We start from the raw sequence: 57,069 nt of genomic DNA, 5'->3' as shown, positions 1-57,069 counted from the left end.
TCGACCAGGATCCGGCTCGGCTCAGCGATAGCCAGCGCTTCCCGCAGGTCCGTCGCGTTCTTGAATGTCACAGTTCCGGCAAAGGACATGTACCAGCCCTCCGCGTTGCAGGTCCGGGCGAGCGCCTCGCCGCCTGAGAAACAGTGGAAGACCACCCGCTCCGGTGCCCCCTCTTCGCGCAGGACCTGGACGACGTCGTCGTGGGCGTCGCGGTCGTGGATTTGCAGCGTCAGTCCGAGCCGTTTGGCGATGTCGATATGGCGGCGGAACGAATAGCGCTGGTGGACCAGGCCCTCGCCCTCGGTCCGGAAGAAGTCCAGGCCGGTCTCCCCGATCGCCCGGATCCTCGGATGGGCGGCGAGCTCCTCGATCTCGGCCAGGGCCTCCTCCAGGCCGCCGCGCCGGGCGTAGCCGGGGGCGTCGTTGGGGTGGAGGGCAACAGCGCCCAGGAGCCGTGAATCGAGGTCGACCGCGTTGACCGTAAACCTGGACGATTCGAGGTCGCAGCCCACCTGCACGGCGCCTTGCACGCCCACGGCGGCGGCGGCATCGAGGGCGTCCTTGATGCCCACCTCAAGCTCCGCGTCGGGAAAATCCAAATGCGTGTGGTTGTCCATGACCGGCACGGGAAGCGGTTCAGGTGCGGGCGGATACCCGCTGCGTCCGGTACCGTCGTGTCCAGGCGACCGGAAGGGGACGGGAGTGAGGGGACTGAGCATTCATCCACCCTAACCGGAGGCCAGATTTCCCCGGAACTCTCTGTCAGGGCCGGCAGTTGTGTTAGTAGTCTGTTAATACTCTGTAATTTCCCCGTTAGGAAACAGGTGAATGCCACTGCGGGGCCCGGCCGCCGCGGGCGGTCAGATCCGGGACCCACCAGGGCTGAAAGGCTGCCGATGGATTACCACCGCACTTCCGTAGACGACATCCTCCCCCAAGGACAGAGCCTCCCGGGCCGCGCTTCCTTGGATCCAAGCGTAGCCGGACACCGGCCCCCGCGGCATGAACTGCCGGCCATGGAAGCCGACGCCTTCCACTCAGCCAGCACCCGGATCCTGACGGCGATCAATACGGTCATCGACGGCAAGGCCGAAGCGGCCAAACTGGCGCTCACGGTCCTCCTCGCCCAGGGCCACCTGCTCCTCGAAGACGTCCCAGGGGTGGGCAAGACGCTCCTGGCGAAGACGCTGGGCCGCACCATCGACTGTTCCGTCAGCCGGATCCAGTTCACCCCGGACCTGCTCCCGTCCGACGTCACGGGCGTGTCCATCTACAACCAGGCGACCCGGACCTTCGAGTTCCGGCACGGCGCGGTGTTCGCCAACATCGTCATCGGGGACGAAATCAACCGCGCCTCGGCCAAGACCCAGTCAGCCCTGCTGGAGTGCATGGAGGAGCACCAGGTCACGGTGGACGGCACGTCCTACCGGCTGGATGAGCCCTTCATGGTGGTGGCGACGCAGAACCCCATTGAGATGGAGGGCACGTATCCGCTGCCGGAAGCGCAGCGGGACCGCTTCATGGCCCGGATTTCCATGGGCTACCCGGACCGTGAGTCCGAGATGGAGATGCTCGAAACCCACCAGGCCTCCTCTCCGCTGGCGCGTGTGACGGCAGTGGTCACCGCGGCGGAAGTGGCCGCCATGATTGCCACGGTGCAGCAGGTGTACGTGTCCCGGTCGATCAAGGAGTACACCGTGGCCCTGGGCCGGGCCACGCGGGAAAGCGGGCTTCTCCGGCTCGGCGCCAGCCCGCGGTCCATGCTGCAGCTCCTGCGTGCGGCGAAGGCCACCGCCGCGCTGGAGGGCCGGGACTTTGTGCTGCCGGACGACGTCGTCAGCGTCGCCGAAGCGGTGCTCGCCCACCGGATCATCCTCGACCGCAAGGCGGCCAGCGCGGGTGAGACGCCGCAAAGCGTCATCCGGGCCATCATCGCCAAGATACCCGTCACCCCGGACGTGACGGCCTCACCCAACGGAACCGGCCGCCCTGGCCGGAAGAAGGCCTCGGCCATGGCAGCCGCGCCGCCGCCCAACCTGCCCAATCCGCGCTAGGGAATGGCTCCGCCGTGGCGTTAAGGGATCGGTTCCCCGGGCACTTCTTCAGTAGCCGCGGCTGGGGCCTGCTCGGCGCCGGTGCGGTGTCGCTGCTGGCCGCGCAGATCATGGGGCGCCGGGACCTGCTGGCCCTGGCCGTCCTGCTGCTGGTGCTGCCGGCGCTCGCCCTGGCCGGAACCCGGGTCCTGAAGCCGAGGTTCCGGGTCTACCGCGAATTCAGCCCGTCGCCGGTTGAAACCTCCGCCCGTGCCACGGTGCGGCTGGCCGTCGCGCGGACCGGGGCGGGCACAGGCCACGCGGTCATGGAGGAACACTTGCCGGCCCGGTTCGGCGAATCGCCCGTCTTCCGGTTCCCGGCCCGTGCGGCAGCCGGCGGCACCAGCCGCTATGAGTACCACCTCCGCTCGGCCAGGCGCGGCCAGTTCCTGATCGGGCCCGTCACGGCGGAATTCAGCGATCCCTTCGGGCTCTCCTTCCACCGCCACGCGATTGACGACGGCGACCTCCTCACCGTGACGCCCGCCGCCATCGAGCTGCCGGAGACGGGGCTCGCCGGTGCGCGCGGACACGACGGTGTCACACCCACGCGGGCCCGGGCCAATCCCAGCGACGACGACGTCATGACCCGCGAATACCGCCACGGGGATCCGCTGCGCCGGGTGCACTGGGCCGCGACCGCCCGCCACGGGTCCCTCATGGTGCGGCAGGAGGAATCCGTCACGACCCCCGAGGCGACCATCATCCTGGACCAGCGGCTCTCCGCCTACCCCCACGGGGTGTTCGGCCACAGTGCCCATTCCTCCGGCGGCCATCCGGGCGGCGGGGAGGGGGACGGCCACGACCTGCTGACCTCTGATGCCTTCGAGTGGGCTGTCACGGCGGCGATGTCGATCGGGGCGCACCTCGCGGAACGCAACTACTCGCTGCGGTTCCTGGACAGCGCGGGCGAGCCGGCCTTCCGGCATTCGCCGTCCGCTCCCGACCCGGAAGCCGAGGAATACACCGGAACGGCCGGGCTGCAGTCCATCGCCGAAAGCCTGGCTGCCATCGAGCTTTCCGGCCCGCACCACACCCACCACCACAACCACCCGCACCGTGACCGCACGGGGCCCCGCCCGCAGAAGGCCGCGGCGGGAACCAGCACCGGATCTTCCGCGCCGGGGGGATTCCGCTCCGGGGCCGGGGCGGGCACCGGGAATGCCCCGCACGCCTTCGACGACACCCTGATGGACAAACTTTCCGCCCACCGGCTGCGCGGACCTGTCCTGGCGGTCCTGGGCAGCCTGACCCCGGCCGAGGCCCGGGCGCTGTCCCCGGCCGCCGGGTTCGGCGCGAACGCCTTCGCGCTGCTGGTCACGGACCGGGCACAGGACTCCGGCGAAGTGCCCGAGGTGCTGGAGGCGCTGCGGCTGGGCGGATGGCGGGCCCTGGCGGTGTCCGCCCAGAGCTCGCTGCCTGACGCCTGGGCAGCCTTCGACCAGGCAGACCCGGGGATGTCCGCCGGGGCCGACGTCCGCCGCGGCGTGGGGGGCCGGCCATGACGCTCGCCCCGCAACGCAGCCAAGGCACCGGCACGGCCGGCGGAGAAGAACCGACGGCCCTCTCCCCCGGTGCGGCGTCCCGGCCGGACGGACCCGGCGCCCGGCCCTGGGTGATGGCGACCGCCGTCGCGGTAGCCGTCGCGGGCGCGGCCCTCGGATTCAACGGCGTCCTGCGTGGCTGGGCCTGGTACTCCCCGGTGTTCAGTACCGTGCTCTCCGTTGCGTTCTCCCTCGCGGTGCTCCGGTCCCTGCGTGCCCGGCCCTGGCTGGTGACCGCCGGCGGCCTGGTGGCGCTGATCGTGGCCGTGACCTTCATCTTCTTCCGGCAGCACAGCGTTGCCGGGTTCATCCCCTCCCCGGAGACCATGAACTACCTGGGAAAGTTCCTCCGGCGGGCCAGCGAAACGGTTCTGGCCGAGAGCACCCCAGTGGCCCCCAACGCCGGAATCGTCATGCTGATCTGCGCGGTCCTCGGGCTGCTCGTGATCCTCATCGATGCCCTGGCGTTCCCGCTGGCGCTGCCGGCCACGAGCGGGCTCGGGATCCTGGCAATCCTCGTGGTGCCGGCCATGGTCAAGCCGCAAAGCGTGGGAGTGCTGGGGTTCGTGGGCGCCGTAGTCGGGTACCTGTTGATCCTCGGCTGCAGCCATTGGTACACGCCGGATACCCGCACCCTGGCCGACACCGCCCGCAACCCCGGGCAGCTCCGGCGCGGCACGGTCACGGCCGTCGCGGCGCTGACCCTCACGCTGGTGCTGCAGCTGGTCATCCCGGGTTTCGACCAGGGCACGTTCCCGCAGGGCTCGCGGCTGAACCCGTTCGGCGGCGCCACCGGCCTCAATCCGATGATCAGCCTGGGCAACAGCCTGCGCAGCCCCTCCGGCGAGGGCCGGATCACCTTCGCCACGAACGCGCCGACGACGCCGTACCTGCGCTCGGTGACCGTGGACACCTTTGACGGCGATTCCTGGTCACCCGATGACCGGGAGTCGAGCCGGCAGCCGGGAACCGGCCGGCTCGAGGCCGGGCATGAGACCGCCCCGGCCGAGCTACGCGTAATTACGGCCGTCAACACCGGCCAGTACACGAGCCCGTACCTGCCCGCACCGTACGCGCCGGAAGCTGTCAACGGACTCTCAGGGCGCTGGAGCTGGGACCCCGCCACGCTGAGCATCAAGGGTGTGGACACAAATTCCCGCGGCCAGCAATATGTGGTCTCGTCCGTCACTCCGCAGCTCACGGCAGCGCTGCTGGCGGGCGCTTCCGGGCCGGTGACCGGTGTCCCCGAGCTGTTCCTCCGGGAACCGTCGAATGTTCCGGAGGTTGTGCGCAGCACGGCTAAAACTGTGACGGCGGGTGCCAACTCGCCGTATTCGCGGGCCATGGCCATCCAGAGGTATCTGCGCTCCGCCGAGTTCAGCTACTCGCTGCAGTCCCCCGTGCAGGGCGGCTACGACGGCAACGGCCTGTCCGTGCTGGCGGACTTCCTGACCCAGAAGAGCGGCTACTGCATTCATTTCGCCTCCGCCATGGCCGTGATGGCCAGGCTGGAGGGCATTCCGAGCAGGATCGCCGTGGGCTACGCGCCGGGGCGCCCCACGGGGGCCACGGTGGCGGTCTCGGGCCAGGGCCCGCTTCCGGAGTTCGAGGTCGATGCCCGGGACGCCCACGCCTGGCCGGAGCTCTATTTCCAGGGCATCGGCTGGGTCGCGTTTGAGCCGACACCGTCCCGCGGCGTCGTTCCGGCGTACGCCACGGATGCCGCCGCACGCAGCGGTGCCAGCACCAACGACCGCAACGACGCCCTGACCCCCGGTGACGGTTCCACCCAGGCACCGTTCCCGGTCCCCGGCACGGTCCCGCTTCCCGGAGCGGGCACGCCGGCGCCCAGCGGCGCGCAGGCGGCACAGGCGCTGTACGGCGTTGCCGCGGTGCTGCTGCTGGCGCTGCTGGTGGCCTCCCCGCGGCTGGTGCGCAGCGGCGTGCGGCGCCGCAGGCTGAGGACGGCGGCCCGCGGCTATCCCGGCGTCACGGCCGGGACGGCGCTGCCGGGCTGGGCGGAACTGCGGGATCTGGCCACGGACTACGGGGTGGCGCCCGGAGCGAGCGAAACGCCGCGGCATTTCGCCGAGCGGTTGCGCGCCTCGACGGTTTTGGGGGAACCCGGCGGTGCGGACGGGCCCGGCCAGCGGGCCGCGGCGGCCCTGACCGAGGACTTCGAACGTGAGCAGTACGGCCGCCCGGGCGGCGTGGCCGGTCCGGCGCGGACCGCAGGCTCCGCGGATCCGGCCGACTCCGCCGCGGCCAGGATCGCCCTGGTGCAGGCCTCGCTGCGCGCCAACGCCGGCTTCCTGGTCCGGCTGCGCGCGGCCTGGCTCCCGCCGTCGGTCATGTCCGGCTGGCGACGGGCCCTCCGGCTGCCCCGCGGATTCCTCTCCCGGACAGCACAATACTCCCGGACAGCACGACGCACCCGGCGGGGGTTCGCGGGATCCTGGGGAAAGATCCGCAACTCCGTCCGCCGGGTGCGCCGCGGGTAGCTGGCGTGGCTAGCCGGCGTAGGGGTCGGCGATGCCGATGTACTGCGTGTAGAGGTATTCCTCGATGCCCTCGAGGCCGCCTTCACGGCCCAGACCGGACTGCTTGACGCCGCCGAACGGGGCGGCAGCGTTGGAGACCACGCCGGCGTTGAGGCCCAGCATGCCGGTCTCGAGCCGTTCGCCCATCCGGATGCCCCGGTTCAGGTCCCGGGTGAAGACATAGGCCACCAGCCCGTACTCGGTGTTGTTCGCGAGCCGGACGGCCTCGTCCTCGGTGTCAAAGGTGATGATCGGGGCGACGGGTCCGAAGATTTCCTCGGACAGGATCCGGCTGCCCTCGCTCACGCCGGTGAGGATCGTGGGTTTGTAGAAGTAGCCCGGGCCTTCGACGGCGGAGCCGCCGGTCACGGCGACAGCACCGGAGTTCACGGCGTCGGTGACGAGTTCGTGGACCTTGTCCCGGCTCTTGGCATCGATCAGCGGGCCGACCTTGGACTCGGCCTCGGTGCCGCGGGCGGTGGTCATATCCGCCATCTTCGCGGCGAACTTCTCCGCGAACTCGGCCGCGACGGACTCGTGCACGATGAACCGGTTCGCCGCGGTGCAGGCCTCGCCCATGTTCCGCAGCTTCGCCAGCATCGCCCCGGCGACGGCGGCGTCGATGTCGGCGTCCCCGAAGACGACGAACGGGGCGTTCCCGCCGAGTTCCATCGAGGTCCGCAGCACCGTCTCGGACGCGTCCGCGAGCAGCCGGCGGCCGACCTCGGTGGAACCGGTGAAGGACAGCTTGCGCAGGCGCTGATCCTTGATCAGCGGGCCCGTGGTGGCGCCGGCCGTGGAGGTCGGGATGACGTTCAGGACACCGGCGGGCAGGCCGGCCTCGACCATCACGGCCGCGAACAGCTGGGAGGTCAGTGGGGTCAGGTTCGCGGACTTGAGCACCATCGTGCAGCCGGCCGCGACCGCGGGGGCGATCTTGCGGGTGGCCATCGCCAGCGGGAAGTTCCACGGCGTGATCAAAAGGCACGGGCCCACGGGCTTCTTGGTCACCAGCAGCCGGGACTTGCCGTCCGGGGAGACCGAGTAGCGGCCGAACGCGCGGACGGCCTCTTCCGAGAACCAGCGCAGGAACTCGGCGCCGTAGGTGACCTCGCCGCGGGCCTCGGCCAGCGGTTTGCCCATCTCCAGGGTCATCAGGAGCGCGAAGTCCTCGGCCCGTTCGGTTACCAGCTCGAAGGCGCGGCGCAGGATCTCGCCGCGTTCCCGGGCAGGGACCTTGGCCCAGGACTCCTGCGCGGCAGCGGCCGCGTCCAGGGCCGCCTTGCCGTCTTCGGGACCGGCGTCGGCAATGCTGAGCAGGACCTTCCCGGTCGCGGGATCCTCGACGTCGAAGGTCTTCCCGGACACGGCCGGACGCCATTCGCCGTTGATCAGCAGACCCGTCGGAACGGACGCCAGCAGGGCGCTCTCCCGGTCCGCGGAAACAATAGGCTGGGCAGTTACAGTCACAATGACTCCCTCGTCAGCAATTCGGTTGAACTAGTGTGGGCACAAGTTTTTTGCATGGGTTTTCGTTGTAGGCGCTCGTTCCCACAGGCAGGCACGGGCGTCTGGATTACTGCCACGCTACTGCCGCGCTCACTGGCAAGTCTATGCATGCGCGCACTACTGTATCCAGACTATGCTGTGCAGCTGCACAACCGTTCTGCGTGCGCGTGGAGCCCGGTTCCGGCCGGCCCCCGAGGCAAGCAGCGCGCCGGAACCCGCCGCCCGGCACCCACCACCTGGCTCAGCGCACGGCTCAGCGCGCGGCGAGGACCGCGGCATAGAGTTCGCGCTTGCTGACCTTCGCGTCATCGGCCACTGCGGCGACAGCCTCCTTCAGCCGGATGCCCTGGGCTATCAGCCCGTTGACGGCGGCCACATGATCCTCGGGGCGGCCGGGTTCGCGTTCCGGGGCGCCGCCCACCACCACGGCGATTTCGCCGCGTACCTCGCTGGACTCGGCCCATTCAAGCAGTTCGCGCAGGGTGCCGCGGATGACCTCTTCATAGGTCTTGGTGAGTTCGCGGCAGACGGCGGCCCGGCGGTCGGCGCCAAAGCTCTCACGCAGGGCCCTCAGCATGGGCTCCAGCCGGTGCGGCGCCTCGAAGAACACCATGGTGCGCCGCTCGGTGTCGAGATCGGCCAGCCGCGAGGAGCGTTCACCGGCCTTGCGGGGCAGGAAACCCTCGAAGCAGAAGCGGTCCGTCGGCAGGCCCGACAGGGCCAGGGCGGTCAGCACGGCGGAGGGTCCCGGGGCCGCGGTGACGGTGAGGCCGGCCGCGACGGCGCCTTCAACCAGCCGGAACCCCGGATCAGAGACAGAGGGCATGCCGGCGTCGGTCACCATCACAAGGGTCTTGCCGGACCGGACCTGCTCCAGCAGGTCAGCCGTCTTGGCTGCCTCATTGTGCTCGTGATAGCTGATGATCCGGCCGGCCACGGTGACGCCGAGGTTCTGCACAAGGCGGTGCAGCCTCCGGGTGTCCTCCGCGGCGACGATGTCCGCCGTCGCGAGCAACTCCATGAGCCGCGCCGAGGCATCGCCCGCATTGCCGATCGGCGTCGCGGCGAGAACGATCCTGCCGGAACCGCCAGGGGCGAGAACACTGGCGGAAACAGCGGCGGAAACAGACGCGGAATCAGGGGCGGGAACGGCGGCGGCGGCATCGCCGTCGAAGGGAGGATCGAGGGGAGGAAGGGGGGAAGGGCTGGGTTCGTGGTCCACAGGACCAGCCTACTGCCGCCGGGGCGGGGGCCTGCGAGCACAGCTGCGAAAGGTAGCATGGGCAACGTGACCCAGACCCCCACGCGGCAGCCCGAGACTGGCCCCGATGCATCGCCGGCAACAGGTCCCAGCCGTCCCGACGGCCGGGCAGCCGGCAAGGACCGGAGCCGCTTCAGCACCGGCCGCAACCTTGAAGGGCACCGCTGGATCGGCCGCCCCGCCGAGGCCAACACCCCGGAGGCCCTCAGGGAACGCCTGATCGGCGGCCTCCAGAGCTGGCGGGACTACCCGGCGTCGCTTCGGCTCTGGTACTGGCTCATTCCCGTCCTGACGGCCGCGCTGGGCGGCGTCCTGCGGTTCGTCCGGCTGGACACGCCGCGCAACCTGGTCTTTGACGAAACGTACTACGTCAAAGACGCGTACTCCTTCCTGGTCAGCGGATACGAGCGCAGCTGGCCGGACCGGGCGAACGACTCCTTCATCGCCGGCAACCCCGGCGTGCTGCTGAACACGCCGGAGTACGTCGTCCACCCGCCGGTCGGCAAGTGGATGATCGCCGCGGGCATGTGGCTTTTCGGGGCGGACAGCCCCTTCGGCTGGCGGTTCGGTGCGGCCCTGACGGGGACACTGTCCATCCTCCTGCTGGCCCTGATCGCGCAAAAGCTCTTCCGCTCGCTCACCCTGGGTGCCGTGGCCGGCATCCTGCTTGCCGTCGACGGCCACCACCTGGTCATGTCCCGGACCTCGCTGCTGGACATCTTCCTGATGTTCTGGATCCTCGCCGCGTTCGGGGCCCTGCTGATGGACCGCGACGACGGCCGGAGGCGGCTCGCTGCCCGGCTCGGCCGGCAGGCCGCGGCCTCCGCCACGGGGCGGCCCTCGGCGCTGCAGCTCACCTCCGGGCCCTGGCTCGGCATCCGGTGGTGGCGCCTCGCGGCGGGCGTCTGCCTGGGCCTGGCGGTCGGCACGAAATGGTCCGCCCTGTTCTTTCTGGCCGGATTCGGCCTGCTGACCGTCTTCTGGGACCTCAGTGCGCGGCGCATAGCCGGCGTGCATGCCTGGATCAGCGGCGGCATCCTCAAGGACGGCGTCCCGGCCTTCCTGAGCATCGTTCCGGTGGCCGCCCTGGTCTACGGCGCCACCTGGACCGGGTGGTTCCGTTCCACGGACGCCTACTTCAGGCACTGGGCCGACGCCAATCCCTCGGCCGAGTGGGGCTGGCTGCCGAACGCCGTACGGTCCCTGGCGCATTACCACCTGGAGGCCTATAAGTTCCACCAGGGCCTCAGTGCCGACCACCCCTACGAGGCCAGCGCCTGGAGCTGGCTGGTCATGGGCCGGCCCACGTCCTTCTTCTACGAATCCCCCGGGCAGGGCACCCCGGGCTGCGAGCTGACCAACTGCACCACCGCCATCCTCTCCGTCGGCAACCCGTTGATCTGGTGGAGCGCGGCCGTGAGCCTGGGTGTCCTGCTGTTCTGGTGGGCGGGCCGCCGCGACTGGCGCGCCGGCGCAGTCCTTGCCGGAGTGGCCGCAGGATATCTCCCCTGGTTCATGTACCCGGAGCGCACCACCTTCTTCTTCTACGCCGTGTCCTTTGAACCGTTCCTGGTGCTGGCGCTCGTCTATTGCCTGGGGCTGGTGCTCGGCCAACGCGCCGACCCCCTCTGGCGCCGTCGGTCCGGGTTCTACCTGGTGGCGCTGTTCGTGGTGGCGGCCGTGCTGGTGTCCGCGTTCTTCTACCCGGTCTGGACGGCCGAGGTGATCCCGTACCAGGACTGGCGCATCCGGATGTGGATGCCGTCCTGGATCTAGGGCAGGATTGCAGGGGAATGTCCGCCGAACTCCGGGCGGACCAGGAAATGGAGACTCGGCTGTGAGAGAAGCAAGCACCGGACTGCTCGTGGAGCTGGACCCGGAGAGCAACGTGACTGACCTGCTCATGGAGCAGCACGCGAAGGATCCCGTGCACGCCCTCTACTCCCGCAAAGGCCCCGCCGGCTGGACCGACGTCTCCGTCCAGCACTTCCTGGAGCAGGTCACTGCCCTGGCCAAGGGCCTGATCGCCGGCGGACTCACGCCGGGCGAAACCGTCGCGGTCATGTCCGCCACCCGGTACGAGTGGACGGTGGTGGACTTCGCCATCTGGTTCGCCGGCGGCGTCACCGTCCCGATCTACGAGACCTCCTCCGCGGCCCAGGTCGAGTGGATTCTCCATGATTCGGGGGCCCAACGGGTGTTCGTCGAGGACCACGCCAGGGCCGCCCTCGTCCAGGGCGTCCTGGACGCCTCCACCGTCCTCGGTGACCGGCTTGTTGCCGTCGTGCGGATGGAGCACGACGGCGCCGCACCGAACCTGGCAAGCATGGCCGCGGCCGGCACCGGGGTGACCGACGCCGAGCTGGAACGCCACCGGACCACGGCGTCCCTGGCGGATGTCGCGTCCCTGGTCTACACCTCGGGCACCACCGGCAAGCCCAAGGGCTGCGAGATCACCCACGCCAACTTTGCCCTCGTGGCCAAGAACATCGTCCTGTTCCTGCCCGAGCTCCTCATGCAGCCGCGTTCCCGGACGCTGATGTTCCTGCCCCTGGCGCACGTCCTGGCCCGGGCCGTACAGGTGGTTTGCCTGAGCTCCGGATCCACCCTCGGCCACACCGCCAGTGCCAAAGAGCTCCTGGACGACCTGGACAGCTTCAAACCCACCTTTCTGCTGGTGGTCCCCCGGATCTTCGAAAAGGTCTACGCCGGAGCCGCGCAGAAGGCGGACGCCGCCGGCAAGGAACGGATCTTCACAGCCGCAGCGGCGGCCGCGATCGACTACTCCAAGGCCCTCGACGCCGCCTCCCGGGGCAACGGCACGGGCCCGGGGCTCCTGCTGCGTGCCCGGCACGCAGTCTTCGACCGGATCCTGTATCCCAGGCTCCGGCAGGCCTTCGGCGGCCAGCTGCGGTACACGGTCTCCGGCGCGAGCCCGCTGAGCTCCAACGACGCCCATTTTTTCCGCGGCGTGGGCATCCCCGTCCTGGAAGGCTACGGCCTGACCGAAACCACGGCGCCCTGCACAGCCAACACCCCGGCGCGGACCAAGGTGGGCACCGTCGGCATCCCGGTGCCGGGCACCACGGTCCGGGTGGCCGACGACGGCGAGATCCTGGTCAAGGGCATCGGCGTCTTCAAGGGCTACCACGCCAACGAGGCCGCCAACGCTGAGGCCTTCGTGGACGGTTTCTTCCGGACCGGCGACCTCGGCTCCCTCGACGAGGACGGATTCCTGACCATCACGGGCCGGAAGAAGGACCTGCTGGTCACAGCCGGCGGCAAGAATGTCGCCCCGGGCCCCCTCGAGGAGAAAATCCGGGAGCACCAGCTGGTCGGACAGGCCGTGGTCGTTGGCGACGGCCGGCCCTTCGTCTCGGCACTGGTGAACCTGGACCCGGAAGGACTGCGCAACTGGTGCGCCGCCCGGAAGGTGCCCGTCATGGCGCCGGCCGAAGCCGCCGCGGACCAGACGGTCCGGGCCGCGATCCAGGAAGCCATCAATGCCGCGAACCTCACGGTCTCCAAGGCCGAGTCCATCCGCAGCTTCGTCATCCTGGACGCCGACTTCACCGTGGAATCAGGGCACCTGACCCCCTCGCTCAAACTCAAGCGGGCCGCCGTCGTGCGGGACTACGAACAGCACATCAACCGCATCTACGGCTGACCCCGGGCAACCGCCCCGTCGTCAGACGGTGTGCCGGGTGCGCGCCGGGCCCTCTGCGTCGCTGCCTGCCGTGCCGTCCGCCGCGGGCGCAGCCTCGGCGGTGGCGCCGGCGCCGGCATCAGTATCGGTGCCCTTGGACGTGGCGGCGGCCTTCTTGCCGAGGCCGCGGCGCCGGCGCGTGGGCCAGGTCAGGACGAGGGTGACCAAGGAAGCGAGCAGCACGAGGCTTCCGATGACGATCCCGGCGTCCATCCAGAACTGGCCCGGGAAGAGCCGGATCAGGGTGTCCTGAAGCGTAAATGTCCAGGTCCCGTTGGCGAAGAAAATACGGTGGAAATCGGTGAAGAACTGCTCCCAGCCGAGTACCGCGAGGGTCCCGAGGCCGGTGATGAGCGCAAGGGTGACGATCGAGCCGGCGAACAGGCCGCGGCGGACTCCCCCGTTATGGCGCCGTTTGAGGTAGATCACGGCCACCAGGCCCAGCAGGATCAGCAGGGTACCGGCGCCGAAAGTGGACAGGATCACGGCCTTGACGTCGGCCATGTGGCTGACTTCGCCGTCCTTGAACAACCGCTCCCCGCTTTGGTCCACAAGATCGCCGAGGTACCGGGGGCCCGACCAGTTGCTGAGGTAATCCACCGCGTAGGAACCGTACGTCATGCGGTCATCGGTGCTGAAGCCGTAGCCGTCACCGGGGAAGCCCGGACGGTTGTATTCCACCCAGAGGAACAGGGGGCTGGTCACAGCGCGGACGGCGAGCACCAGCAGGATGACCGGGTAGAACACGGCGAGCAGCACCTGAAGCACCCGCGGCAGGACGGGCTTGGCCTTGGCCGCCTGCTCGCGTTCGGCATTGCGGCGTTCGGCGTTGCGGCGTTCGACTTCGTCCTCGGGGTCGGTGTCAGGACGTGCGCGGGCTGATGCGCCGGCTCCTGCCCCGCGCGCCTCGTCATTCGACGTGGCAGCATTCGACGTGGCCACGTCCGACGGGGAAGTATCCGACGGACCCGTGGCGGCGGCCTCGGCCGCCTTGCGGTCGGCGCGGCTCTCCGGCTGGCTGGCGGTGGGCGTTGCCGACGGCGCTGCCGTGCCCTCTGCTGATCCCGCTGCTGCGGCTGATCCTGTCTTGCCGGCGGCTGCGGCCGGCCCTGCCTTGCCGGCGGCTGCGGCCGATCCTGCCGGGCCGGCTGCCGTGCCCGCCGTGGGCTTGCCGGCGGCGGCCGGCTTCATCCAGTCGAACGCCGGTTCGTCGGTGTCGTCCGACGGATCCAGGTGCGGATCCGGCCGGTCGGGAGGGGTGGGACTCTTGTCAGTCACGTGGAGCTTCGCTTCCGTAGGCTTCTGCGCTGCCCGGCCTGCGCCCGGCTGCGCAACTTATCTGGCTCTGAGCCTACCGTCAGAGGATTGGGCTCAGCGAGGTGCCACCCCGTTAGTTGGCGTATTGGGCCCAAGGGATGTTCCAGTCCCCGAAGCCGTCATCGAAGTTGGCGTACTCCCCCTCGGTGTTCACCACCTGGACGACGTCGCCGGTGGTCATATTGTCGAACACCCACTTCGCGCCGTCCGGGCCCAGGCCGATACAGCCGTGGGAGAGGTTCGTCTTGCCGATGTAGGGCATCGCGGACTCCGTGGCTTGGTGGATGAATTCCCCGCTGGGCGTCAGGCGCGTGGCGTAGTTGACGTCCAGCTGGCCATAGTAGGCCGGGTCCCCCGGTTTGAGCCCAATCGTGGAGGCATCCATGTGCTCCACACGGTGCTTCTCCATGAACACGAGGAAGCCCCGTGCCGACGGGAACCGGGTGTCGCCCATGGTCGCCGGCCAGTGTCCGGCCGGCTTGTCGTTGATGCTGACCGAGAACGTATGGGCCTTGGCGTCGGCGACGGCCACCTTCTTGTCCCCGATATGGACCGTTACCGTCTTGTTGAAGTTGCCGACCTGCCCGTTGCCGAGCTCGACGCCGAACAGCTTCATGTCCATGGTGATGGTGCTGTTCGCGGCCCAGAAGGCCTCCGGCCGGTACCGGACAGTGTTGTTGTTGAACCAGTGGAAATCACCCACCTGGCCGGACGTCGAGGTGATCTTGATGGCCTTTTCGACGGCGGTCCGGTTCAGGACCGGCTCGCTGAAGGTGATCTGCAGGGGCTGGGCCACACCCACCTTCATCCCGTCCAAGGGGTATATGGCGGCGTCGGCCTCGTTGGCGGTCGACACGGTGGTGAACGCGCGCGTGCTGTGGGTCTCGCGTCCCGCGTCGTCCACCACGGAGTACGTGAAGTTATACCGCGTGTTGAATGTCAGGTTGCCGGAGGACGTCCAGGCGGACCCGTCCGTGCCCAAGGTGCCGTCAACGGTGTCGCCGTCATCGCTCGTCAGGGCCACGCGGTCAATCCGGCCGTTCGTGACCTTGAGGGAAACCGGCGCCGCAGGGTTGACCTGCTTGGCGCCGTCGGCGGGCGAGACGGCCAGTTCTGCGGGGGCGACCACCGGGACGGCGAGTCCCGGCGTCGTCCGGGACGGGGACCCGGCCTCGGAGGAAATCCCGGACTGGGCCAGCCCCGGAGCCGCCGCGGCGAAGGCTCCGCCGCCGGCTGCCAGGGCACAGAGCACCCCCAGCAGGGCGATCTTTCGGCCGGTACTCCAGGTTTTCAGGGCCATCACAGGACCCGGGCGTTTCCACACGTCATCCTGCCAGCATAAGCGAATTACCTTGGAACCCCGGCCCGATTCGACCACGATCCGGTTACAAAAGTGCCCCCAAAACGGTCACAACAAAGGGCCCCGGACCTTCGTCCGGGGCCCTTTGGGAGAGTTCCTAGTAGCGGTAGTGACCGGGCTTGTACGGTCCGGCCACGTCGACGTCCAGGTACTCCGCCTGTTCCTTGGACAGCTCGGTCAGCTCCACATCGAGGGCACCCAGGTGCAGGCGGGCGACCTTTTCGTCCAGGATCTTGGGCAGGACGTACACCTGGTTCTCGTATTCCCGCTCGCCCTCGGGCTGGCCGGCCTTCGTGAACAGTTCAATCTGGGCGATCGTCTGGTTGGCGAAGGAGTTGCTCATGACGAACGAGGGGTGTCCGGTGGCGTTGCCGAGGTTCAGCAGGCGGCCTTCGGACAGGACGATGATGGAGCGGCCGCCCTTACCCGTGGCCGGGTCAGCTTCGAAGACCCACTCGTGCACCTGGGGCTTGATCTCGACCTTCTTGATGCCGGGGACCCGCGCCAGCCCGGCCATGTCGATCTCATTGTCGAAGTGCCCGATGTTGCCCACGATGGCCTTGTCACGCATCTCGGCCATGTGCTTGGCCATGATGACGTCTTTGTTGCCCGTGGTGGTGATGAAGATGTGGCCTTCGCTGAGGACGGATTCCAGCTTGGCGACCTGGTAGCCGTCCATGGCCGCCTGGAGCGCGCAGATCGGGTCGATCTCCGTGACGATCACGCGCGACCCCTGGCCGCGGAAGGCCTCCGCTGCGCCCTTGCCGACGTCGCCGTAACCGCAGACGACGGCGACCTTGCCGCCCATCAGGACATCGGTGGCGCGGTTGATGCCGTCCGGCAGGGAGTGGCGGATGCCGTACTTGTTGTCGAACTTGCTCTTGGTGACAGAGTCGTTGACGTTGATCGCCGGGAAGAGCAGCTTGCCCTGCTCCGCCAGCTGGTACAGGCGGTGCACGCCCGTGGTGGTCTCCTCGGTGACGCCGAGCAGGAGGGCGCCGATGCGGGTCCATTTCTGCGGGTCGGACTCGAGGGATGCGCGCAGCACGTCGAGGAACACCCGGCCTTCCTCGGACTCGTCCTCGGCGGCGGCGGGGACAGCGCCGGCGGCCTCGAACTCGACACCCTTGTGCACCAGCATGGTGGCGTCGCCGCCGTCGTCCAGGATCATGTTCGGGCCCAGCTCAGGGTTGGCGTCGGCGCCCGGCCAGGTGAGGATCTGCTGGGCGGTCCACCAGTATTCCTCCAGCGTCTCGCCCTTCCAGGCGAAGACGGGGACGCCCTGGGGGTCCTCGACGGTGCCGTTGCCGACCACCACTGCGGCGGCGGCTTCGTCCTGGGTGGAGAAGATGTTGCAGGACGCCCAGCGGACTTCGGCGCCGAGGGCGGTAAGGGTCTCGATCAGCACCGCGGTCTGGACGGTCATGTGCAGGGATCCGGCGATCCGGGCGCCCTTGAGCGGCTGGCTGGCGCCGAACTCCTCGCGCAGGGACATGAGTCCGGGCATCTCGTGCTCGGCGAGGCGGATCTGGTGGCGGCCCGCCTCGGCCAGGAAAATGTCCGCAATCTTGTAATCGAAAGTCATCTGAGTCCTTTGTTGTGGCCGGTGGCATCGCGTGTCTGGAACTGGGCGATTCTGGATTGGAGCAGGATCTAAGCAGTCATTCGGTGCCGCGGGCCACCCCGATGGGTGCCCGGCGGCGTTTTGGGGCGGCTATTCCGCGGCGTGGCGCGGGGCGCGCTATTCCGCGGCGTGGCGCGGGGCGCGCTATTCCGCGGCGTGGCGCGGGGCGGCGTCGTGCTGATCAGCGGGGGCCGCCGCGGCGGCGGGCAGCAGTTCCGGCGGAAGCAGCAGCGGGATGCCGTCCTCGATTTTGTACCGCAGCTTGTTCCCGGCGCCATCTGCCGTGACGGTGACGAGCTCGTCGCCGTCCTGCACCAGGCCGGAGCCGGTGACGGGGCATCGCAGGACAGACAACAGTTCGGAACTGAGCTTGGGCATGGTGAACGCTCCCTGATGGGCGCCGCAACAGGGCGCCGGTGGCTAAGTGGCTGACGGCTTTTTGCAGTTTCCACCCTACCGCCAGTTGACGCCTTAGGAAGGTTCGCGCAGGACGCGCAGATGTCCGCGCCGGACGCCCTCGGCCGGGGCCGGTGCCTCCAGCGCCGGGTGCAGCGTGCGCTGCCCCTTCGCCGTTTCCCCCGCAGCCGGACGGGAGGCCGCTTCGCGGACCGCGTTGGCAAGGGCCAGGAGGTCGTCGGGGCCGGGGCCGGCCGGGGTTGCGGGCATCGCCAGCCGCATGACTTCCCAGCCGCGCGGCACGGTCAGCGAATCGGCGTGCTGTTCGCACAAGTCGTAGCAGTGCGGTTCGGCGTACGTCGCCAGCGGGCCCAGAACGGCCGTGGAGTCGGCGTAGACGTACGTCAAAGTGGCCACCGCAGAATTGCGGCAGGCAGACCTAGAACAAATACGAATTGCACCCACGACATCACAGACTACTCCCCCTCGGGCCGGGGGCTGCGCATTGAAACGGCAGTGGTTGTGCCGCGGCGGAGCGGCGGCGGATCGCCGTCGGGGCTGTATCGCGTATTTCATTGCGCGGGTTTAGAGTCAAGATATGCAGTCATCGCACCACGATTCGGGTTTCACGGTCCGGTTGGCTGACCCCGACGCCGGACGCACAGGCGCCGGTTCCGGCCCCGCCGGCGCGCCTCTGGCCGGGTCGCCTGCCGCCGTCCAGGGAAAGACCTTCCGGCAGCGCCGCAGGAACCGGCACGGCCGGGGCCTTCGCGGCGAGCTCATACTCCCCACCGTGCCCGGCTACCGGACGCGCTCCGACCGCTTCGATGACTTCGTCCTGGACTCGGCCCAGCGGCTGCACGACATCTGGGGCAAGCCGCTCGACGGCGTCCGCTTCGCCGTTGACGAGATCCCCCCGGGCCTGGAGCAGCTCGTGGCGGACCGCACGCCCGCGCCGATGGGCGCTTTCACTGCTGCCACGGCCGAGGACGGACCGGTCATCACGCTGTACCGCCGGGTGGTGGAGCAGGTGTGCGGAACCCGGGACGAACTCCAGGACCTCGTGCACGACGTCGTCGTGGAATACACGGCCGAGATGCTCGGCGTACCGCCGGAGTCCCTCGACCCCGTCTACCGCCGCCGGTACTAGCCCGAGCCTGCTTCCGGCCTGCCCCCGGGCCTAGTAGCCCAGCGTGACGGGGATCTGCCGTTGTCCTGCCGCTTCCGGCGCCAGCGCCACCGCGGAAATGTCCTGCCGCCCGTCCTGCGCCAGAACAAGTGCCCCGTACGCCGGATCCCCGGCGGCGGACACCACATACCCCACGAGCGGCGAGCCGCCCACGTCAGCGGGGATCTTGATGGAAACGGTGGTTCCGCCGGCAATGTCGGCGGTGCCCGCGGTCCGGATCTTGCCGTCCGCAGTAATTGGCGTGTAGGTCACGGTCGCCCGGCCGGCGGGGGCACCGAGAACGAGCTGCCGGTCGCCCGTGCGCGGAACCGCAACGATGTGCTGGCTGCCCAGCCGGGCCGAGGCGGCGGAAAACGCGATGTCCGCCGCGTCCCCGGCCTGCAGTCCCCGCGTGAGCCGGGCAGTGGCCGCGAACGAGACATCCGAGCTCGCCGCCACGGTGTAGGTCCCGGCCGGGACCCCGGCCAGGGAAACTTCCGTGACCGCGCCGGCCTTCGCCGTCACCACGCCTCCCCCGGGCAGCGCCTTCTGGCCGTCGGGACCATACAGCTTGATCTCGACCACGGCGTCGGTGGCCCCCGGCACGGCGACTTCGAGGGCCGGTCCGGCGTCGGCGAAGCCGGGCTTTGCCTTGAGCGCGGCCAGCGCCGCGGGATCCTGGATGTCGAGGCCGGCGGCCACCTGGCTGACGGACGGGGCGGTGCCGGGGGTGATGAAGTCGACGCCGCCGGGTGTGAGGCCGCGGAGCACGCTTTGCTGGATCACGGCAGCCACCGGGCCGCCGGTGCTGCGGACCCGCACGCCGAGCCGTTCCTGTCCCGGCGCGAGCCCGGCCAGGATGATGGAGCGGGTGCTGCCGGGCGCCACCAGCAGGCCGCGGCTTCCGGGAGCCTGGATCGGGCCCTCGGAGCCAAAGAGGTCCAGGCTCACCGTCGCCGGCGTGCTGGAGGCATTGGTCAGGTTCAGGACTGCCGACCGGCCGAGCGCAGTGTTGGCGCCGACCAGCCAGAGATCGTTGCCGGGCTGCTGGCACGCGGCAGCCGCGGAACCCTGGAGGTCCCCGTCCTCTGCCGTGTAGCTCAGGACGGCGCCGGCAGCTGCCTGGTGGTTGTTCTGGGCATCGGCGCTGAGGACGCTGATGTTGTCCACCTCGCGCTGGGGCACGACGCCGGCGACCAGCACGGGCGTGCGGGCCGCAGCCGCGGAAGCCGGGGGCGCGGAAGCTGTGGGCGCGGCGCCCGGCGCGATGTCGGCGAGGGGGGCACCTTTAAGCGGGGCGAGCCGGCTGCCGGGGATGATGCCGGCGCTTGAGCCGAGCACGGCGGCGCTGACGGCTGTCTTCGCGGTGGCGGATTCCGGACTGAACTGGGGGTCGGTGCCCACGGGGGTGCCCTCAAGCAGCCGGGCCGGGCCCGGGCAGACCCCGACGCTGCTGCCGGCCGGAACCGCGGCGACGGGGGCCTCGAGCTGCCTGCTGGCGGGGTTCTGGGGCGTCAGCGACGCCGCCGATACCAGGCCGCCGCCCGCGGCAACGAGGGCCACCGCGGAGAGGATGCCGCCGATCACTCCGGCCCGCGGCAGCCGCCGCTTCCGCGGCGACGGACCCGTTTCGGCTTCCGTTTCGGTTTCTTTTTCGTTGTCGCCCTTAGACATGCTGATGTTCCTTACGCAGGGAGGCTTCGTCCCTGGACAGGCCGGTGTTGGACCGGCGGGCAGGCATGGGCACGGCGAGGAGGACGGTCAGCCCGATCATCACGGCCTGCGCAATTCCGATCAGGACGGCCCACGGCGCTTCGTAACGGATGCTTAACTGGCCGCCCTGGGCCGGCAGTGTGAAGGCCTGCGACCATCCCGACGTTGTTGAGGTCAGGCGGCGCCCGTCAAGCCAGGCGCTCCAGCCCGGATCGGCCCGCTCGGCGAGCACCACAAGGCGGCCCTCGGGGCCGGCCGGGACTGTGCCGGCCGCCGAGACTTCTTCGGACGGGAGCAGTCCGATGGCGGCGCCGCTGCCGTCCACTACCCGGACCCGGTGCGCGACGTCGGAGTCCGCGATGCCGGGCCGGTCCTGCGGGCTGACCCGCCAGAGCCAGCCCGTCCCCGTCTGGCCGACGGCGACAAGTCCGGGGACTGCGTCCATGCGGCTGGCCGTCAATTCGGAGGCTGAATCGGCAACCCGGAGCACGACAAAGCCGACGCCGAGCCGCTCGAGGTCCTCCCGCGGATCCACGCCTTCGCCGGCGACGATGGTGGCCACGACGTTCCGGAGCGATCCGGCGACGGCGTCGTCGTCGCGGACCGTCTCCTGGCCCGGCGCTCCCATGATGCCGCGGGCGGCGGCGATCGTTGAGAGCGCGTCCAGGGTGGTCCCGGCTCCGCGCATGAGTGTTGCGTCGAAGCTTCCGTCCTCGTTGCTGGCAATCAGGAGTGTCCTGGACTGTTCCGGGCCCTCGCCGCGATCAACCGCCGTGGCGGGCAGCGTGCGGGCCTGGGCAGGCTGGACGAGCCTCGGGGTCCCGAGACCGGAGGGTCCCGCGGTGGCTGCCGCTGCCTGTGTTGGTGTCTGCGACGCGGGCTGCAGCAGGTTTTGTGCGGTCCACACGGTGAACCCGGCCAGGGGCGCGGCCAGCAGCAGGACCATGGATGCCGCGGCCGTGCCGCGGATCAGGACCTTCCGTGCCAGCCCGGTGCCGGCGGTCCGGTCGGCGGCGTCCAGGAGCCCTTCGGCTCCGATCAGGGCAGCGCCCAGGAACGCGAACGCGGAAGCCGAAACGGCGGGGCCGGGGAACGGAGTGACCAGGACCTCGGCGCTGGCGCCGGAGGCGACATGCCCGGCGAGCCAGCCGCCGGCCAGCATCAGGACGGCCACGGCCCACAGGCCCCGTGCCGTCCGGGTGCGTCCGGCCAGCACAAGCCGGCGCGGCATGAAGAGTGCGGCTAGGGCCAGCAGCAGCACCGGCAGCCCCAACAGCAAGGCCAGCAGCAGTGCCCACGGCAGACCGGCCGGCCCGGCGGAACCTGCGGCGGACCCGCCGAAGGCGCTGAGCCCGGTGAGTCCGGCGCCGGCGTCGAAGTTCAGTGGCTGCCCCAGTGCCTGTTGCCACAGTGGGGCGGCGTCGAAACCGAGCGGCAGGCCCGGGTCGGCCAGGAGCGCCCGCGGCCGGTCCAGCACCGAGAAGGCGAAGGGCAGGAACAGTGCCAGGCTGGGCAGGAGCGCCCACCACACCGTGCGGCCGCGCCGGCCCAACAGCACGCCGCAGAGGGCCACGACGGCCATGGACGGCAGCAGCAGCGAGGGCGCCGCGGCGGTGACTACGGCCAGGGCGAGGCCCGCGGCGGCCGCAGCCGTCCACGACGGCGTCCCGTTGACGCCGGGACGGGCGGCCGGCGTGGGGATGAGCCGTCCCTGCCCCGGGGCCGGGACGGCATGGATGCCGCGGCCCGCGGCCGTGCCGGTCGCCCGGAGCAGCGCCAGGACGACCACCGGGATCATGACGTGCGCGACCAAGGCGCCGAGCCGGCCCTGGTTCACGGACACCTGGAGTGCCGGCGCCGCGGCCCACAGCAGGGCGGCCGAAAGGCGCAGCCTCCGGCGGGCAGTCAGGGCGCCGGCAGCGAACCACGCGCCCAGCGCAGACAGCGGCATGGCGAGGATCAACAACCAGCCCACGCCGCCGTTGGCATCGCCGGCACCGAGCACACCGAGCACCCACAGCAGGTAGCCAAAGGGGTCGCCGTGGCCCGGCAGGCCCGCGCCCAGACTGATCCACCAGGTGGAGGCATGGTTCCAGATTTCGGAGAGGCGCAATGAGACGGGGATCAGCGCGCCGCCGGAGACGGCCGGAGCCCGGAACAGGCTAAGCAGCCCTGTCAGGGAGACCGCCAGGGTCAGGAGGATGGCCAGCACCGCACCGCTGCCCACCCACCCGCGGTCCGGGGTGGCGATGGCGGCGAAGTCGTCAGCATTGCCGGTGTTCCCGGTGGGCTGCTCGGCCAGCGGACCGGCACCTGTCAATTCGCTGCCGAAGTCGTCGGCGCCGAGCGCCTCAATCAGGGAGCGCCGGTGCGCCCAGACCTCACGGCGCGGCGTCTGCAGTCCCTTCATGACGGAGCGCCGGATCCGGCGGGTGCGCGCGGCGTTGCGGCGTCCGCGGACCACCGCCGCCGGGCGGCCCAGTGCGGCAAAGGTCGCCAGCAGTTGGGAGAACCCGTGTCCCGGGTCCTTGACCGCAATGCTCAGGACGAGTTTGAAGAGGCTGCCCAGGAGGGCGCCGGCCGCGTGCAGCGGGACTTTCCAGCCGGCCGCGTGCTTGAGCCGCAGGTGCACCTGTGCCTTGCGTGCGGCCGTCGCGTTGCCAAGGGCGTGGGGACGGTGCGAGACATGGAACATCCGGGCGCTGGGGACGACCACCACGCGGTGCCCGGCGAGACGGTTGCGCCAGCAGAAGTCGACGTCGTCGCCGCTGCCGGGCAGGGCCGGATCGAAGCCCCGGAGCTCCTCCCAGATGTCGCGGCGGACCAGCATGCCGGCGGAATTGACCGCAAAGGTATCGCTGCGGCCGTCGTACTGGCCCTGGTCGAGCTCGTCGGCGTCGATCAGCGTCAGCCGCTCGGCCCAGCGGCTCGTGGAGAGCCCGACGTCGATCAGCCGCCGCTCGGCATGCCAGTCCAGCTGCTTGCAGCCTGCCACCGTGACCGACGGCGCCCGCTCGACCGCACGGAGGAGTTCGGCCAGGGCTTCGGGTGCCGGTGCGGCGTCGTCGTGCAGCAGCCAGATCCAGTCGGTGCCCGGCGCCGTGGCGGCGGAGCCCTCCGCAGGCCACAGCGCGAGGGCCTTGAGCCCGGCCATGACGGCTCCACCCATGCCGGACCTGGGCTGGTCGAAGACTGTGACGTTGGCCTTGCCCAGTTCCTGTTCAAGGAGGGCGGCGGAGTGGTCGCGGGATCCGGTGTCGACACCGATCACGGCGTCGGCGGGCCGTGTTTGGGCCGCCAGCGCCGCAAGGGTCCTGGGGAGAAAATCACCGCCGTCGTGGGAGACCACGACGGCGGTGACTCGTACTTCTTGAAGAATTAGACTGCTCGCTTCCTAAGCCGGCGCCGCTCGCGCTCGGAGAGGCCTCCCCAGATCCCGAAGCGCTCGTCGTTGGACAAGGCGTACTCGAGGCACTGGGAACGCACGTTGCAGGCGCCGCAGACTTTCTTGGCGTCGCGGGTGGAGCCGCCCTTTTCGGGGAAGAAGGCTTCGGGATCAGTCTGGGCGCACAGGGCATCGGTCTGCCAGCCGAGCTCGCCCTCGTCGTCGAATTCCTGCCGGGACGGCAGGCCGATCCAGACTGGCTGCCCGGCGGTACCGGAACCGGGCGAATGGAGCTCCATCGGCGGGTCGAGGGGATCGGTGTCATGATCCGGGCCGGACAGGAGCTCGTCGTGCGCTGCGAGGAAGGCCGTGGCGGCCTCCTGCAGGGAATCCTTGGTGTGTTCGTTATAGCGGTCAGCTGCGTCCGGATCCGCCGGATCTACGTACCAGTCAGTCGGCACGCCGCGCGACCGGTATTTCGCCGTGGCCTGGCCGGCAACTACGGCATCTTCATGGATACGCTCTGCTAGCCCCATGGCGTCCCCCTCCTGATTTGCAGCCACTGCAAGACCCCCTTGGACACTCGGTTGAGTGCCGGTTTTTGTGCAGTGGCTTTAGATAACTAATTACACGCGTGTAAGTATCCGGGAGTCAAGCCACGGCGGAGATAATAATCAACTTGATACACAAAGTGGAGGCACGCCACGCCCGGAATTTTTTCGCCTCTCCCGCGAGAACCCGCGGAATAATCAGGGTACTGAGCACTTTTGGGGCTTTTCATTGAATTTTCGGGAAATTTTCCCGCGCCCTGCGCGGACCCCGCCGAACGCCGGGGCCGCCGGGGTGACGGACGTCACGGAGCCGGGGACTGATCGGCCGCGACAACAGCCGTGGCAAGATGAGGGCATGAGCATTCCGGCAATCGACCTGATGACAGCGCTGCGGTCCGGCCAGGCCACGGCGCCCCGGCTGACCTGGTACGGCCCCGATTCGGAACGGGTTGAACTCTCTGGCCGCGTGCTGGACAACTGGGTCGCGAAGACTTCCAACCTGCTGCAGGACGAACTCGACGCCGAACCGGGCATGCGGCTGCGCCTGGACCTGCCCGCGCACTGGAAGTCGGTGATCCTGGCCCTCGCGGCCTGGCAGCTTGGCATGGAAGTGGTCTTCGACGACGCGGAGGCTGACCTGCTTGCCACCGCGGACCCGGGTCCGGGCGCTGCCGCGGGCGGGTTCGACGCCGTCCTGGCCGTGTCTTTGCCGGCACTGGCCATGCGGTGGACGGGTGAACTGCCCAGCGGCGTCCTCGACTACGCCGCCGAGGTCCGCTCCCACGGCGACATTTTCATGCCCCACGTGGATCCGGAGGCGGGACGTCTCGCCGTCCGCACCTCCGACGGCGCAGTCCATGCGCACGGGGCGCTCCTGGACGGTTTTGCCGCGGCCCAGGGCCCCGGGCTGCGGCTGCTCGTTCCGGCGGCCGACGGCCTCGAAACCGTCCTTGCGCAGTCATTGGGAACCTGGAAGGCCGACGGTTCCGTGGTCCTGGTGCACCCCGAGGTAGAGGTGACCGGCAAACTGCGGGACGCCGAGCGCATCAGCGGGAACTGATCCCCACGCGCTGACTTCCGGGCACTGATCGCCCGGGACGGCGGTTCCTTAGGCCGGCGGGCCGGGCAGTTCCGGATCGTTGACGGGTTCCCTGACGGCTGCCGTGGCAACCGGCTGGGAGTGCGGGTGCCGTTCGATGATCTCGTGGTCGTGCGAGAACTCGGGCTCTGCGTCGAGTTCCTGGTTGAACACCAGGAAGCGGTAGGCAAAGAACCGGACCACGGTCGCGACCAGGATGCCGACCACCCCGGCGAGGAAGAGCATGTTCTTGTCGGTGACTCCCATGCCGTACTTCGCGACGGCGGTCAGGCCGGTGGAGATGCCGATGCCGATCCCGTTGATGATGAGGAACATCACGAACTCGCGCAGCACGTTGGCCTGCCGGCGGTGCCGGAACGTCCAAAAACGGTTCGCAACCCAGGAAAAGACCGTCGCCACGCTGGCCCCGAAGAAGCGGGCCTTGGCCTCGCTGTCGGTCATGGGACCGTGCATCAGGTAAAACGTCAGTCCGTTGTCGATGACGAACGCGATGCCGCCGACGGCACCGAACTTGGCCACTTCGCGCCAGAACAGCGAGGCAAGCCCGCGCATGCGCTCGTTAAGTGTAGTAATCATGACCCTCCGTGGCCTTCTGGAACTGTCGGCCATTGGGCCAAACGCCCATTTTAGCGCCGTTTCCGGGGAGTCCGCCCGCAGCGGCCGCTCAGACGGCTCCCTGCGGACCCGGCGGCGGGCGCCGGGCGGGCGGGTGCGAAACCCCCGTCCCGGCACCGTTCCCGCGCTTGCCAATCCCCAAAAGCCGGGTTCCCGTGAGGTTTTCGGTAGGCTGGGACTTGTGACTTTTCCTGTAATCGGTGTTGTTGGCGGCGGCCAGCTTGCCCGCATGATGGCCCCTGCCGCGACCGCCCTGGGCTTTGAGCTCCGTGTTCTCGCCGAAGGCGAGGACGTCTCCGCAGTCTCTGCCGTGGCTAACGCCCCGGTTGGCGACTACAAGGACCTGGAGCATCTGCTCGAGTTCTCCCGCGGCCTCGACGTCCTGACCTTCGACCACGAACACGTCCCCACGGCGCACCTGCGGTCCTTGATCGGTGCCGGCGTGAACGTCCATCCCGGCCCGGATGCCCTGGTCAACGCCCAGGACAAGCTGGTGATGCGCGCCGCGATCGACCGGCTCGAGCTTCCGAACCCCACGTGGGCCTCCGTCGCCAATGTCGCGGACCTCGTCGCCTTCGGCGAGCAGACCGGCTGGCCGGTGGTGTTGAAAATGCCCCGCGGCGGCTACGACGGCAAGGGCGTGCGCATCGTGTCCTCAGCCGAGGACGCGGCGGCCTCCGCCGACTGGTTCGAGGCCATGTCCCCCCTGCTGGCCGAAGCCAAGGTGGAATTCAGCCGGGAGCTCTCGGCCATGGTCGCGAGGACGCCTGACGGTGAAACACGGGCCTGGCCGGTGGTGCACACCATCCAGGTGGACGGGGTGTGCGATGAAGTCATTGCCCCGGCCCTGGACATCTCCGTCGATGTTGCCGCAGCCGCGGAAAACGCCGCGGTCCGGATCGCCGGCGAACTCGGCGTGACCGGTGTCATGGCCGTCGAACTCTTCGAGACCCCGGGCGTGGGCGCAGGCTTCCTGATCAATGAACTCGCCATGCGCCCGCACAATACCGGGCACTGGACCCAGGACGGCTCGGTGACCAGCCAGTTCGAGCAGCACCTGCGGGCCATCCTGAACCTGCCGCTGGGCGCCACTGACCTGCTGGGGCCCGTCGTGGTGATGAAGAACTTCCTCGGCGGCGCCAACCAGGACCTCTATTCCGCCTTCCCCGCCGCCCTCGCGAGCGAACCGGCCGCGAAGGTGCACTGCTACGGCAAGGCCGTCCGGCCCGGACGGAAGATCGGCCACGTCAACCTGGTCGGGACCTCAGCCGCCGACGTCGACTCCGTGCGGCAGCGGGCCACCACTGTGGCCGACATCATCCGGAATGGCCGGGCCCACACCGGCGCAATGCCGGCAACCTCCGAGGAGACCGCATGAGCACAGCAGCCAGCCCCAAAGCCAACAAAGCGGGAAACCCCCTCGCCGGCGCCCGCGCGGGCACCCCGCTCGTGGGCCTCGTGATGGGCTCGGATTCGGACTGGCCGGTCATGGAAGCCGCCGCCGAAGCCCTCGCCGAGTTTGGAATCCCGTTCGAGGCCGACGTCGTCTCGGCCCACCGGATGCCCACGGAGATGATCCGCTACGGCCAGACGGCCCACGAGCGCGGTCTTCGCCTGATCATCGCCGGCGCCGGCGGCGCCGCGCATCTTCCCGGCATGCTGGCCTCGGTCACTCCCCTGCCGGTGATCGGCGTCCCCGTGCCGTTGAAGACCCTGGACGGTATGGATTCCCTGCTGTCCATCGTGCAGATGCCGGCAGGCGTTCCGGTCGCCACCGTCTCGATCGGCGGCGCGCGCAACGCCGGCCTCCTGGCCGTGCGCATGCTGGCCTCGGGCACGGACGAACTGGCCATCCAGCTCCGGGCGGACCTCCTGGAGTTCGCCCAGGAGCTGAACGACGTCGCAACCCGGAAGGGCGCGAACCTGCGGCACAAGGTCAGCGAAGTGTTCGCCGCCGGAAACGTCACCCCGCGTAGCGGCAATTAAGGCAGCCATTAGGAATCCCGGCATGAGCAGCAGCTACGCCCCCACACGCCGCCCTGAGCAGTCCGGGCGGGCACTGGGCGACCCGGTCCGGCACCCCTCCGGCGCCCCGTCCCCGGTGCTCACCAAGCGGGCGTTCGTCCTGATCCTCATGACGCTGCTGGTTCCCGGCAGCGCCCAAACCGTCGCCGGCAGTCGCCGGCTTGGCCGGGCCGCGCTGCGCGTGACCTTCACGGTCTGGGCGCTGGCCCTGCTGGCCGTGCTGCTCCTGCTCGTGTCCCGCTCCACGCTGATCAACCTCCTCACCGGCACGGTGCCTTCGCTCCTGCTGGTGCTCGGCCTCGCCTGCCTGGCCATCGGCTGGGCAGCCCTGTTCCTGAACACCTTGCGCCTGATCCGGCCCGGGATGCTGGCGCCCAGGATCCGTCCCGCGGTGGTGCTGGCGCTCGTGCTGGCCATGATCCTCAGCAGCGGATCCCTGGGCTACGCGGCCTATCTGCTCAATGTCAGCCGCAACGCCATCGGCAGCATCTTCTCCGGCTCCGGCCCCACCCTTGAGCCGTCCGAGGGCCGGTACAACTTCCTGATGATGGGCGGCGACGCCGGAGCGGACCGCACAGGCCGCCGGCCGGACAGCCTCTCGGTGATCAGCGTCGATGCCAAGACCGGCAGCACGGCGATCATCTCCGTGCCCCGCAACCTCCAGAACGCCCAGTTCAGCGCGGAGTCGCCGATGCGCCAGGTGTACCCGGATGGCTACAACTGCGGCGACGAATGCCTGATCAACGCGATCAACACCGAGGTCACCAACCAGCACCAGGACCTCTATCCCGGGGTGGCCGACCCCGGGGCGCAGGCCACCCTCGAAGCGGTGTCAGGAACGCTGGGCATCAAGGTCCAGGCCTACGTGCTCGTGGACATGGACGGTTTTTCCAAGCTCATCGACGCCATGGGCGGCATCCGGATCAAGGCCGGCGGCTGGGTCCCCATCAGCGGGCCGATGGTGGATGAGGCCAACGGCATCCACGGCATGCCGGACGGTTGGATTCCGGCCGGAGACCAGACGCTCGACGGCTTCCACGCCCTCTGGTACGGCCGGTCCCGGGAATTCGTGGACGACTATGCCCGCATCCAGCGCCAGCAGTGCGTGCAGCAGGCGATGCTGAAGCAGCTCGACCCGGCAAAACTGCTGGCCAAGTTCGAGGACATCGCCAAGGCTGGCACCAAGGTGGTCGAGTCGAACATCTCCTCCGGCCAGCTCGGCAGTTTCGTGGACCTGGCCATGAAGGCCAAGGGGCAGGATGTCAGCCGCCTGACCATCGGTCCGCCGGACTTCGACGCCGCCTTCTCCACGTCCCCGGACTTCGACGTCATCCACGCGCGGGTGGCCAAACTGCTGGCCAGCCCGTCCGCCGGTGCCGCAGCCGCACCTGACGATGCGGTCCTGCAGCCCGGTACGGCCGCCGGGCCGGTCTCGGCCGCCGGCCCCGTCCCGGCCGCCGATCCCCCGCCCGCGCCGTCGGACTTCACCCCCGTGACCACCACGCCGGACGGCGAGCAGATCACCGAAGAGATGCTGAACCAGTTCAAGCGCAACGGCGACGAACAGTCCATCCGCGACCTCGTCGCCACCAACGGACAGTGCGCGCCGCTCTAACTCCGGCAGCAGCCTTGACCGCAGCAGTGCGACCACATTTCTTTGACGAGACATTTCATTGATCAGACAGGGACCAGGCCATGTACGAACTTGAGAACGTCCTCCGGCCCTACGCCTGGGGCTCCCCGACGGCCATCGCCGGGCTGCTGGGCAGGCCGGCTTCCGGCGGTCCTGAAGCGGAGCTTTGGATCGGCGCCCACCCGGACTCCCCGTCCGTCGCGCTGACGCCGGCGCCCGGCGGTGCCGGCCGGCACGCACCCGCAACGCACGACGGCGGACGGCTGCCGCTGGACGCCCTGATCGCCGGGGATCCGGAACATTGCCTGGGCAGCGCGAGCGTGGCCGCTTTCGGTCCGCGCCTGCCGTTCCTGCTCAAAATCCTCGCGGCCGAGGCGCCCTTGTCCCTGCAGGTGCACCCGACGCTCGCCCAGGCCCGGGAGGGCTTCGCACGCGAGGAAGCCGCCGGCGTCGACCCCGCCGCGGCGGAGCGCAACTACAAGGACGATAACCACAAGCCCGAAATGATCTTCGCGCTGACTCCGTTCGAGGCCCTCTGCGGGTTCCGGCCGGCCGCGGAATCCCGTGCGGTCTTCCAGCATCTGGCGGCGTGCTTCGAGCTCGCCGGGCTGCAGCTGCCGCCGCTGGTCCCGCTGCTGCTCGAGGACCTGGCGCGGCCGGACGAACCCGCGGCCCTGCGCTCCGCCTTCGAACGCCTCATCACCGGCGGCGGGGACGTCGCCGAGGCGACGGCGACGATCGTTGCGGCCCTCGTCTCCGGTGCCCCGATGGCCGGGCACGAGGCGGAACTGTCCACCGCGGTGAGCCTGAACGGCCGGTACCCCGGAGATCCGGGAGTGCTGATTTCCCTGCTGCTGAACCGGATTTCCCTCGCCCCCGGTGAGGCCGTGTACCTCCCGGCCGGCAATGTCCATGCCTACCTGCACGGCCTCGGCATCGAGGTCATGGCGTCCTCGGACAACGTGCTCCGGGGCGGGCTCACGCCGAAATTCGTCGACGTGCCGGAACTGCTGAAGACCGTGGCGTTCGAGGCCGTCGACGTGCCCATGCTCCCCGCCGAGACCACCATGCTGGGCCAGGAACTCTTCCGGCCGCCGTTCCGGGAATTCCAGCTGCAGCGAATTGTTGTGGCGCCCGGCGCGGAGCCCGTCCCGTTGGCGCAGTCCGGTGCCGCCGTCGTCATTGTCACCCACGGCTCCGTCCGCCTCGACTCCCCCAAGGGCGAGCTCCGGCTGGAAAGGGGCGCCAGTGCCTTCCTGCCCGCCGCCGAGGCACCGGTCAATGTCCACGCCGTCTCCGGCGCCACCGGCCCCGCCCTGGCATTTGCCGTCACCACCGCATTGGAAGCCTGACACCATGGATTATTTCCTGCAGAGCCCGCAGTGGGCACAGTTCCAGCGTTCGCTGGGACGCACCGTCCACGAACAGTCCGGGCCCGGGTGGCGCTTCCTTGCGGTGGAGGAATCCAATCCGGCCGGTAAACTGCTGTACTCCCCGTACGGCCCGGTCGCCGAGTCACTGGCAGCGTTCGACGCCGCGCTGGCGGCCCTGACGGACCTCGCCCGGACCAGCGGGGCGGTGTTTGTCCGGGTTGAGCCGGTCACCGCAGGATTCACCGCCGCCGAGGCCGACTCGGTACTCCGCAGCCGTGGCCTGCAGCCGGCCCCGGCCAGCCAGCAGCCCGAGCTCAGCTGGATTGTGGACCTCGACCGGGATTTCAAGGACGTCCTGGCGGATATGAAGCCGGCGAACCGGAACCTGTTCCGCAACATCCACAAGAAGGGCGTGAGCTTCCGCTCCAGCCAGGATCCGGCAGAGATCGCCGTCCTCCTGGAGTTCTTGCACATGACGGCCGCCCGCAACGGCTTTAAGCCGCAAAGCGACGAATACCTGACCCAGGTGGCCCTCTCGCTGATGCCGGCCGGCGCGGCGACGCTGTTCATCGCGGAGCTCGACGGCCACCCCATCGCCGCAGCCCTGGCCTACGACTCGGCCGACACCCGGACCTACGCGCACGCCGCCCTGGACGACACCCACCGCAAACTCAGCGCGGGCATCCCCCTGCTTGTCACCTTGATCGCGGACGCCCAGGCGAAGGGCCTCAAGCACGTGGATCTCTGGGGCGTGGCGCCGGAGGACCAGCCCGACCACAAATGGGCCGGGTTCACGGCGTTCAAGAAGTCGTTCGGGGGCCGCGGGATCGCGTATCCCGGAACGTGGGACCTGCCGGTCCGGAAGGTGCGCTACGGCAGCTACCAGCTGGCCCGCAAAGGCGCCCAGCTCGCGAAGAAGCTGCGCGCCCGGTCCCGGGCCCTCGCGAACCGCTAAGGGCCCAGCAGGCGGCACCGGCCACCGGGTCGCCCCGGCCGGCCGGGCCGCCGTTTCCCGGTGGCCGGTGTTGGTGGGGGCGTTAGTTGGCCGTAATGGCGTGCCGCTGGGCGTCGTAGGCGCTGGCCACCATCTGCTCCACGGAGTGCCGCATCTTCCAGTCGAGATCGCGGGCGGCCAGCGTGCCGTCGGCCACGATCCGGTCCGGATCCCCTGCCCGCCGCGGACCGATTTCGGGTTCGAAATCGATCCCCGTGACGTCGGCCATCGCCGTCATGATCTGGCGCACGGACAGCCCGTCCCCGGATCCGAGGTTGTACACCCGCTCCAGCGGCTTGCCCGCCTCGAGCGCCTGGGCGGCGGCCACATGCGAGGTGGCCAGGTCCGCCACGTGCACGTAGTCGCGCACGCAAGTTCCGTCCGGCGTGTTGTAGTCGATGCCGTTGATGCGCGGCGTCTTACCGGCCGTGAGCGCCCGCAGCACGATCGGGAAAAGGTTGTGGGGGCTGGTGTCGTAAAGCTCGGGCGCACCTGAGCCGACCACGTTGAAATACCGCAGCGAGGTGTGGCTCAGGCCCCGGGCCCTGCCCTGGTCACGGATCAGCCACTCGCCGATGAGTTTGCTCTCGCCGTAGGGCGATTCCGGGTTGGTGGGCGTCGCTTCGGTGACGATGTCGCCGGTGGGCGTGCCGTAGGTGGCCGCGGACGAGGAGAACACCAGTTTGTCGACGCCGGTGAGCTCCATGGCCTTGAGCAGTTGCGCGGTGCCCGTGACGTTCTGTTCATAAGTCAGCAGCGGCTCCTGGACGGAAACCCCGGCGTACTTGAAACCGGCCAGGTGGATCACCCCGGTCACCGCGTGCTCCCGCAGCGTGCGGGCCACGAGGTCGGCGTCGAGGATGCTGCCATGGATGAACGGCACATCGGCCGGCACGAACTCACGGTGCCCGCTGGAGAGGGAGTCAATCACCACCGGCTGAATCCGGGCACCGCGCAAAGCGGAAACCACATGAGAACCGATATATCCTGCACCGCCAGTTACGAGCCACGTCATGGCTCCACCCTATCTAATCCCACGAGCCCCGGCCGCCCCACCGCAATAGACACGTCATCATGCACCTGGTTTAAGACGACGAATCCCGGACCGCGGAGGCGGCCCGGGATTCGCTGTGCTCTATTGTGCAGTTCAGTGTTGCCGTTCAGGTGCTAGCTCCTGCGGGCGTAGCCTTCCCACTTGCTGGCCTGGTGTTCGCCGTCGACAAAGCGGATCGTGCCGGACTTGGAGCGCATCACGATGGACTGGGTAAGGACCTTGTCCTTGGAGTAGCGGACGCCCTTGAGGAGGTCGCCGTCGGTGATGCCGGTGGCCGCGAAGTAGCAGTTGTCGCTGGAGACGAGGTCGTTGGTCGAGAGCACGCGCTCCAGATCGTGGCCGGCGTCGATCGCCTTCTGCTTCTCTTCGTCGCTCGTGGGCCACAGGCGGCCCTGGATGACGCCGCCGAGGGACTTGATGGCGCAGGCCGCGACGATGCCTTCCGGGGTTCCGCCGATGCCCATGAGGGCGTCGACTCCGGTGCCGGCACGCGCAGCGGCGATGGCCCCCGCGACGTCGCCGTCCATGATGAACTTCGTGCGGGCGCCGGCTTCGCGGATTTCCTCCACGAGGGGGCGGTGCCGGTCGCGGTCCAGGATCATGACGTTGAGCTGGTTGACCTTGACGCCCTTGGCCTTGGCGATCAGGTGCAGGTTCTGCTTGACCGGCAGGCGCAGGTCCACCATGTCGGCCGCTTCCGGGCCGGTGACGAGCTTTTCCATGTAGAACACGGCGGAGGGATCGAACATGGAGCCGCGTTCGGCCACGGCCAGGACGGCCAGGGCATTGTTGATGCCAAGGGCGGTCAGCCGGGTTCCGTCGATGGGGTCGACGGCGACGTCGCACTCGGGGCCGGTGCCGTCACCGACGTGCTCGCCGTTGAACAGCATCGGGGCTTCGTCCTTCTCGCCCTCACCGATGACAACGACGCCGTTGAAGTGCACGGTCTGCAGGAAGGAGCGCATGGCGTCCACGGCGGCGCCGTCGGCCTTGTTCTTGTCGCCGAAACCCACCCAGTGGCCGCCGGCGATGGCCGCGGCTTCCGTGACGCGGACAAGTTCCAGCGCGAGGTTGCGGTCAGGCTCATCGATCCCGACGGCGAGCGAGGGGGAAAGCGTGGAGTACTTCTGGGACATGGGCGCTGGTGTCACGTGAACCTCTTCTTCGAGTGGCGGTCGTTGAACCCGTACGGCCAGGATCGATCCGTCGCGGTGATTCGTCTGATATTGATCATAGTCGGGGCGGACCCGGAAGGTCATGGGATGACCGGCGCGTGACGCACTTCACCGCCGGAGGGGCCGCTGCGCCGCGAATGTGAGATCGGCCCGGACATGCGCGACTATAGAGGGGTGAGTGAATTGCAGGACGCTTCCCCCGCCGCCCCCGGTTCGCCGGCTGGCAGCTCCCCCGCGGCAGACCCGGCCCCTTCCGGACAGCCGCCCGTGAAGCCCGTCATCGCCGCCGCGGCGGCCAAACGCGCCAACGCCTCCGTGATGGGCATGATCATCGCCCTGGTGGTGAGCATCGCCGCGTTCCTGCCGATCGTCCTCATGAACCCGTCTCCGAAGACCGACGGTTACCGGCCCAACGTCAATGTCAGCGCCACCGCGCAGAACGCGGCGGGTGTGGCGGGATTCACACCCGTGGCGGCCGATACCGGCGACACATTCCGCGCCAACTACGCCCGTTGGGAGTCCGGCGCCGGCAGCGGCGTCCCCGCCTGGGAAGTCGGCTACCTGACGCCCAAGGAATCCTTCATCGCCCTCGTGCAGACCCGCACAGCCAACCCCACCTGGCTCCTGCAGCAGACCAAGAACGCTCCCGTGACCGGCACCCGCAACGCCGGCGGCCGCGACTGGGAACTGCGCGACACCGGCAAGGGCGAGAAATCCATGGTGCTGACTGATCGCGGCACCACCGTCATCCTCTCCGGATCCGCGACGCTGGAGGAGTTCTCCGCCCTGGCCACCGCCGTGGTGAAGTCGCTCGAAAGCAATCCGGCCGCCGGGGCATCGTCCAGCGCGCCAAGCGCAACAGTTTCACCTTCGGCCAGCCCTTCACCGTAAAGTGGCCACGTGGCTACTTATCTGACTCCCGCACTCGCCTGGCAGCGTCTCCGTGAAGGCAACAAGCGTTTTGTCGCCGGCACGTCCTCACACCCCAACCAGGACGCGTCGCGACGCTCGTCGCTGGTTGAAAACCAGCACCCCTTCGCGGTGATCTTCGGTTGCGCCGACTCCAGGCTTGCCGCCGAAATCATCTTCGACCTCGGCCTCGGGGACGCCTTTGTGGTTCGCACCGCCGGCCAGGTGATCGACGACGCCGTCCTCGGCTCGCTGGAATACAGCGTCAGCGAACTGGACGTCCCTCTGATCGTCGTCCTGGGGCACGACAGTTGTGGTGCTGTCACCGCAACCAAGAACGCCGTGGAAACCGGCCAGATGCCGGTCGGTTTCATCCGCAGCCTGGTGGAGCGGATCACCCCGTCCGTGTTGACCTCGCTGCGTAACAATCAGACCGACGTCAACGACATGGTGGTCGAGAACGTCAAGCAGACCTCGCAGCGGCTGGTGGACAGTTCCCGGGTGATTTCGGGCGCAGTCGACAGCGGCCGCACCGCCGTGATCGGCCTCGCCTACAGCCTGGCTGACGGCCGGGCCGATCTCGTTTCCAGCATCGGCAGGCTGTAAACCCCGGCGCCCGGCCGTCGCAGCCTGCTCACGGTTTTCGGTGGGACTCCTACTCCCAATAAGCTAGCCCCATGACTTCCACAGATGAGTTGAACACCGAAGAGTTCCGCATTGAACACGACACGATGGGCGAAGTCCGCGTTCCCGTGAACGCCCTGTACCGCGCACAGACGCAGCGGGCAGTCGAGAACTTCCCCATCTCCGGCAAGACCCTGGAGCGCGCCCACATCGAAGCCCTGGCACGGGTGAAGAAGGCCGCCGCCCAGGCAAACGCAGAACTGGGGGTGCTCGACGGCGAGCTCGCCCAGGCGATTGCCGACGCAGCCGACCAGGTTGCGGCCGGCAAGTACGACGGCGACTTCCCGATTGACGTCTTCCAGACCGGCTCCGGCACGTCCTCGAACATGAACACCAACGAGGTCATCGCCGAGCTCGCCACGCGGGCCCTCACGTCTGCCGGAAGCGACAAAGTTGTGCACCCGAACGACCACGTCAATGCCTCGCAGTCCTCCAATGACGTCTTCCCCACGTCCGTCCACGTCGCCGCCACGTCCGCCCTGATCAACGATCTGATCCCGGCCCTCGGCTACCTGGCGGAGTCGCTGGAGCGCAAGGCCACCGAATTCAAGGACGTCGTGAAGTCCGGCCGCACGCACCTCATGGACGCCACCCCCGTCACGCTGGGCCAGGAGTTCGGCGGCTACGCCGCGCAGGTCCGCTACGGCATCGAGCGCATCAACGCCGCCCTCCCCCGCGTCGCCGAGGTCCCGCTTGGCGGCACCGCCGTGGGCACCGGCATCAACACGCCGGCCGGATTCCCGGAGCGCGTGATCGAACTGCTGGCGGCCGACACCGGACTGCCCCTGACCGAGGCCCGCGACCACTTCGAGGCCCAGGCCAACCGGGACGGCCTCATCGAAGCGTCCAGCCAGCTGCGCAACATCGCGATTTCCTTCATGAAGATCAACAACGACCTGCGCTGGATGGGCTCCGGCCCCAACACCGGCCTCGGCGAAATCGCCATCCCGGACCTGCAGCCGGGCTCGTCGATCATGCCGGGCAAGGTCAACCCCGTCATCTGCGAAGCCTCCATCATGGTCTGCGCACAGGTGATCGGCAATGACACCGCCATCGCGTGGTCCGGCACCAACGGCGCCTTCGAACTCAACGTCGGCATCCCGGTCATGGCCGCCAACCTCCTTGAATCCGTGCGCCTGCTGGCCAACACCAGCCGCGTCATGGCCGACAAGATGATCGACGGCATCACCGCGAACGTCGAGCGCGCCCGCTTCCTCGCCGAGGCCTCGCCGTCGATTGTGACCCCGCTGAACAAGTTCATCGGCTACGAGAACGCCGCCAAGATCGCCAAAAAGGCCGTGGCCGAGGGCCTGACCATCCGTGAGACGGTCGTCTCCATGGGCTTCCTCGAGCGCGGCGAACTGACCGAAGAGCAGCTGGACACCGCACTGGACGTCATGTCCATGACGCGCCCGCCGCACAAGGCCTAACGGCTCCGGGCGGCGCCGCCCCCGAAGAGAACATCCGCCGCCGGCCGGCATCCTTCCTGGAAGGGTGCCGGCCGTCGGCATGTCTGCACCGCAGGTCAGAACTTAGACCCTGGGCGGTTCCCCGCCGGCGGCCTCCCGCTCCTGCGCCGTGTACGCCGCCGCGGCCGCGGCATCCGCCATGCTGGCACCGCCGATCCGTGCCTCCCGCAACCGCCGCGTCTTGGCGGACTGGACGGAGAAGGCAGCATCGACGTTCCCGGCGGCATAGGTCAGGGCGTCTTCGGCGCGGATGCCGAGGCCGCCGGCGGTCAATACGGCGTCCTGGTTGGCGCCCAAATATGTGAACTGCCAGCCCCACTGGCTCTGCTGCCGCTGGACCAGGGCCTTGACCAACTCGCCCGTGGCCTCGCGCGAGGAGTTCTCGTGGCCGTCCGTCAGCACGGCCACCAGCACAGTGCCGGGGCGCTCGTCCTCCGGAAGGGCCGCCAGTTCCGCACCCGCTTCGCCGATCAGCCGGACCATGGCGTCGTGCAGGGCGGTGCTGCCCCGCGGCTGCAGGTCCAGCGCCGGCACGTCCTGGATGTCCACCGAGGCGTAGACGCGCTCGTAGGTGTCATCGAACTGCGCCAGCGACAGCCGGCACCGGCCCGCCACTGCCCGCTGTTCGCGGATGAACGCCGCAAACCCGCCCACAGTGTCATCGGCGATGGCGCTCATCGACCCGGAACGGTCCAGGAGGACGTACACGTGCGTCAGGGCTGAATCTGTCATGCTTCCCCATTTCCGGCCCCGACGGCGCTTCTGCCTCGTCGCGGGCCACCTGTTGCCAGCGGTATGGCTGGACAGGAGCAGGCTACAGCCGGGCAGCGACATTATTGCCGGCAACAGCCCAAAGCATCTTTTGCACTATTTATGATTAAGTGCAAAAATACACTCCATGGGAAACAGTGCAATTACTTCGGGCGGCCTCCGCGAGCGCAAGCGGGCCGCAACACGGGCGGCGATTACCGCCGTCGCGCGTTCCCTGACCGCCGAACGCGGCCTCAGCGGCTACACCGTGGAGGAAGTCTGCGAGCGCGCGGGCATCTCCCGCCGGACCTTCTTCAACTACTTCCCTGCCAAGGAAGATGCGATCCTGGGCCACGTCGACGACGACTTTCCGGAAGAGGTGGTGGCCCGGTTCATGGCGGGCGGCGCGGGTTCGCCCGCCGGGGAAATCTCGGCCTCACTCCTCGCCGACCTCGTGCGCCTGTCCCTTGATCTGTCCGAGCGGATGAGCGGCTCCGAGGAAGAGACCCGCCAGCTGATCGGGGTGATCAAGAAGGAACCCCAACTGATGCTGAAGATCATCGGCGCCACCGAGGAACGCGAGGCCGACTTCGCCCGGTTGCTCGCGGCCAGGGAAGGCGTACCTGCCGATCATCCCGTAGTCCGCATGGCCGTGGTCCTCCTCGGAAACGTCGCCAGGAAAACCAGCGCCGACTACTTCTCCGAGGGCAACGCCCGCCCCTACAAGGACTTGCTGCTGGAAAACATTGCAGCAGCCCGCACGCTCTTCTCCCTGCCGTTCACCATGTCCCAGTTCGACACAGTCCACTTCGACGGAGTCGAGTCAAATACAGTCCAGCCCAACCCTTCCGAAGGAGCGCAATGAGCGCCGCCGTCAGCACCAAGCCAGCAGCCGAGCCGCTGCTGCTGACCCAGAAACGCATCTGGATCATCTTCTCCGCCCTCATCGCGGGCATGCTGCTCTCCAGCCTTGACCAGACCATCGTCTCCACCGCCATGCCGACGATCGTCGGCAAGCTCGGCGGCGTGGAACACCAGGCCTGGATTACCACTGCCTACCTGCTCGCCACCACCATCGTCATGCCCATCTATGGAAAGTTCGGCGACATCCTGGGCCGCCGGAACCTGTTCCTCATCGCCATCGGGCTCTTCACCCTCGCCTCTGTCGGGTGCGCCCTCGCCACCGACTTCTGGGGCTTCGTGGTCTTCCGCGCCATCCAGGGCCTCGGCGGCGGCGGCCTGATGATCCTGTCCCAGGCCATCATCGCCGACATCGTTCCGGCCAAGGAGCGCGGCAAGTACATGGGCCCGCTGGGCGCAATCTTCGGCCTCTCCGCCGTCGCCGGACCGCTGCTGGGCGGTTTCTTCGTGGACCACCTGACCTGGGAATGGGCCTTCTACATCAACATCCCGATCGGCATCGCCGCGTTCACCATCGCCTGGTTCACCCTGACGCTGCCGAACAAGAAGGCCGAGAAGCGGATCGACATCCTGGGCGTGCTGCTGCTCTCCGCGGCCACGACGTGCCTGATTTTCTTCACCGACTTCGGCGGCAAGAAGGACGAAGGCTGGGATTCCCCGCTGACGTGGGCGTTCGGCGCCGGGCTGGTGCTCGCCGCTACGGCCTTCATCCTGGTGGAGCGCCGGGCGGAGGACCCCATCATTCCGTTGAGCCTGTTCAAGAACCGGATCTTCGTGAACTCCACCGCCATCGGCTTCACCCTCGGGCTGGGCATGTTCGCGGCTATCGCCTTCGTCCCGACCTTCCTGCAGATGTCCTCCGGGACCTCCGCCGCCGAATCCGGCCTGCTGATGCTGCCCATGATGGTGGGACTCATGGGCATGGCCATCTTCTCCGGCATCCGCATTTCCAAGACCGGCAAGTACAAGATGTTCCCGATCCTCGGGGCCACCCTGACCATCGCGGCAATGCTGTGGTTGACCACACTCACGGCCGCCACGCCCATCTGGGCCATCTGCGTGCAGCTGTTCGTCTTTGGCGCCGGCCTGGGCTCGATCATGCAGGTGATTGTCCTGGTGGTCCAGAACTCGGTGCCGGCGGACCAGATCGGCACGGCCACGAGCACCAACAACTACTTCCGCGAGGTGGGCGCATCCCTGGGCGTCGCGGTGTTCGGCTCCATCTTCACCACCCGGCTCTCCGAGTCCCTGACCAATGCCTTTACCGGCGCCGGGGCGTCCGCTGAGCAGGCGTCGCAGTCCACCCGGACGATGGACCCCCAGGTCCTCAGCCAGCTCCCGGCGCAGCTCAAGGACGCGATTGTCAACGCCTACGCGGACTCGCTCGCCCCCGTCTTCTGGTACCTGCTGCCCTTCCTGGTCATCGCCCTGATTCTGGCCCTGACCCTCAAGCAGATCCCCCTGTCGGACACCGCCGGCATGGTGGCCCGCGGCGAAGCAGTCGGCGGCGAGGAAGCCGAGCGGCTCGAGGCGGAACGGGCGGCAGCCCGCCACGCCGCCGACGCCGCAGAGTCCACGGGGCCCGAAGGGCTTTCAGCCCACGGCAACACCGGTGGGTCCGGCCACGAAGACGAGCTCACCCGCCTGCGCGGCTGAGGGTCCGGAAACTGACGGTCCGGAGACGGCCCGTCAGCAGCCGGTGAGTGCCAGCAGGGGCGCCGCAACCTTTGGGGGTGCGGCGCCCCTGCCGCGTGCCAGCCGGTCGGCTCCGGCAGGCCGGGATGGCCGTGCAGTCGGCCTATCCGGCGGTCGGCAGCAGCATGGCGGCGGCCGTGCCGGCCAGCATGAAGGGCCCGAAGGGAATGGCCGACTGCAGCGTCCCGCGCCGTGCGGCGAGCAATCCGAGACTCCACAGCCCGCCGAGGACGAACGCCGCAAAGGTCCCCGCCATGACGTGCCCCCAGCCCAGGAATCCCAGGTACATTCCCAAGACGCCCGCGAGTTTCACGTCGCCGAATCCCATTCCCGGCGGATATACCGCGTGCAGGAGAAAGTAGAAAAGCCAGAGGGCTGCCCCGCCGGCCAGGACACGGAGCCCCGGAATGCCGAATGCCCCGGCGTCGGCTGTGCCGGCCACGTCCTGCCCGCCGGGAAGCAACTGGCTGGTCGCCGCGCCCAGCAGAAGGACTCCGGCGATCCCATAGGAGGGAAAGACGATCCTGTCCGGGAGCAGGTGGTGCCGGACGTCAATGACCGTGAGCCGAACGGCCATCACGAAGAAATACGCGCACGCAGCCAGGGCAAGCCAGAAAGCCAGCGGGTTGGCGGCGCCCAGGGTGCCGAGTCGTTCGATCACCCTCGGATGCTACTTGATATTCGTCCGGCCCGGCGGTCCCCGCGCGTAAACTGTGGATATGGCCGCATGGGACAGCACGAACCGGCGCGGGCCGGACGCGCCCCGCGGCCCGGCGGAGAAGGCCGCGGCCTTCCGGAACCTGTGCCGGTCATCGCCCTGGAAGTGGCAGTCGCTGAGGTTCGAGTACCTGGACCGGCCGCTCACGGTTTCCGCGGTTTCCCCGGCCGCCCCCTCCCCCGGCGACCTCGTCAGGGGGTGGCTGCGCCGGCCCGGTGCCTTGCGGCTGGAGACTGCCGACGGACTGGTCATCGGCAGCACCACCGGCATCAATGACTCCCGCGGCGGCTTCTATATCAGCTCCACGAGGAAGACCTGGCTCCTACCCCCGCAGTTGGTTACGCCGGTGTACGACGACGACGGGCTGGTGCGCCGCCGCCCGGAGGCAGCTTATGGCGAGCCGTCGTTCGGCAACGGCAGGTTCGCCGCCGTCCTGGACCCGGTGGAGCTTGCGGGGAACGCCCCCGTCCCGTTGGAGTTCCCCAACTCCAACGCCGTCGAGCTTGGCCCCATCACGGAGGTAGACCACGAGGGCCGGCCGGCCCTGGAATCGACGGTCAGCCCGAACCTCTCCTACCGTCCCGCCGATCCCGGAGCCCCGCTATGCCGTCCGGGACGCACACTGCTGAGGATTGACGCCGGCACGGGCGTCTGCGTTGCGAGCCGCTGGCTGGGCGCGCCCGGGGCCGGCTCAGAGCAGGACGGTTACGGGCACTGGCTCCGCATCCTGGGCGTCGACGAATACATGCTCGATGACCTGTTCCTGGCCGAATCGATGAACCTCACGGACGTCCGGCGCCACATCAGCTGGGACGTCCCCGCGGAGTAGCCCGGCCGTGACTCGCATCCGCCCGCCGGCACCGCTAGGCTTCGCCGATGACTGAACCCGCCGACTACTGGCCCCCTTTCGGATTGAGCCTGACCACGCCGCGTCTTCAGCTGCGCCCCATCCGCGACGCGGACATTCCGGCCGCGGTCTCAGCCGCCCTGAGCGGCGTGCACGAGCCGGGCCGCAGCCCCTTCAGCAGGCCCTGGGCCGAATCCCCCGCTGAGGAGCTCGGCCCGAACATGGCGCAGTGGTACTGGCGGTGCCGCGGGAACATGACACCGCAGGACTGGACTCTCCTGCTCGGCATCTGGCACGAGGACGAATTCGTCGGATGCCAGGACGTCGAGGCCAAAGACTTCGCCACGCTGAAGACGGTCACCACGGGCTCCTGGCTGCGGCAAAGCGTGCACGGCCAGGGCCTCGGCAAGGAAATGCGGGCCGCCGTCGCCCTCTACGCCTTCGACTGGCTCGGCGCCGAAGTGGCGGAATCCGAGGCCGCCGCCTGGAACCAGCAGTCCCTGGGCGTCTCACGCTCCCTCGGCTACGAGCTCAACGGCGTCACCCGCGCCGCCTGGGGCGGCAAGGCCCAGGGGGTCCAAAACGTCCGACTCACCCCCGCCACCTTCAAACGCCCCGACTGGCAGCTAGAGGTAGAAGGCCACGAACCCACGGCCAAATTCCTGGGCATCCACCAATAGCCCCAGCGGGGCCGCGGCGTCCGCCGTCGCTCAGACGCCTCCTGTCGCTTCCCGTCGCTGGGTTGCGGTGGTTGCGGGTGCCGTGGTTGGGTTCGCCGGACCGCCACCTTTCGCCGTCGCTTAGACACGACGCATGGGACCCGCTGCGGTCGCTGGGCGACCTCCGGGGATCCGATGCGCCGCGATGCGCTCCTCTACGAAAGACGGCGACCCGGCTGGTGGGCGTCTCACCATCGCGGGGCAGCGGTGTCCCGCTAAGGAGCGCATCGCCGACCAAAGCGAAGCGAAGGTCGCCCAGCGACCGCAGCGCAGCGACGGGAGGTGTCTAAGCGACGGCGGGACGCCGCTGCCCGGCGAACCCAACGACGGCAAACCCAACCACGGTTATCCAACCACGGTTACCCAACCACAGCGAAGGGCCGTGGTCCGGCGAACCGGACCACGGCCCCCAACCTCGGGAGGCTAGATCTCCGCCCCCTCCAGCAGCTCCGTCACGAGGGCTGCGATCGGCGAGCGCTCCGAGCGGGTGAGGGTGATGTGGCCGAACAGCGGGTGTCCCTTCAGGGTCTCGACGACGGCCGCCACGCCGTCGTGCCGTCCCACCCGCAGGTTGTCCCGCTGGGCGACGTCGTGCGTCAGGACGATCTTGGAGTTCTGGCCGATCCGGCTCATCACTGTCAGCAGCACATTCTTCTCCAGGGACTGCGCCTCGTCGACGATCACGAATGCGTCGTGCAGGGAGCGTCCGCGGATGTGCGTCAGCGGCATGACCTCAAGCATGCCCCGGTCCATCACTTCCTCCACCACTTCCTGGCTGACCAGCGCGCCCAGGGTGTCAAAGACCGCCTGCGCCCACGGGTTCATCTTTTCCGCTTCGGACCCGGGCAGGTAGCCGAGTTCCTGGCCGCCCACCGCGTACAGGGGGCGGAAGACGATCACCTTGCGGTGCTCCCGGCGCTCCAGGACGGCTTCGAGACCGGCGCACAGGGCCAGTGCGGACTTGCCCGTGCCGGCCCGGCCGCCGAGGGACACGATGCCGACCGACGGGTCCATCAGGAGGTCGATCGCCAACCGTTGCTCGGCCGAGCGGCCGTGGAGTCCGAAGACGTCGCGGTCGCCCTTCACGAGCCTGACCTGTTTGTCCGCCCCTACCCGTCCGAGGGCCGAGCCGCGGCTGGACAGCAGGACCAGCCCGGTGTTGGTCGGCATCTCGGCCGCCGCCGGGATGAATACCGGCTCGTGCCCGTACAAGGTGGCAACCTCGTCCTCGCCCGCGTCGAGCTCGGCGACGCCGGTCCAGCCGGAGTCCTTGACGAGTTCATTGCGGTACTCGTCGGCCAGCAGCCCCATGGCCGAGGCCTTGACGCGCATCGGCAGGTCCTTTGACACCACCGTCACGTCGCGGCCCTCGTTGGCCATGTTCTTGGCCACCGCGAGGATGCGGCTGTCGTTGTCCACCCCGCGGAACCCGGCGGGCAGCACCTCGGCGGAGATATGGTTCAGCTCCACCATGAGCGTGCCGCCGTCGGGGCCCAGCGGGATGGGACGGTCCAGGCCGCCGTGCTCGAGCCGCAGGTCATCGAGCAGCCGGAGGGCTTTGCGCGCAAAGTAACCCAGCTCTGGGTCGTGGCGCTTTCCTTCGAGCTCGGTGATGACAACGATCGGCAGGATGACCTCGTGCTCGGCGAAGCGCAGGAGGGCCCGCGGATCGGAGAGCAGGACGGAGGTATCGATCACGAAACTGCGGGCCGTGCCCCGGCTCCCTGTTCCTTCCCCGGAAACAGCAAGACCGGCCGCCGCGGAATCCGCTGCACCGGTCTTTGAGGTGGCTCGCTTGGCGCGAGAGGTAGCTTTCTGTCCCTGATCGGAAATGACGTCGGGCAGTTGCTCAGAAATAGCCACATCGACTCCAGCCCCGGGGCAATGCCCGGAATTGTTATTGGTGAGGCGGCTCGGCCTGGAGGCCGGACGCGGCCTCCCATACACCCGGTGCGAAAATCCGCTCCATGTACTGGCCTCCCCGATCGGCCGGCGAATTGCCTGCCGATGGGATTAACGTACGTCTCCGGGGGCCGGTTTGTCCGATAATTTTTCGGCGATTCTTGTTGCCGTCTTGTGAACTCCGCGTGAACCGCTCAGGCGCCGAAGCGGCGCTGCCTGCCGGCGTAGTCGCGCAGGGCACGCAGGAAATCCACCTTGCGGAACGCCGGCCACAAGGCCTCGCAGAAGTAGAACTCACTGTACGCGCTCTGCCACATGAGGAATCCGGACAGCCGCTGCTCCCCGGAGGTCCGGATCACCAGGTCCGGATCCGGCTGGCCCCGGGTGTAGAGGAAGCGCGAGATGTCATCCACGGTGAGTTCATCGGCCAATTGTCCAATGTCCGCTCCCCGGGCGACGGCGTCGTGCAGCAGTTCCCGGACGGCGTCGACGATCTCCCGCCGTCCGCCGTAGCCGACGGCGACGTTGACGTGCAGCCTCTCCTGCGCGGGCGTGCGCGCCGTCAGGTTGTTCAGCCGCTCGGCGAGGTAGTCCGGCAGCAGCTCGGGGGCGCCCATGGCGTGAACCGAGATGTTGGCGTCCTCGTCCAGCCGGTCCAGGGTGTTGGCGATGATGCCCATCAGGAGGTCGAGTTCCTCGCCGGAGCGGTTCATGTTGTCCGTGGAGAGCATGTACAAGGTGACCACCTTGATGCCCAGCTCCTGGCACCAGCCGAGGAATTCGTGGATCTTGTCCGCGCCGGCCTGATGGCCCTGGCTCGTGGGGGCGTTGAACTGGCGGGCCCAGCGCCGGTTGCCGTCGACCATGACGCCGACGTGGCGCGGGATCCGTTCAGGATCGAGGGAGCGCTGGAGCTTGCGCTCGTAAAAGCCGTAGAGGAATCCGGGCATTTCCATCCGGAGATTCACCTGGCTTCCTTGAGGTACTTGTTCAGTGCACATCCTAGGCTACCTGCCGGAGGGCCGTGCCGGGTGCAGCTCCGTCACAGGACAGCCCCGGACCGCTTGTTACTCACCGGTAACTTACTAGGGCGTAGGTTACTATTACGGCATGGAAAGCAACAGTCCGGAGCCCCGGCCGGAGCCTCCGGCGAAGCGGGCAACCCCGGTGGACGACGCCGCGGTGCGCCTGGCTGAACTGCTGATGATCAAGCCCAAATGGCGGGGCTGGATCCACACCGTCACCGCCCCGCTGGCACTGGCCGCCGGGCTGGTGCTGGTGATCCTGGCGCCGCCGGACCTGAAGGTGGCCTGCGCCGTCTATGCCGTTACCGGGGTCCTGCTGTTCGGCGTCAGTGCCGTCTATCACCGCGGGAACTGGTCACCGCGCGTGAAGATCGTCCTGAAGCGGCTGGATCACACGAACATCATGCTGGTGATCGCCGGAAGCTACACGCCGCTCGCCTGGGCCCTGCTGGACCGGCAGCAAGCCGAAGTGCTGCTCTGGGTGATCTGGTCCGGGGCCATCCTCGGTGTGCTGTTCCGCCTGCTGTGGACCAATGCCCCGCGGTGGCTCTACGTGCCGATCTATATCGCACTCGGCTGCGGCTCGCTGTTCTATCTGCCGGACTTTTTCGCCGCCAACGCTGCCTCGGCGGTGCTGATCTGCGTCGGCGGGGTCCTGTACATCACGGGAGCCGTGTTCTATGCGCTGAAGAAGCCGAATTTCAGCTACGAACACTTCGGCTTTCATGAACTGTTCCATGCGCTGACGGTCTTTGCCTTCGCCGCGCACTACATCGCCATTGCCATCGCGGTCCTGGGCTGACGCCGGCTGCGCTGATTCTCCCCACCTTTGAGACAGCGACGCCGGGACTCGCCGGCAGTTCGGCCCGACACGCCGGGCGCCGGCTTCAATCGTGGGGAATTCCGGCGTCAGGAGCTGGCCCCGGCTCAGCCGGGATGCCCTGCCGCAATGAGCTCGGGCAGCAGCCGCATGTCTGAAAAGACGGTGGTTCCGGGACCGGCCAATCGGGAAGCCGGGGTGACACCGCCGGCATACGCGAAGACGTGCATTCCCGCCGCCCGGGCGGCCTGGACGCCGTAGGCGCTGTCCTCGACGACGGCGCACCGCCCGGGAGCGGTGCCCAGGCTCGCCGCGGCGTGGAGGAACAGGTCCGGCGCGGGTTTGCCGTTGGCCACCTCTGTGGCGCTGTAGATGCGGCCCTGGAAGCGGCGCAGCAGCCCGGTCTTGCCCAGGGTCCGGCGCATCTTTTCGTGGCTGCCGCTGGAGGCGACACAGTGCGGCAGGGACAGCCGGTCCAGGGCGTCCTCGATGCCATCAACGGCCTCGAGGTCACGTTCAAACGCCTCCTGGTACCAGCGACCGTAGTCGCGGTCCCAGCCGTCGGCCAGCCGGACCCCGAGCTGCTGTTCCACGGCGGCCACAAAGTGCGCCTCGGATTTTCCGACGAACCGTTCCACGATGTCATCGAGTTCCAGGTCCCAGCCGAGATCGGCCAGCACTCGCTGGTCCACCCGGATGGCGATCACCTCGGAATCCACCAGCACACCGTCGCAATCGAACACCACCAGCTCAAAGCCGTCCTGACCAGTCATGAGGACATCCTAGCCAGCTGCCCGCGCATTTCTTCGACGGAAGTCGAGGGGAGGCCGCAGACCATGCCGCGGCACAGGAACACCTGCGGGGCGCCGTCCGGGCCCGCGCCGCGGCCCTGCAGCAGCGGTATTGGCCGGGCGGCGCCGTCGTCCTGGACCGCGACCACCAGCCCGGGGCTCGCCGAGAGCAGCAGCTCCCGGTGCAGCACGGCCCGTTCCGGGGTGTCCGGTCCGGCGACGGCGGCCTCGATGGGACCGGCGAGGGCGGCCTGGGCGGTCGCGAGCAGCCAGCCGGCGGCGCGGGGCGCCTGGCCCGCAAGCGGAGGAAGCAACAGGGCGAGGATGCTGGCCGCCAGGGTGCGGTGTTCGGACGAGCCGGAGAAGGCCGAGTGGGTCAGCAGTGCACCGGCCAGCGCGGCGGCGCCGCTGGGGGTGGCGCCGTCGAACGGTTCCAGGCCGTCACGGCCGCCCTGGGCGGCCGTGACCTGCGCGGACTCCCCCGCAGCGTCCCTCAGGCCGCCGTCGGCCGCGAACCGCCTGCAGGCGGCGTCCAGAATGGCCTCGGCCAGCCCATACCGGCGGGTGTGCCCGGTAACCGCATAGAGCGCGAACAGCCCCTCGGCGCAGAAGGCGTAGTCCTCCAGCAAACCGCCGATTCCGCCCGCCACTCCGTCATGGGAGACGCGCAGAAGCCTGCCGGGGCCATCCGCCGCGGGCCGCCAGTGCACGCGCTCAAGATAGTCCGCGATCCGCTCCGCCGCGGCCACAAGCTCCGGGCGTACCAGGACGGCGCCGGCGTCGGCGAGGGCGGCGACTGCCAGCCCGTTCCAGCCCGCCACCACCTTGTCATCCCGGCCGGGCTGGGGCCGGTTCCTGCGCGCCTGCGCCAGCAGCGGGCGCACCCGCTGCCACAGCGCGGCGTCCCCGCCGGACATCTCCCGGCCCGGATGCAGCGGCGAACCGTCGGCGGTCACGCTTCCGGGCATTCGGACGTTCATGAGGGCCGCCACGGCGGCGCCGTCGGCCGGGCCCAGGAGCGACTCCAGGCCGCCGGGAGTCCACAGGTAGCTGGCCCCCTCGGCGTGCACGCCGTCGACGACCGTGTCGGCGTCCAGCGACGACGCCAGGGCCACGACCCCGGTGTCCGGTCCCGTCGCAGCGACCGCCGCAGGGGCTGGTGCCGGGCCCGTCGCAGGTGCCAGCCCGAGGCGGGCCAGGAGCCAGTCGGCGGTAAGCCCGGCAATCCCGGCGGCCTCGGCCGCCGGGTACTCCGGCGTGCCGCCCAGCCGGACCCAATGGACATAGACGCGCAGCAACTGGGCGTTGTCGTAGAGCATTTTCTCGAAGTGCGGAACGGACCAGTCTCCCGTCACCGAATAGCGCGCGAAGCCGCCGTCGAGCTGGTCGAACAACGCCGAGCGGGACATTGCTGCCAGGCACCGACCGGCCATGTCCCGGGCCGCCGTCGCGGTCTCCAGGCCCGCGGAGTCCCGGCCAGCGGTGTCCGGAGCGGTTGCCGGCGGCATGCTGTCCGAGGGCACTGCGGCGTGACGGATCAGGAATTCGAGCACGGCCGCGGGCGGGAACTTCGGTGCGCCGCCGAAGCCGCCGTGGGCCCGATCCTCGGCGCCGGAGAGGGCGGTGACGGCTTCGCCAAGGAGCGCCGCGTCCAGGGGTTCGGGCGGCCCGTCGAGGCGCAGGGCGGCTGCCGGCTGGGAGGCGGCGATGCCGCGCGCCAGGGTGGCCGCGTTGGCCTCGACGGCGCCGCGGCGTTCCGTCCAGGCTTCGCTCACGGCTTCAAGGACCTGCCGGAAGGACGGACGGCCCGGCATGGGCCGGGGTGGGAAATAGGTGCCGGCATGGAAGGCGCGGCCATCGGGCAGGAGGAAGACGGACATCGGCCAGCCGCCCTCGCCGCTGATCGCCTGCGTCGCTGTCATGTAGACGGCATCGACGTCGGGGCGCTCTTCCCGGTCCACCTTGATGGAGACAAAGTGGGCGTTCAGGTAGTCGGCGGTGTCATGGTCCTCAAAGGATTCATGGGCCATGACGTGGCACCAGTGGCAGGCCGCGTAGCCGATTGAGAGGAACACCGGCACGTCCCGGGCGGCAGCGGCGGCGAAGGCCGCGTCACCGAACGGCTGCCAGTGCACGGGGTTGCCGGCGTGCTGGCGCAGGTACGCAGAGGGTTCCGCCGCCAGGGCATTCGATGCCCCGGACGGCGGGTTGGGGAATCCGCGGTCAGCGGGTTCCGGGTCCCGCATCGCCGTTGACTTCCGGCCGGTTAACCGCGCCGTCGGACCGGGAAACCCCGCCGTCGGCGGGGAAGGCCGTGCCGTCAGCGCGGAAGGCAGCGCCGTCGGCAGGGAATACGCCGCCCGGGGCCCCTGGTTCCTGGGATGCTTCCCCGGCGGCCGCACGCTCTTCCTCCACCTGGGCACGGTAGCGGACCCGGCGGATACGCCGCACCATGTCCACGATCAGCAGCGCGGTCAACACCACGATGAAGGCTGTCAGCAGGAAGCCCAGCAGACCCGGGGTGACCTGGTCCTCGGACAGGCCCGGGCGCAGCGACGGCGTTGGGGTCGGCGCCGGGGTGGTTGCCAGGGCGATGAGCAAGGAGTGCACGGTGGAAAACCTTCTGTGGAAACTGGTGTCTTTTTCTGCGGCGACTTTTCTACAGTGCTTTGTCTACAGCATCTTTTCTACACTGGATAGAAGAGCCCTTTCGTGTCTATCTTAGCCCGGCGAAGAGGTCCGTTTCGGGCAGATCCACGGGGATCCGGGATTCGATCAGGGAGTAGTCCTCCCACGGCCAGACCTTGCGCTGCATAGCCGAGGAGACCGCGAAGAAGAATCCTTCCGGGTCCACCTGGGTTCGGTGCGAGCGGAGTGCGTCGTCGCGGGCTTCGAAGAAATCGCCGCACTGGACCTGGGTTGTGGTGGGGTGCGTCGGCGGCGGCGGGGTATGCCCTTCGGCGTCCGCTTCCAGCCACGCAGCGAGCCGCTCGGCATACGGGGACTGCAGGCCGGCCTCCTCCAGCGCGGAGTGGAGGGCACGGAAACGGTCCGGGCTGAAGGCGCGGTCGTAGTAGAGCTTGCTGGGCTCCCAGGGTTCCCCGGCGTCCGGATACCGGGCAGGATCGCCGGCCGCCGCGAAGGCCTCGACGGCCACCCGGTGCGCCATGATGTGGTCCGGGTGCGGGTAGCCGCCGTTCTCGTCATAGCTGAGGATTACGTGGGGCTTGAAGTCCCGGACCAGCCGGACCAGCGGCGCGGCCGCCCGCTCCAGCGGCTGCAGGGCGAAGCACCCGGGCGGCAGGGCTGGCAGGGGGTCGCCCTCGGGCAGCCCGGAATCGACGAAGCCGAGCCAGCGCTGCCGGATGCCGAGGACGTTCGCGGCGGCGTCCATCTCCAGCCGGCGTGCCCCTGCCATGTCGCGTTTGGGGTGCGGTTGCCCCTCCATCGCGGGGTTCTGGATGTCGCCGCGGGAGCCGTCGGTGCACGTGGCCACCAGGACGTCCACGCCGGCGGCAGCATACATCGCCATCGTGGCGGCACCCTTGCTGGATTCGTCGTCGGGATGAGCATGGACCGCCAGCAGACGAAGCGGTGCTGACGGGCTGGGGGATGCTGTCATCGTGGGACGGCTCCTCTTTCTGCTGTGCTGCCCTGTTGGGTGCGTCTGTTGGTGTGCGGCTTGGTCTGTGCGGCCAGCCGGAAATATCCCGGTCCGATCCACACTAAACTGGACTGGTGACTTCCGAGGACCAGCCTGCCGCGCCGGCACCTAACAGCCTATCCAATCGTTACGGCGGCCAAAAGCGCGCGCTGTCCCGCAAGGTCAAACGCAATATCCTGATCGCCGCCCTCGCCGTGGGCATTGCCTTTCTGGCCTGGGTCTCGACGTCGGCGGCCATCGGCGGTGTCAGCTACAAGGATGTCGGCTACAGCACCCCCGACGCCACGGTCACGGAAATCGACTTCCAGGTCACGAAGGACCCGGCAGCGGAGGCGAAATGCGCTGTGAAGGCCATGGACTCGAAGTTCGCGATTGTTGGCTGGAAGGTTGTGGACATCGGGCCGAACGCGGCCGATGCCGGCACGGACGGCGGACGCACCACAGCCCACCGCACCCAGCTGCGCACGGAATCCCAGGCGGTCTCCGCCGTCGTGGACAGCTGCTGGATTCCCGACGCCGGACAATAACGGGACCACAGGCCGCGGCAAGTGCCGGGCCGCGCACGCAGTGATGCCGTCCGAGGCTGCTTGGGACACCGTGTGATCCACGCCGCAGTCCTCTTTGGTTTATCCACAGGATTGACTACAATGGATCAATACCTTTCCCCCGCTGAGCTGGTTACTGCGTCATAAAAGTGGCCACCGTGGCGGGGTCTTTGCTTGTATGACCACCCAAAGGAGAAGTCCGTGTCTACCACCAACAGCGCAACTGCGGCTTGGCTTACCCAGGAAGCTTTTGACCGCCTGAAGGCAGAGCTGGACAACCTTTCCGGCCCCGGCCGGGCAGAAATCGTCCAGAAGATCGAAGCGGCGCGCCAGGAGGGCGACCTCAAGGAGAACGGTGGCTACCACGCTGCCAAGGAGGAGCAGGGCAAGATCGAGGCCCGCATCCGCCAGCTCACGGCCCTCCTCCGGGACGCCCACGTCGGGGAGGCCCCGGCCGACGACGGCATCGTGGAGCCCGGCATGATCGTCGTGGCCAGGATTGCCGGCGACGAGGAGAGCTTCCTGCTCGGCTCCCGTGAAATTGCCGGCGACTCGGACCTGGATGTCTTCAGCGAGAAGTCCCCCCTCGGCGCGGCCATCGTCGGACACAAGGAGGGCGACAAGCTCAGCTACACCGCCCCGAACGGCAAGGACATCACGGTGGAGATCATCTCCGCCAAGCCGTACGCCGGCTGACACCAGCGACATAACAGCGACGCCGGTCTCCCCTCGCGGGGAGGCCGGCGTTGTTTTTTTCCGCCCGTTGGCGGGGGCTGTTGGGGCCGGCCGGTTTGGCCGGAGTCCTGGGGAGGTGTCCTCTTCCCGGGGTATTCAGCGTCCCGCGGACAGCGCCCCGGGGCGCCTGGTGCTCAGCAGCAGCGCGGCTGTGATGCCGCCGATAGCCCCGCCCAGGTGGGCCTGCCATGAGACGAAACTGGCCACGGTGGGCAGGATTCCGAACAGGATGCCGCCGTAGGCCATGAACAACACCACGGACAGGGCGATCTGCCACCAGTTCCGGTTGATGAAGCCGCGGACCAGGAGGAACGCGAAGAGCCCGAACACCAGCCCGGAGGCGCCCACAGTGACGCTGGCGCCGCCGATGAGCCACACCACGAGCCCGGATGCCAGCCAGCTGGCGGCCAGTGCGGTGATGAACACCCGTCGCCCGGAGAGGAACACGAGGAAGCCGAAGATGATCAACGGGAGCGTGTTGGACATCAGGTGGGCCAGGCTGGAGTGCAGCAGCGGAAAGGTCAGGATGTCCAGGATCCCGTCCAGGCTGCGCGGCCGCAGCCCGAAAGTGCGGTTCAGGGAGTGGAACAGTGCGGTGTTGAGGATCTCGATCAGGTAAAGCAGCACCACGAAGGAGCCGACCACCAGCAGTCCCCGGCGGGCCCGCACCGCGGTGCTCTCCCCTTCCCGCGGCTCGCCGCCCCCAAACGCGTCCGTCACCATGGCCCCTAGTGCACCACGATCGGCTGGAAACCCTCGGCGCGCAGCGCCGCCAGGACCTGGCTGCAGTGCTCGTGGCCCTTGGTTTCCAGGTTGACGGTGATGGAGACGTCGCCCATGCTGATGGAGCCGCCCACCCTGGTGTGGTCCAGGCCCGTGACGTTGGCGTCGTTCTCGGCGATGATGCGGGCAATCGTGGCCAGCGAGCCCGGACGGTCGTCCAGCATCATCCGCACGGTCATGTACCGGCCGGCGGCGGAGAGTCCGCGCTGGATGACCTTGAGCATCAGCATGGGGTCGATGTTGCCGCCCGAGAGGACCACCGCAACGGTTCCGGGGTTTTCGATCTTGCCTTCCATGAGCGCCGCGACGCCGACGGCCCCGGCAGGTTCGACCACCATCTTGGCGCGCTCCAGCAGGAAGATCAGCGCCCGGGCCAGGGCGTCTTCGCTGACGGTGACGACGTCGTCGACGAGCTCGCGGATGATGCTGAACGGCAGCTGGCCCGGCCGGCCCACGGCGATGCCGTCGGCCATGGTGGAGACCTTCTTGAGCGGGACGAGGGCGTCGGCGGCGAGCGAGGGTGGGTAGGCGGCGGCGTTTTCAGCCTGGACGCCGATGATGCGGATCTCGCGGCCGAGTTCTTTGGCGCGCGCCTTCACCGCGACGGCAACGCCCGCGAGGAGTCCGCCGCCGCCGACACCCATCAGGATGGTGTCGACGTCGGGGACCTGTTCGAGGATCTCCAGCCCGACCGTCCCCTGGCCGGCGACGACGTCGACGTCATCGAAGGGGTGGACAAAGACGGCGCCGCTTTCATCGGCGTAGCGCTTGGCTTCCGCCAGCGCCTCGTCCACGTTGTGGCCATGCAGCACCACCTCGGCGCCGTGGCTGCGGGTGGCGGCGAGCTTGGGCAGTGCGACGCCGAGCGGCATGTAGATCCGGGCCTTGATGCCCAGGCTCTTGGCTGCGACAGCCACGCCCTGGGCGTGGTTTCCGGCAGAGGCCGCCACGACGCCGCGCTTCTTTTCGGCGTCGGAGAGCTTGGCCATCCGCACGTAGGCGCCGCGGACCTTGAAGGAGCCGGCGCGCTGCAGGTTTTCGCACTTGAGGAAGACCTCGCCGCCGACCGTGCTGCCGAGGGCCCGCGATGATTCCACGGGCGTCCGCGTAATAATCCCGTCGAGCAGCTTCTGCGCCTCCAGGACATCGTCCAGCGTGACGGGCAGGCTCTCAAGGGTATTCACGAACTGTTCTCCTTCTTTGGATCAGGCGTCGGTGCCCCGTCCGGCATCGCTGCCCGGAGCACCGCTGTTGGGTGCGGCGCCCTCGCCGCCGGGGTTTGCGCCCGGCAGGTGGACGTCTGTGAAGGTGGTGTCTGCGCCGGGTTCGGGGGCATGACCGCCCCCGGCTCCCGCGGTTGCCAACACTTCATCATGTTCCCACGTTCTGCCCGCAATGTAGCGAATCGACGAGTTTGCTACGGCAAGGATCGGAACGGAGAACAATGCGCCGGGGATCCCGGCGAGGTAGGAGCCGGCCGCGACGGACAGGATCACGGCGACGGGGTGGAGGGAGACGGCCTTGCCCATGACGAGGGGCTGCAGGATGTGGCTTTCGAGCTGCTGGACGCCGAGCACGATCGCCAGCATGATGAGGGCGTTGACGGGCCCGTTGGCGACCAGCGCCAGCAGCACGGCGATCGCGCCGGTGAACAGCGCGCCGACCACCGGGATGAACGAACCGAGGAAGACCAGCACGCCCAGCGGCAGCGCGAGCGGCACGCCGATGATGGCGGCGCCGACGCCGATTCCCACGGCGTCCACGAAGGCGACGAACATTTGGATGCGTGCGTAGCTGACCATGGATGTCCAGCCGCGGCGGCCCGCGCCGTCCGTGGCCCGGCGCGCCTTCCGGGGCATGAGCCTGACCAGGAAGGCCCAGATTCTGTCGCCTTCGAGCAGGAAGAAGATCAGGATGAACAGCGCCAGGACCAGGCCGGCGGCGAAGTGCCCGGCGGTGCTCCCGAACGTCAGAGCCCCGCTGAGGATGCTGCTGCTGTTGTTCTGCAGGGCAGCGGTGGCGTCCTCGATGTACTTGTCGATCTGGGCGGCCGTCAGGTGCAGCGGGCCTTCCGACAGCCAGGTCTGTACCTGCTGCACGCCCGCGAGCGCCTGGGACCACAGCTCGCCGAAGCCCTGCATGAGCTGGCGCCCGACCAGGGTCAGGGCACCGACGATGAGGCCGATGAAGCCGAGCACAGTGATGGCGACGGCGAGCCCCTTGGGCACGCGCCGGTTGGCCATCCAGCGCACTGCGGGGCTGAGGAGCCCCGAGAGGAGGGCGGCCACCATGACGGGGATGATGAGGAAGCTGACGTGGCTGAGCAGCCAGACCAGCAACCCGATCACGAGCAGGATCAGCCCGCCGCGCCACGCCCAGGCGGCGGCGATCCGCACGCCGTAGGGAATATCCTGGTCGATCTCCCGGTCGGTCCATACCCGGGCCCCGGCACGTGCGCCGGTCCCAGCCGCGGAATAGGAGGGGCTTGTGGCAGGTGCGGCGTCCTCAGCTGGCGTCATAGCCCCATGATTCCGTAGGCGACGTTCAATAGGAAACCAGCAACCAGCAATCAGCACCGGGCGACGGCCCAGACACCGGTCGACGGCCGAGGCACCGGCCCGGGGGCCGTTCCTGGGGTCAGGCCGCCGGGTCAGCCTGCAGCGGCCGTCAGCGAGGCCGAGATGCCCCAGGTCATGGAGAACTGCTCCCCCGGCGCAAGCCAGCGCAGTCCCTCGCCGCTGTTGAACGCGTTGGCGGGACCGGTCATCGGCTCGATCGCGACCGCCTTCGACCGGCCCGGAAATTCCGTCGTCACGAAGACATGGACGTACCCGCAGCTCGCGTCCTGCCACAGGCTCACCGTCCGCCCGTCGGGTGAGCGCAGCGTGTGCCGGGCGACGCCGCCGTCGAACTCCAGGTCCGTGTAGGCCGAATCGAGGTCAAGTGTCCCTACCGGCCGGCCGCCGCGCAGATCGAAGTCGCCGCTGACCGGTTCACTGCTGCGCGGGATGAGGCGGTCGTCGGCGACCAGCCTGGTCCGGGCGTCGACGCTCACGGTGAGGTCCTCGCTGGGCACGTCGCCCAGCCGCAGGTACGGGTGCGCACCAAGCACGAACGGCGCGCGGTACTGGGAATCGTTGATCAGGGTTTGGCGCACCACCAGGCCCAGGTCCTCGGCCAGTTCATAGCGGACCCGGTGCCGCAGAAGAAACGGGTAGCCGTGCTGCGGAAAGACTGCCGCCTCCAGGGTTACGGAGAACTCGTCCTCGTCCACGAGATCGTAGGAGGAGTTCCGCAGCAGACCGTGGCTGGCGTTATTGCGGGAGACCTCGGTGATGTCCAGCTGCAGCTTCTTGCCGTTGAGGTGCCAGACCCCGTCCTCCACCCGGTTGGCCCACGGTGCCAGCGTGATTCCGGTGGCGCCGGGCGCAATGTCGGCATCCCCGTAGGTTTCCGTCAGGGCGGTGTCTCCGCGGCTGTAGAGCCGCAGGCCGGCGGCGAGTTCGGTGACGACTGCCAGGGCGTCGCCGCGCCGGAGCTCGTACTGCCGGCCGGACGCGTACCTGCGCATCGTGTCATTGGCGGCGGATACTGTGCCGGATGCCGGGGGTGTCGCTGAGAGATCCATGGTGACCACCGTACAGCCCGCACCACACAAACAACCCCGCGAACCCGTATACCTTGGACCCATGACTTCCAGCAGCGCAGGAGCCAGGCCATGAATCCACCCCTGGACAGCCGCGGGCTCGCCGCCCGGTTTGAGACGGTCTTCGGCGCCCGGCCCGACGGCGTGTGGCAGGCCCCGGGACGGGTTAACCTCATCGGCGAGCACACCGATTACAACGAGGGCTTCGTCCTGCCGTTCGCCATCGATCGGGCGGCCCGGGTTGCCGTCCGAGTCCGGCCGGATTCCACCGTGCGGATGCTCTCCACGTTCGGCAACCAGGGGCTGACCAC

The 57,069-nt window shown here is 68.8% G+C and carries 49 protein-coding genes (2 of these 49 running past the window's edge); 23 read left to right on the top strand and 26 right to left on the bottom strand.

Annotated features, from left to right (window positions below):
- Positions 1 to 719, bottom strand: the 5' portion of a protein-coding gene (locus tag AC1DBX_RS08195) for a TatD family hydrolase (RefSeq protein ID WP_476931507.1). 169 nt of this gene lie to the left of the window's left edge; only the first 719 of its 888 coding nucleotides appear in the window; the start codon lies at positions 717 to 719; its stop codon lies beyond the left edge, outside the window.
- Between the two features lie 177 nt (positions 720 to 896).
- On the opposite strand from AC1DBX_RS08195, the gene AC1DBX_RS08190 reads away from it, so the two are divergent.
- The 3 genes from AC1DBX_RS08190 to AC1DBX_RS08180 are packed head-to-tail and all read left to right on the top strand — an operon-like array spanning position 897 to position 6,138.
- Positions 897 to 2,054: an AAA family ATPase gene (locus AC1DBX_RS08190; RefSeq protein ID WP_476931506.1), complete on the top strand. Its 1,158-nt coding sequence runs from the start codon at positions 897 to 899 to the stop codon at positions 2,052 to 2,054.
- A gap of 14 nt (positions 2,055 to 2,068) precedes the next feature.
- Complete coding sequence (locus AC1DBX_RS08185; RefSeq protein WP_476872712.1) at positions 2,069 to 3,598, top strand: DUF58 domain-containing protein; 1,530 nt, start codon at positions 2,069 to 2,071, stop codon at positions 3,596 to 3,598.
- Positions 3,595 to 6,138, top strand: a complete 2,544-nt coding sequence (locus tag AC1DBX_RS08180; RefSeq protein ID WP_476931505.1) for a transglutaminase TgpA family protein — start codon at positions 3,595 to 3,597, stop codon at positions 6,136 to 6,138. Before AC1DBX_RS08185 ends, AC1DBX_RS08180 begins: the two co-directional genes overlap by 4 nt.
- Before the next feature lie 9 nt (positions 6,139 to 6,147).
- Here AC1DBX_RS08180 and AC1DBX_RS08175 read toward each other — a convergent pair whose 3' ends face one another.
- Together AC1DBX_RS08175 and rsmI are read right to left on the bottom strand one after the other, a co-directional pair.
- The gene (locus AC1DBX_RS08175; protein WP_223914141.1) at positions 6,148 to 7,647 is read right to left on the bottom strand and encodes an NAD-dependent succinate-semialdehyde dehydrogenase; all 1,500 of its coding nucleotides are present in this window, start codon (positions 7,645 to 7,647) and stop codon (positions 6,148 to 6,150) included.
- Between the two features lie 292 nt (positions 7,648 to 7,939).
- Positions 7,940 to 8,908, bottom strand: coding sequence for a 16S rRNA (cytidine(1402)-2'-O)-methyltransferase (rsmI, locus tag AC1DBX_RS08170; RefSeq protein WP_476931504.1), 969 nt, complete (start codon positions 8,906 to 8,908; stop codon positions 7,940 to 7,942).
- A gap of 57 nt (positions 8,909 to 8,965) precedes the next feature.
- Between rsmI and AC1DBX_RS08165 the strand changes: the two genes are divergently transcribed.
- Together AC1DBX_RS08165 and AC1DBX_RS08160 are read left to right on the top strand one after the other, a co-directional pair.
- Positions 8,966 to 10,723 carry a dolichyl-phosphate-mannose--protein mannosyltransferase gene (locus tag AC1DBX_RS08165; protein WP_476931503.1) on the top strand — a complete coding sequence of 586 codons (1,758 nt, stop codon included), beginning with the start codon at positions 8,966 to 8,968 and terminating at the stop codon, positions 10,721 to 10,723.
- Positions 10,724 to 10,784: 61 nt separating this feature from the next.
- Positions 10,785 to 12,614 (top strand): AMP-dependent synthetase/ligase, encoded by a 1,830-nt coding sequence (locus AC1DBX_RS08160; RefSeq protein WP_476931502.1) that lies wholly within the window; start codon positions 10,785 to 10,787, stop codon positions 12,612 to 12,614.
- Positions 12,615 to 12,635: 21 nt separating this feature from the next.
- Here the strand turns inward: AC1DBX_RS08160 and AC1DBX_RS08155 are convergent, their stop codons facing one another.
- From AC1DBX_RS08155 to AC1DBX_RS08135, 5 genes are all read right to left on the bottom strand, one after another.
- Positions 12,636 to 13,931 (bottom strand): TIGR01906 family membrane protein, encoded by a 1,296-nt coding sequence (locus tag AC1DBX_RS08155; RefSeq protein ID WP_476931501.1) that lies wholly within the window; start codon positions 13,929 to 13,931, stop codon positions 12,636 to 12,638.
- A gap of 112 nt (positions 13,932 to 14,043) precedes the next feature.
- Positions 14,044 to 15,270 carry a L,D-transpeptidase gene (locus AC1DBX_RS08150; RefSeq protein WP_476856558.1) on the bottom strand — a complete coding sequence of 409 codons (1,227 nt, stop codon included), beginning with the start codon at positions 15,268 to 15,270 and terminating at the stop codon, positions 14,044 to 14,046.
- Between the two features lie 157 nt (positions 15,271 to 15,427).
- The gene (ahcY, locus tag AC1DBX_RS08145) at positions 15,428 to 16,915 is read right to left on the bottom strand and encodes an adenosylhomocysteinase (protein WP_476931500.1); all 1,488 of its coding nucleotides are present in this window, start codon (positions 16,913 to 16,915) and stop codon (positions 15,428 to 15,430) included.
- A gap of 183 nt (positions 16,916 to 17,098) precedes the next feature.
- Complete coding sequence (locus tag AC1DBX_RS08140; RefSeq protein WP_476931499.1) at positions 17,099 to 17,332, bottom strand: hypothetical protein; 234 nt, start codon at positions 17,330 to 17,332, stop codon at positions 17,099 to 17,101.
- A gap of 93 nt (positions 17,333 to 17,425) precedes the next feature.
- A complete protein-coding gene (locus AC1DBX_RS08135) occupies positions 17,426 to 17,815 on the bottom strand; it encodes a DUF3499 domain-containing protein (RefSeq protein WP_476856560.1) in 390 nt (129 codons plus the stop codon).
- Positions 17,816 to 17,948: 133 nt separating this feature from the next.
- On the opposite strand from AC1DBX_RS08135, the gene AC1DBX_RS08130 reads away from it, so the two are divergent.
- Complete coding sequence (locus AC1DBX_RS08130; protein ID WP_476872707.1) at positions 17,949 to 18,500, top strand: metallopeptidase family protein; 552 nt, start codon at positions 17,949 to 17,951, stop codon at positions 18,498 to 18,500.
- Positions 18,501 to 18,530: 30 nt separating this feature from the next.
- Here the strand turns inward: AC1DBX_RS08130 and AC1DBX_RS08125 are convergent, their stop codons facing one another.
- The 3 genes from AC1DBX_RS08125 to AC1DBX_RS08115 are packed head-to-tail and all read right to left on the bottom strand — an operon-like array spanning position 18,531 to position 24,152.
- Positions 18,531 to 20,192, bottom strand: coding sequence for a DUF5719 family protein (locus AC1DBX_RS08125; protein ID WP_476931498.1), 1,662 nt, complete (start codon positions 20,190 to 20,192; stop codon positions 18,531 to 18,533).
- Positions 20,185 to 23,580, bottom strand: a complete 3,396-nt coding sequence (locus tag AC1DBX_RS08120) for a glycosyltransferase family 2 protein (protein ID WP_476931497.1) — start codon at positions 23,578 to 23,580, stop codon at positions 20,185 to 20,187. Before AC1DBX_RS08120 ends, AC1DBX_RS08125 begins: the two co-directional genes overlap by 8 nt.
- Positions 23,581 to 23,609: 29 nt before the next feature.
- Entirely contained in the window at positions 23,610 to 24,152 is a 543-nt protein-coding gene (locus AC1DBX_RS08115) for a WhiB family transcriptional regulator (protein ID WP_230008885.1), read from the bottom strand.
- Between the two features lie 370 nt (positions 24,153 to 24,522).
- Between AC1DBX_RS08115 and AC1DBX_RS08110 the strand changes: the two genes are divergently transcribed.
- The gene (locus AC1DBX_RS08110; protein WP_476849079.1) at positions 24,523 to 25,227 is read left to right on the top strand and encodes a TIGR03089 family protein; all 705 of its coding nucleotides are present in this window, start codon (positions 24,523 to 24,525) and stop codon (positions 25,225 to 25,227) included.
- 48 nt (positions 25,228 to 25,275) lie between these two features.
- On the opposite strand, the gene AC1DBX_RS08105 is transcribed toward AC1DBX_RS08110, so the two are convergent.
- Complete coding sequence (locus tag AC1DBX_RS08105; protein ID WP_223914153.1) at positions 25,276 to 25,842, bottom strand: GtrA family protein; 567 nt, start codon at positions 25,840 to 25,842, stop codon at positions 25,276 to 25,278.
- A gap of 268 nt (positions 25,843 to 26,110) precedes the next feature.
- Here AC1DBX_RS08105 and AC1DBX_RS08100 point away from each other — a divergent pair, with 268 nt between their 5' ends.
- The 5 genes from AC1DBX_RS08100 (at position 26,111) to AC1DBX_RS08080 (ending at position 31,867) form a co-directional block, all read left to right on the top strand.
- Positions 26,111 to 27,259 (top strand): 5-(carboxyamino)imidazole ribonucleotide synthase, encoded by a 1,149-nt coding sequence (locus AC1DBX_RS08100; protein ID WP_476856644.1) that lies wholly within the window; start codon positions 26,111 to 26,113, stop codon positions 27,257 to 27,259.
- Positions 27,256 to 27,867, top strand: coding sequence for a 5-(carboxyamino)imidazole ribonucleotide mutase (gene purE / locus AC1DBX_RS08095; RefSeq protein WP_476931496.1), 612 nt, complete (start codon positions 27,256 to 27,258; stop codon positions 27,865 to 27,867). Before AC1DBX_RS08100 ends, purE begins: the two co-directional genes overlap by 4 nt.
- Positions 27,868 to 27,889: 22 nt before the next feature.
- The gene (locus AC1DBX_RS08090; protein WP_476931495.1) at positions 27,890 to 29,521 is read left to right on the top strand and encodes an LCP family protein; all 1,632 of its coding nucleotides are present in this window, start codon (positions 27,890 to 27,892) and stop codon (positions 29,519 to 29,521) included.
- 80 nt (positions 29,522 to 29,601) lie between these two features.
- Positions 29,602 to 30,891, top strand: coding sequence for a mannose-6-phosphate isomerase, class I (gene manA, locus AC1DBX_RS08085; RefSeq protein ID WP_476931494.1), 1,290 nt, complete (start codon positions 29,602 to 29,604; stop codon positions 30,889 to 30,891).
- A gap of 4 nt (positions 30,892 to 30,895) precedes the next feature.
- Entirely contained in the window at positions 30,896 to 31,867 is a 972-nt protein-coding gene (locus AC1DBX_RS08080) for a lipid II:glycine glycyltransferase FemX (protein WP_230008873.1), read from the top strand.
- 82 nt (positions 31,868 to 31,949) lie between these two features.
- On the opposite strand, the gene galE is transcribed toward AC1DBX_RS08080, so the two are convergent.
- The gene (gene galE, locus AC1DBX_RS08075) at positions 31,950 to 32,921 is read right to left on the bottom strand and encodes a UDP-glucose 4-epimerase GalE (protein WP_223914156.1); all 972 of its coding nucleotides are present in this window, start codon (positions 32,919 to 32,921) and stop codon (positions 31,950 to 31,952) included.
- 152 nt (positions 32,922 to 33,073) lie between these two features.
- Positions 33,074 to 34,096, bottom strand: coding sequence for a class II fructose-bisphosphatase (gene glpX, locus AC1DBX_RS08070; RefSeq protein WP_028277383.1), 1,023 nt, complete (start codon positions 34,094 to 34,096; stop codon positions 33,074 to 33,076).
- Between the two features lie 195 nt (positions 34,097 to 34,291).
- Between glpX and AC1DBX_RS08065 the strand changes: the two genes are divergently transcribed.
- The 3 genes from AC1DBX_RS08065 to AC1DBX_RS08055 all read left to right on the top strand — a co-directional run bounded on the left by AC1DBX_RS08065 (position 34,292) and on the right by AC1DBX_RS08055 (position 37,158).
- The gene (locus AC1DBX_RS08065) at positions 34,292 to 35,026 is read left to right on the top strand and encodes a DUF4245 domain-containing protein (protein ID WP_476931493.1); all 735 of its coding nucleotides are present in this window, start codon (positions 34,292 to 34,294) and stop codon (positions 35,024 to 35,026) included.
- 9 nt (positions 35,027 to 35,035) lie between these two features.
- On the top strand, positions 35,036 to 35,650 hold the full coding sequence (locus AC1DBX_RS08060) for a carbonic anhydrase (RefSeq protein WP_028277382.1): 615 nt from the start codon (positions 35,036 to 35,038) through the stop codon (positions 35,648 to 35,650).
- Between the two features lie 71 nt (positions 35,651 to 35,721).
- Entirely contained in the window at positions 35,722 to 37,158 is a 1,437-nt protein-coding gene (locus AC1DBX_RS08055; protein ID WP_079553135.1) for a class II fumarate hydratase, read from the top strand.
- 102 nt (positions 37,159 to 37,260) lie between these two features.
- On the opposite strand, the gene AC1DBX_RS08050 is transcribed toward AC1DBX_RS08055, so the two are convergent.
- Positions 37,261 to 37,929 carry a VWA domain-containing protein gene (locus tag AC1DBX_RS08050; protein WP_476849085.1) on the bottom strand — a complete coding sequence of 223 codons (669 nt, stop codon included), beginning with the start codon at positions 37,927 to 37,929 and terminating at the stop codon, positions 37,261 to 37,263.
- 166 nt (positions 37,930 to 38,095) lie between these two features.
- On the opposite strand from AC1DBX_RS08050, the gene AC1DBX_RS08045 reads away from it, so the two are divergent.
- Both AC1DBX_RS08045 and AC1DBX_RS08040 read left to right on the top strand, forming a co-directional pair.
- Positions 38,096 to 38,812: a TetR/AcrR family transcriptional regulator gene (locus AC1DBX_RS08045; protein ID WP_476871255.1), complete on the top strand. Its 717-nt coding sequence runs from the start codon at positions 38,096 to 38,098 to the stop codon at positions 38,810 to 38,812.
- Positions 38,809 to 40,524: an MDR family MFS transporter gene (locus tag AC1DBX_RS08040; protein WP_476871254.1), complete on the top strand. Its 1,716-nt coding sequence runs from the start codon at positions 38,809 to 38,811 to the stop codon at positions 40,522 to 40,524. Before AC1DBX_RS08045 ends, AC1DBX_RS08040 begins: the two co-directional genes overlap by 4 nt.
- A gap of 142 nt (positions 40,525 to 40,666) precedes the next feature.
- Here the strand turns inward: AC1DBX_RS08040 and AC1DBX_RS08035 are convergent, their stop codons facing one another.
- Positions 40,667 to 41,224 carry a prepilin peptidase gene (locus tag AC1DBX_RS08035; protein ID WP_476931492.1) on the bottom strand — a complete coding sequence of 186 codons (558 nt, stop codon included), beginning with the start codon at positions 41,222 to 41,224 and terminating at the stop codon, positions 40,667 to 40,669.
- Positions 41,225 to 41,282: 58 nt separating this feature from the next.
- Here AC1DBX_RS08035 and AC1DBX_RS08030 point away from each other — a divergent pair, with 58 nt between their 5' ends.
- Both AC1DBX_RS08030 and AC1DBX_RS08025 read left to right on the top strand, forming a co-directional pair.
- Positions 41,283 to 42,110 (top strand): hypothetical protein, encoded by an 828-nt coding sequence (locus AC1DBX_RS08030; RefSeq protein WP_476931491.1) that lies wholly within the window; start codon positions 41,283 to 41,285, stop codon positions 42,108 to 42,110.
- 47 nt (positions 42,111 to 42,157) lie between these two features.
- Entirely contained in the window at positions 42,158 to 42,808 is a 651-nt protein-coding gene (locus AC1DBX_RS08025) for a GNAT family N-acetyltransferase (protein ID WP_476931490.1), read from the top strand.
- Positions 42,809 to 43,270: 462 nt separating this feature from the next.
- On the opposite strand, the gene AC1DBX_RS08020 is transcribed toward AC1DBX_RS08025, so the two are convergent.
- Complete coding sequence (locus AC1DBX_RS08020) at positions 43,271 to 44,710, bottom strand: PhoH family protein (RefSeq protein ID WP_028277376.1); 1,440 nt, start codon at positions 44,708 to 44,710, stop codon at positions 43,271 to 43,273.
- Between the two features lie 233 nt (positions 44,711 to 44,943).
- A complete protein-coding gene (locus tag AC1DBX_RS08015) occupies positions 44,944 to 45,705 on the bottom strand; it encodes an isoprenyl transferase (RefSeq protein WP_043436292.1) in 762 nt (253 codons plus the stop codon).
- 154 nt (positions 45,706 to 45,859) lie between these two features.
- Here AC1DBX_RS08015 and trhA point away from each other — a divergent pair, with 154 nt between their 5' ends.
- Positions 45,860 to 46,576 (top strand): PAQR family membrane homeostasis protein TrhA, encoded by a 717-nt coding sequence (trhA, locus tag AC1DBX_RS08010; protein ID WP_230009209.1) that lies wholly within the window; start codon positions 45,860 to 45,862, stop codon positions 46,574 to 46,576.
- 125 nt (positions 46,577 to 46,701) lie between these two features.
- Here trhA and AC1DBX_RS08005 read toward each other — a convergent pair whose 3' ends face one another.
- From AC1DBX_RS08005 to mca, 4 genes are all read right to left on the bottom strand, one after another.
- Complete coding sequence (locus AC1DBX_RS08005) at positions 46,702 to 47,367, bottom strand: HAD family hydrolase (RefSeq protein ID WP_230012707.1); 666 nt, start codon at positions 47,365 to 47,367, stop codon at positions 46,702 to 46,704.
- A complete protein-coding gene (locus AC1DBX_RS08000; RefSeq protein WP_476931489.1) occupies positions 47,364 to 49,631 on the bottom strand; it encodes a thioredoxin domain-containing protein in 2,268 nt (755 codons plus the stop codon). The genes AC1DBX_RS08005 and AC1DBX_RS08000 overlap by 4 nt, the downstream gene beginning before the upstream one ends.
- Complete coding sequence (locus tag AC1DBX_RS07995; RefSeq protein ID WP_476931488.1) at positions 49,609 to 49,995, bottom strand: hypothetical protein; 387 nt, start codon at positions 49,993 to 49,995, stop codon at positions 49,609 to 49,611. The genes AC1DBX_RS08000 and AC1DBX_RS07995 overlap by 23 nt, the downstream gene beginning before the upstream one ends.
- 106 nt (positions 49,996 to 50,101) lie before the next feature.
- Entirely contained in the window at positions 50,102 to 51,007 is a 906-nt protein-coding gene (mca, locus tag AC1DBX_RS07990; protein ID WP_476931487.1) for a mycothiol conjugate amidase Mca, read from the bottom strand.
- Positions 51,008 to 51,123: 116 nt separating this feature from the next.
- On the opposite strand from mca, the gene AC1DBX_RS07985 reads away from it, so the two are divergent.
- Together AC1DBX_RS07985 and greA are read left to right on the top strand one after the other, a co-directional pair.
- Positions 51,124 to 51,576 (top strand): DUF4307 domain-containing protein, encoded by a 453-nt coding sequence (locus tag AC1DBX_RS07985; RefSeq protein ID WP_476849093.1) that lies wholly within the window; start codon positions 51,124 to 51,126, stop codon positions 51,574 to 51,576.
- Positions 51,577 to 51,795: 219 nt separating this feature from the next.
- Complete coding sequence (gene greA / locus AC1DBX_RS07980) at positions 51,796 to 52,290, top strand: transcription elongation factor GreA (protein WP_028277369.1); 495 nt, start codon at positions 51,796 to 51,798, stop codon at positions 52,288 to 52,290.
- Positions 52,291 to 52,425: 135 nt separating this feature from the next.
- On the opposite strand, the gene AC1DBX_RS07975 is transcribed toward greA, so the two are convergent.
- The 4 genes from AC1DBX_RS07975 to AC1DBX_RS07960 form a co-directional block, all read right to left on the bottom strand.
- A complete protein-coding gene (locus tag AC1DBX_RS07975) occupies positions 52,426 to 53,052 on the bottom strand; it encodes a rhomboid family intramembrane serine protease (protein ID WP_476931486.1) in 627 nt (208 codons plus the stop codon).
- A gap of 5 nt (positions 53,053 to 53,057) precedes the next feature.
- The gene (ilvA, locus tag AC1DBX_RS07970) at positions 53,058 to 54,296 is read right to left on the bottom strand and encodes a threonine ammonia-lyase (RefSeq protein ID WP_028277367.1); all 1,239 of its coding nucleotides are present in this window, start codon (positions 54,294 to 54,296) and stop codon (positions 53,058 to 53,060) included.
- 21 nt (positions 54,297 to 54,317) lie between these two features.
- Positions 54,318 to 55,631 (bottom strand): AI-2E family transporter, encoded by a 1,314-nt coding sequence (locus AC1DBX_RS07965; RefSeq protein ID WP_476856577.1) that lies wholly within the window; start codon positions 55,629 to 55,631, stop codon positions 54,318 to 54,320.
- Between the two features lie 131 nt (positions 55,632 to 55,762).
- Positions 55,763 to 56,740, bottom strand: a complete 978-nt coding sequence (locus AC1DBX_RS07960; RefSeq protein ID WP_476856578.1) for an aldose 1-epimerase family protein — start codon at positions 56,738 to 56,740, stop codon at positions 55,763 to 55,765.
- Between the two features lie 90 nt (positions 56,741 to 56,830).
- Between AC1DBX_RS07960 and galK the strand changes: the two genes are divergently transcribed.
- On the top strand, positions 56,831 to 57,069 hold the 5' portion of the coding sequence (gene galK, locus AC1DBX_RS07955) for a galactokinase (RefSeq protein WP_476931485.1). The gene runs 922 nt beyond the window's last position; 239 of the gene's 1,161 nt are visible here — the first part of the coding sequence; the start codon lies at positions 56,831 to 56,833; the stop codon falls past the right edge of the window.

It is taken from the genome of Arthrobacter sp. 10N44_2 (assembly GCF_056394385.1).
This window is presented reverse-complemented; position numbering and strand designations above follow the sequence as displayed.

Coding starts and splice junctions, on each gene's coding strand:
- AC1DBX_RS08110 (WP_476849079.1), top strand. CDS start 24,523: ATGAGCATTCCGGCAATCGACCTGATGACAGCGCTGCGGTCCGGCCAG.
- AC1DBX_RS08090 (WP_476931495.1), top strand. CDS start 27,890: ATGAGCAGCAGCTACGCCCCCACACGCCGCCCTGAGCAGTCCGGGCGG.
- trhA (WP_230009209.1), top strand. CDS start 45,860: ATGGAAAGCAACAGTCCGGAGCCCCGGCCGGAGCCTCCGGCGAAGCGG.
- AC1DBX_RS08005 (WP_230012707.1), bottom strand. CDS start 47,367: ATGACTGGTCAGGACGGCTTTGAGCTGGTGGTGTTCGATTGCGACGGT.
- AC1DBX_RS08000 (WP_476931489.1), bottom strand. CDS start 49,631: ATGCGGGACCCGGAACCCGCTGACCGCGGATTCCCCAACCCGCCGTCC.
- AC1DBX_RS07965 (WP_476856577.1), bottom strand. CDS start 55,631: ATGACGCCAGCTGAGGACGCCGCACCTGCCACAAGCCCCTCCTATTCC.
- AC1DBX_RS08065 (WP_476931493.1), top strand. CDS start 34,292: ATGCGCGACTATAGAGGGGTGAGTGAATTGCAGGACGCTTCCCCCGCC.
- AC1DBX_RS08050 (WP_476849085.1), bottom strand. CDS start 37,929: ATGACAGATTCAGCCCTGACGCACGTGTACGTCCTCCTGGACCGTTCC.
- AC1DBX_RS07960 (WP_476856578.1), bottom strand. CDS start 56,740: ATGGATCTCTCAGCGACACCCCCGGCATCCGGCACAGTATCCGCCGCC.
- ahcY (WP_476931500.1), bottom strand. CDS start 16,915: ATGACTTTCGATTACAAGATTGCGGACATTTTCCTGGCCGAGGCGGGC.
- AC1DBX_RS08030 (WP_476931491.1), top strand. CDS start 41,283: ATGGCCGCATGGGACAGCACGAACCGGCGCGGGCCGGACGCGCCCCGC.
- mca (WP_476931487.1), bottom strand. CDS start 51,007: ATGACAGCATCCCCCAGCCCGTCAGCACCGCTTCGTCTGCTGGCGGTC.
- AC1DBX_RS08025 (WP_476931490.1), top strand. CDS start 42,158: ATGACTGAACCCGCCGACTACTGGCCCCCTTTCGGATTGAGCCTGACC.
- AC1DBX_RS07975 (WP_476931486.1), bottom strand. CDS start 53,052: ATGGTGACGGACGCGTTTGGGGGCGGCGAGCCGCGGGAAGGGGAGAGC.
- purE (WP_476931496.1), top strand. CDS start 27,256: ATGAGCACAGCAGCCAGCCCCAAAGCCAACAAAGCGGGAAACCCCCTC.
- AC1DBX_RS08165 (WP_476931503.1), top strand. CDS start 8,966: ATGGGCAACGTGACCCAGACCCCCACGCGGCAGCCCGAGACTGGCCCC.
- AC1DBX_RS08045 (WP_476871255.1), top strand. CDS start 38,096: ATGGGAAACAGTGCAATTACTTCGGGCGGCCTCCGCGAGCGCAAGCGG.
- AC1DBX_RS08130 (WP_476872707.1), top strand. CDS start 17,949: ATGCAGTCATCGCACCACGATTCGGGTTTCACGGTCCGGTTGGCTGAC.
- glpX (WP_028277383.1), bottom strand. CDS start 34,096: ATGTCCCAGAAGTACTCCACGCTTTCCCCCTCGCTCGCCGTCGGGATC.
- AC1DBX_RS08125 (WP_476931498.1), bottom strand. CDS start 20,192: ATGTCTAAGGGCGACAACGAAAAAGAAACCGAAACGGAAGCCGAAACG.
- AC1DBX_RS08100 (WP_476856644.1), top strand. CDS start 26,111: ATGATGGCCCCTGCCGCGACCGCCCTGGGCTTTGAGCTCCGTGTTCTC.
- AC1DBX_RS08105 (WP_223914153.1), bottom strand. CDS start 25,842: ATGATTACTACACTTAACGAGCGCATGCGCGGGCTTGCCTCGCTGTTC.
- AC1DBX_RS08115 (WP_230008885.1), bottom strand. CDS start 24,152: ATGGGGCTAGCAGAGCGTATCCATGAAGATGCCGTAGTTGCCGGCCAG.
- AC1DBX_RS08055 (WP_079553135.1), top strand. CDS start 35,722: ATGACTTCCACAGATGAGTTGAACACCGAAGAGTTCCGCATTGAACAC.
- manA (WP_476931494.1), top strand. CDS start 29,602: ATGTACGAACTTGAGAACGTCCTCCGGCCCTACGCCTGGGGCTCCCCG.
- AC1DBX_RS08015 (WP_043436292.1), bottom strand. CDS start 45,705: ATGGAAATGCCCGGATTCCTCTACGGCTTTTACGAGCGCAAGCTCCAG.
- AC1DBX_RS08190 (WP_476931506.1), top strand. CDS start 897: ATGGATTACCACCGCACTTCCGTAGACGACATCCTCCCCCAAGGACAG.
- AC1DBX_RS08140 (WP_476931499.1), bottom strand. CDS start 17,332: ATGCCCAAGCTCAGTTCCGAACTGTTGTCTGTCCTGCGATGCCCCGTC.
- AC1DBX_RS08150 (WP_476856558.1), bottom strand. CDS start 15,270: ATGGCCCTGAAAACCTGGAGTACCGGCCGAAAGATCGCCCTGCTGGGG.
- AC1DBX_RS08180 (WP_476931505.1), top strand. CDS start 3,595: ATGACGCTCGCCCCGCAACGCAGCCAAGGCACCGGCACGGCCGGCGGA.
- galE (WP_223914156.1), bottom strand. CDS start 32,921: ATGACGTGGCTCGTAACTGGCGGTGCAGGATATATCGGTTCTCATGTG.
- AC1DBX_RS08040 (WP_476871254.1), top strand. CDS start 38,809: ATGAGCGCCGCCGTCAGCACCAAGCCAGCAGCCGAGCCGCTGCTGCTG.
- AC1DBX_RS08080 (WP_230008873.1), top strand. CDS start 30,896: ATGGATTATTTCCTGCAGAGCCCGCAGTGGGCACAGTTCCAGCGTTCG.